Genomic DNA, 55,778 nt, shown 5'->3' on the forward strand with positions numbered 1-55,778 from the left:
GGTGTGCCTGCTCCTGGCGTGCGCGGTCGCGGAGCGGATCGCCGACCCGACGGGCCCCCCGCACGACGTGCGGCACCTCAGCGGCGGGCGGGTCGGTCCCGACGACGTGGCGTCGCTGGTCCGGCGCGTGCCGACGATGGCGGCCGACCTGGTGCGAGCCGTCACCGGCTGAGCCCGGGCGGCGCCGCCCAGCCGCCCAGCCGCCCAGCCGCCCAGCCGCCCAGCCGCCCAGCCGCCCAGCCGCCCAGCCGCTCAGCCGCTCAGCCGCTCAGGACCAGCTGCCACGTGCCGGCGGCGACCCCCGCCACGGTCGCCACCCCGGCCAGCGCGACCCCGCCGAGCACGACCGCGGCGTCCCAGGCCCCGAAGTGGCTGGGCCGGGCCCAGGTCCGCTCCCGGACCAGCCCGAACCCCCGGGCCTCCATGGCGGTGGCCAGCACCGTGGCCCGCCGCACCGCCAGCACGAGCAGGGCGAACAGCCGACCGCCGAACCCGCGGAGCCGACCCAGCACGCCGTCGTCACCCAGCCCGCGCGCCCGTCGGGCCTGCCCCAGCGCCGTCCACTCCTCCGCCAGCACGCCCACCAGGCGCATCGCGGCGAGCGCCGACAGCACGAAGCGGTGGGGCAGCCGCAGGTCCTGGGCCAGGGAGTCGGCCAGGTCGGTGGGGTCGGTCGTCGACAGCAGCACCACTCCCGGCAGCCCGATGGCCAGGATGCGCAGGACGATCGCCACGGCCGACACGGCCGAGCCCTCCGTGACCGTGAACCAGCCGAGCCCCAGCAGGACCGCTCCGGAGTCCACCCCGAGCAGCGCCGTGAACACCCCCGACGGGACGGCCGCGACGACCAGGACCCAGCTGCGGCGCCACAACGCCCGTGCCCCGAGCCCGGTGAACGGCAGGCAGGCCACCACCAGGGCGAGCGCGACGCCCGCCGTGACCACGTCGGTGGTCAGGACCAGCGCGACGGAGATGACGGCGGCCACGGCCAGCTTGGCGCTGGGGTTGGCGCGGGCCAGGGGGGCCGAGGTGTCCACCCCCGCCGGCCCGGACAGCACGTCCGTGGGCAGGCTCATGGCACCCCTCCCGCGGTCCGGGCGGCGCGGGGACGGTCGGGCGCCGGCAGCCGCAGGACGTCGTCCGCCAGGGCGGCGACGAGGTCGGCGTCGTGCGTCACGGCGCACACGGCCACGCCGGCGTCCCGGACCTCGGCGAGCAGGGCCACGAGCTCGGCCCAGGTGCGCGAGTCCTGCCCGAACGTGGGCTCGTCCAGCACGAGCAGGCGCGGCCGGGTCGCCAGGACCGTGGCCACCGACAGCCGCCGCTGCTCGCCGCCGGACAGGGTGAAGGGGTTCGCCGCGGCCAGCCGGTCCAGCCGCAGCCGTTGCAGCAGCTCGTCCACCAGAGCGGCGGTGCGGGTGGGGTCGGTCCCCTGCAGACGGGGGCCGACCGCCAGCTCGTCCGCGACCGTGGCGGCGACGAACTGGTGGGCCGGCTCCTGGAACACCGTGCCGATCCGGGCCGCCAGCTCACGGGCGCGCCAGCGGTGCGGGGACGGACCCGCGCCGTCCGCCAGGGTCTCGTGGGCCACCAGTCGACCGGCGACGGGGGCCGCCAGCCCCGACAGCGCCAGCGCGAGGGTGGACTTGCCCGCCCCGTTGGGGCCCAGCACGGCGGTGCAGGTGCCGGCGTCGACCTGCAGGTCGACGCCGGCTGCCGCGGGGGCGACGGCGCCGGGCCGGCGCACCGCCAGGTCCTCGGCCTGGAGCAGTCGCGGCCCGCGTACGCCCGCCCGCGGCCCCGGGGTGCGGGGCGGGTGGTCGGGCACCCACACCCCGACGGCGGCCAGCTCGGCCCCGTGCCGGCCGAGCACGTCGGCCGGGGACCCGTCCGCGCGGACCCCACCCCCGGGCTCGAGCACCACGACCCTGTCCACCAGCGGGAGCCAGGGACCCACCCGGTGCTCGACCAGGACGCAGCCGGAGCCGGTGGCCGCCAGCAGGTCCGCGACCGTCGCCCGCAGCCCGTCGGCGCCGACCGGGTCGAGCATGGCGGTGGGCTCGTCCAGCAGCAGCAGCCCGGGTCGCAGCGCCAGCACCCCGGCCAGGGCGAGCCGCTGCCGTTCTCCGCCGGACAGCCGCGCCGTCGGGTGGGCGCGGTCGTACGGGAACCCCACGGCCGCCATCGCCTCGTCCACCCGGGCCCAGATCTCCTCCCGGGGCACGCCGTGGTTCTCCAGGCCGAACGCGACGTCGTCGCCGCAGCGCGCGAGCACGGTCTGCGACAGCGGGTCCTGCAGCAGGAGCCCGGTGCGGGCCGCGCCGGCCTGCACCCCCGCGGCGCGGGCCGCGCGGACCTCGACGCCGTCGAGGGCGAGCCGGCCCTCCTCGTCCCCGTTGTCGGGGTCGAGCAGACCCGCGAGCCCCTGCAGCAGCGTCGACTTGCCGGCGCCGCTGGGGCCGAGCAGCAGCACCCGCTCCCCCGCGGCGACGTCCAGGTCCAGGCCCCGGACGGCCCAGGCCCGTCGGGTGCCGTGGCGCCAGCCCCAGCCCCGGGCGCTCAGGACGGGCGGCGCGACCCCGACGGCTCCCACGGGAGGGCCGCTCAGACCCGTCGCCCGTCCCGGCCGGAGGCCAGCGGGGCGAGCACCCCGGTCCGGGCCAGCGCCCGGGCCAGCGCCCAGGACCCCAGACCGGCGACGACCACGCCCGACACGGTCGCGAGCCCGATGTAGGCCAGCTGGATGCCCGGCACCAGGTCCGGGTAGTAGACGGTGGTGTCGAGCACGCCGACCACCACCCCGGCGCCCGCACCGGCCATCAGGGCGACCGGGAGCCGCCAGTAGCGGTAGAGCAGGACGGCCAGGACGACCTCGGCGCCGAGGCCCTGCAGCAGGCCGTACCAGACGGTCGCGAAGCCCCACTGGTTGCCGATCACGGCGCTCAGGGCGGCCGCGACCAGCTCGGTGAACATGGCGGCCCCGGGCTTGCGGATGACGAGCCCGCCCAGCACCCCGGGCAGCAGCCACACCCCGACGACGAGGGCGCTCACCGGTGGCGCCAGGAGCGGACCGACGACGGCGTAGGGGCCGATGTTCCAGACCACGAACAGCAGTCCGCCCGCGACGCCGAGCACGGCGGCCACGACGATGTCGACGACGCGCCAGGCCTGCCGGGCGGTCGCGGCACCCAGGACGCTGATGCCCAGCAGCGCCACCAGCATCCCGACCGGCACGGTCAGCTCGTCGAGCGGGGTGCCGAACACCTCGCTGCCCGCGGGCAGCCCGACGGCGACGACGGCCGCGCCCGCCAGCAGGCTGGCCAGGACCCCGACGACGAGCACGGCCCGGGTGCGGCCGGTCAGCGGCGGGAGGCTGGTCCGCGCCGTCCCGTCGGTCGTGCGAGGGCCGGCGCTCCTGCCCGGGCCAGCGCCCGTGCCGGGCGTCGGGTGGTCGGCGGGCTGGTGCGCGGGCTGGTGCGCGGGGTCGGTCCCCGCCTTGTTCTCCGTGGTGCTCATGCGTCCTCCCAGGGTCTCCAGGAGGGGGACCCGTCGACGCAGCGGTGCCGTCGACGGGTCGAGACTCGACTACCTCCGCCGGTGCTAACCGGATCAGGTTCGAGGGTCTGCGGTCGCCCGCACTCTCAGCGCCTGGTGGCGCTCCCCTGTCGTGGGGGGAACTGTACGCCCCGCGTCCGGGGCGCACGCGCCACCTCGACCACCGGTGTCGGCCGATGACGGCCGAGTGTCAGCCGACGCTGCGGAAGCGGCGCAGCCGGAGGCTGTTGGTCACCACGAAGACGCTGCTCGCCGCCATCGCCACCCCGGCGAGCAACGGGTTGAGCAGGCCGGCGACGGCGAGCGGGATCCCCGCCACGTTGTAGGCGAAGGCCCAGAACAGGTTGCCCTTGATCGTGCGCAGCGTCGCCCGTGACAGCCGGACCGCGTCGACCGCGGCCCGCAGGTCGTCCCGGACCAGCGTGATGTCGCTGGCCTCGATCGCCACGTCGGTCCCGGTCCCCATGGCGATGCCCAGGTCGGCCGCGGCCAGCGCGGCCGCGTCGTTGACGCCGTCCCCGATCATGGCCACGACCCGGCCCTCGCGCTGCAGCCGACGGACCTCCTCGAGCTTGTCCTCGGGCATGACCTCCGCGCGGACGTCGTCGGGGTCGATGCCCACCTGGGCGGCGACCGTGCGTGCGGCGGACAGGTTGTCCCCGGTCAGCAGGTGCGGCCGCAGGCCGAGCGCGCGCAGCTCGGCGACGGCCTGGGCCGCGGTCGCGGTGATGGTGTCGGCGACCACGAGCAGACCCCGCGCGCGGCCGTCCCAGCCGACGGCCACCACCGTGCGGCCCGCGTCGTGCGCGTCGTCGACCGCGGCCCGCAGCGTGCCGTCGAGGTGCTGGGACCACTCGTCGGCCAACCACGCCTGACGTCCGACGACGACGGCGTGACCGTCGACCGTGCCGGCCACGCCGAGACCCTGCCGGGAGGCGAAGCCGTCGACCGCGGGCAGCGGCTGCTGCGCGGCGTCGACCACGGCCCGGGCGATCGGGTGCTCGCTGCCGAGCTCGAGCGCCGCCGCGAGACGCAGCACCTCGGTCGCGTCCTCCTCGGGCGCGGCCACGACGTCGACCAGACGCATCCGACCGGTGGTGATGGTGCCGGTCTTGTCCAGCACGACGGTGTCGACCCGACGGGTGGACTCCAGCACCTCCGGCCCCTTGATCAGCACCCCGAGCTGCGCGCCGCGTCCCGTGCCGACCAGCAACGCGGTGGGGGTCGCGAGACCGAGCGCGCAGGGGCAGGCGATGACGAGCACGGCCACGGCGGCCGTGAACGCCGCCGTGGGGTCGTCGCCCCAGACCAGCCACCCCACGAGGGTGAGCAGGGCGATGACGAGCACGACCGGGACGAACACCCCGGAGACCCGGTCGGCGAGCCGCTGCACCTCGGCCTTGCCCGACTGCGCCGACTCCACCAGACGGGCCATCTGCGCCAGCCGGGTGTCACCGCCGACGCGGGTGGCCCTGACCACCAGGCGGCCGTCGGTGCTGGTGGTGGCCCCGGTCACGGTGTCACCGGGACCGGTCTCGACCGGCACGGGCTCACCGGTGAGCATGGCCTCGTCCACCGCGCTGGTGCCGTCGACGACGACCCCGTCGGTGGCGACGGTCTCGCCCGGGCGGACGACGAACAGGTCCCCGACCTGCAGCCGCTCCACCGGGACGCGCTCCTCACGGGTCGAGCCCACGCCGTCCGGCAGCAGCGTGACGTCCTTGGCCCCCAGGTCCAGCAGCGCGCGCAGCGCCGCCCCGGACCTGTTCTTCGCGCGTGCCTCCAGCCAGCGGCCGACCAGCACGGCGGCCGTGACGACCGCGGCGACCTCGAGGTAGATCTCGTTGCCGCCCGCGCCGGGCTCGGTGACCAGGCGCAGCTCCATCGTCATGCCGGGCATGCCCGCCATCCCGAAGAACAGCGCGTAGAGCGACTGCGCGAACGCCGCGGTGACCCCGATGCTGATCAGCGTGTCCATCGTCGCCGCACCGTGGCGGGCGTTGACCACCGCGGCCCGGTGGAAGGGCCAGGCACCCCACACCGCGACGGGTGCGGCCATGGTGAGGACCAGCCACTGCCAGTTGTCGAACTGCAGCGCGGTGACCATGGACAGCACGAGCGTCGGGACGGCGAGCGCGGTGCTGATGAGCGCGCGCTGGCGCAGCGACGCGGTCTCGTGGTCCTCGGCGGGCGCGTCCCCCTCGTCCTCGTCGCGTCGGAGGGGGGCCGGCAGGGTGGCGCCGTAGCCCGTCTTCTCGACCGTCGCGACGGCGGCGGCGACGTCGGTGCCCTCGGGCAGGCGGACCGTGGCCTTCTCGGTCGCGTAGTTGACGCTGGCCTCGACGCCGGGCATGCGGTTGAGCTTCTTCTCGATCCGCATGGCGCACGAGGCGCAGGTCATGCCGGAGATCTCGAGAACGACGGGGGCGCTCATCAGCGCACCAGCTCGTAGCCCGCCTCGTCGACGGCGGCCGCGACCGCGGCCTCGTCCAGGGGCTGCTCGCTCAGGACGGTCACCGGGGTCGTGCCCCCGACGACCAGGTCGACGCTGACGTCGCTCACGCCGGGCAGGGCGCTCAGCTCCTCGGTGACGGCGGAGACGCAGTGGTCGCAGGTCATGCCGGCGACGTGGAGGGTGGTGGTGGCGCTCATGCTCAGGGTGTCCTTCGGTCTGGGGTGGGTGGCTCCCGGGAGGCGGGCCACGTCGGTCGGTGCGGGCTCGGTGGGTCCGCGCTCGGTGGGGGTGCGGGCTCGGTGGTCAGGACCGGACGAGCCGGGCGACCGCGGCAGATGCCTCGGCGATCCGGGCGTCGGCGTGGTCGTCGTCCTCGACCGCGTGCTTGACGCAGTGGTGCAGGTGCTCGTCCAGCAGCTGCAGCGCGACCGCCCGCAGGGCCGCGGTGGTGGCGGACACCTGCGTGAGGACGTCGATGCAGTACGTGTCCTCGTCGACCATCCGCTGCAACCCGCGCACCTGGCCCTCGATGCGACGCAACCGCTGCAGCACCTTGGCCTTGTCGCCGCTGGCGACGTAGGCGGGAGGTGACGTGGGAGGCGCGAGGCGCGGCTCGGCGTCCTGGTCGGTGGTGCTCTCGAGGGCCATGACGACGATGCTACTCCTACCCCTAGGGGGTATCTCACCAAAACTCCGGATGACGTTGACACCTGGGTTGTCCACGACTCACCTATCGCCTTGACTCCTGACCTCGGGCCGGGTTGGGTCAACGGGTCCCCCTTCCCCATCCCATCGAAGGAGCCCCATGAGACGCGCACCCGCTCTGACCGCCGGCCTCGCCCTGGCCGTCGCCGTCCCCCTGGTCCTGGCTGCGACCAGCGCTCCGGCCTCCGCGCAGGACGTCGCGGCCCCCACCACCGGGTTCGAGGACAGCGGCGGCGCCGCGTGGACCACCCTCGAGCAGGAGTACGAGTTCCTCGAGGAGGTCGCCGCGCTGAGCGACCGCGTGACGCTGGAGCAGGTCGCCACCACCGCTCAGGGCCGGCCCATCCACCTGGTCACGGTCACCAACGGCGACGACCGTTCCCAGGAGCAGGTCTCCCGGGGCTCCAGCGCGCTGGTGCTGTGCCTGCAGCACGGCAACGAGCCCGCCGGGCGCGAGGGCTGCCTGGAGTCCATCCGCGACCTGGCGTTCTCGACCGACCGGGCCGACGCGCAGCTGCTCCAGCGGTCCACGGTGATGTACGTGCCGACCGTCAACCCGGACGGCCGGGCGGCCAACACCCGCGCGAACTCCGAGGGCATCGACATCAACCGCGACCACATCTCGCTGGCGACGACCGAGGCGCGGCTGATCGCGGAGCTCACCCGCGACTACGACCCGGAGATCCTCCACGACGCCCACGAGTACGGCGGCAACCGGACGCTGTACAACCGCGAGTTCATCCACCTGTGGCCGCGCAACCTCAACGTCGACGACGGCGTCTACGACCTGGCCCGGCAGCTCACCCTCGAGTACGTCGACACCGCGGTGGTCGACGCGGGGTTCACCACCGGTGAGTACGGCATCTACTACGACCCCGCCACGGGCGAACCCGTCCGCCAGGTCGCGGGCGACCAGGACGAGCGCATCCTGCGCAACGCGACCGGCCTGCGCCACACGGCCGGACTGCTCGTGGAGTCCCTGGTCAACGACTTCGACGGCGTGGGCGTGGTCGCCAACAACAACCGTCGCGTCGAGTCGCAGGTGGTCGGGATCGAGGGGACGCTCGACATGCTCCGCGAGGAGCGGGAGCGGCTGGTGGCGCAGACCCGCGCGGCCGAGGCCCGGGCCACGGCCGAGGGCCGGTCCGGCACCGGCGTCATCTACTTCGACGGTGCCGACAACGACGAGCCGGACCCGACCCGCGTGGTCGACCCGCCGTGCTCCTACGTCCTGACCGGCGACCAGCACGCCGAGCTGGACGAGACCCTGGCGCTGCACGACATCGCCGTGACGCAGTCCTCGACGGGCTGGGTCGTGTCGATGGCGCAGCCGGCCAAGACCGTCATCCCGCTGCTGCTGGACGGCCGGTCCAACCACAGCCTGGTCGACGCCACCCCGGTCGCCTGCCGCTGACCGCACGACCGGGACCGACGGGGGTGGCGCGCCGCTGAGGCGCACCGGACGCGCCCCCGTCGCGGAGACCCTCGGCCACGACCCACGGGTTGTGTCCGGGGGTCTCCGTACGTTCCTCCCATGGTGACCACGACCGGTCCGGCCGCAGGTGAGGAGCCCCTCCACCGTGCCATCGACACCGCCTCCGCCGCGGTCGCCGATGCCGTCGCCGCCGTCACCTGGCAGACCCAGGACGTCGCCGTCCTGGAAGCCGTCCGTCGGGTCGCGGCCCTGAAGGCCCAGGTCGAGGCCCTGCACCTCGCCCTGGTGCGCCAGGTGGACGAACGGGGCGTGGCGACCGCCTCGCCCGTCGCCACGACGCCCGAGGGGTTCCTGCGCACGGCGTGCCTGCTCGACGCGGGGCAGGCGCGGCGTGACGTCGCCGCCGCCCGCGCCACCGGGCCGGGCGCGCCGCTGGAACCCTTCGCGGACATGCTGGCCGGGGGCCTCACGAGCCGGGCGCACCTGGACGTCGCCGTCACCTGCCTGGACCACATCCCGTCGCACGTGCTGGAGCGCCCGGGTGCGCCGGCGCGGATGGTCGAGCACCTGCAGGAGGCGGCCGACGGCACCGGCCCCGCCGGCATGAAGAAGGAGGCCGCACGGCTGCTGACGCGACTGGTCCCCGAGCGTGAGGAGCGCTTCGACGTCCACGCGCACCAGCGTCGGTTCGTCGACCTCCACACCGACGACACCGGCATGGTGGTCGGGTCGTTCCAGCTCGACGCCGTCACCGGTGCGACGTTCCGCACCGCCCTGGACCAGCACAGCGCCCCGACCGTCGGCGCCGACGGCGACCCCGACCGGCGCACCGCACGGCAGCGGCGGGCCGACGCGCTCGGTGCGGTCTGCGAGACGGCGCTGGGCGTGGCCGTCCCCCGACGCGGCGAGCGGCCCCGCATCGTCGTCCACGTCACGCCCGCGCAGCTGGTCGACGCCTCGACCGGGCTGGCGTTCCTGGAGAGCGGCGAGTCGTTGAGCCACTGCGAGGCGACCCGGCTGGCCTGCGACGCGGTCCTGCAGCGCGTGGTGATGGACCCCTCGGCGGGCCCGCTGGACGTCGGCCGCACGCACCGCCTGGTCACCCTGGCCCAGCGCCGGGCCCTGGAGGCCCGGGACGGCGGCTGCATCATCCCCGGCTGCGGCGCAAAAGCGACGCACTGCGACGCCCACCACGTCGTCCCGTGGAGTGCAGGCGGACCGTCCGACCTGCGCAACCTCTGCCTGCTCTGCCCCGGCCACCACACGGCGGTCCACGCGGGCTCCTGGCTGATCACCGTGGACGACGGGCAGCTCATGGTCACCCCACCCCGGTGGGTGGACCCGACGCGGACACCGCGCCCTGTGCAGCACCACCGAGCCCGCCGCTTGTTCGACGACCTCGACGCGGACCTCACCACGGAGACCGCCCCCGACCCGGGTCCCGACACCGGCGCGGACACCGTCACCGGTACGGACCGCGGCACCGGTACGGACCGCGGCACCGGCACCGCCAGGGCCCCGGACACCGACACCGACGTCGTCACCGGCACGGACCCGACCGGGGACCCACCCCGCTGGCGGCACCCGGTGCTCGACCTCGCCGTGCCGGCGGACCGTTGGCGACCGGCGCGACCGCCGGACGAGCCCTGGACCGTCGCGACCGGCGAGGCGCACCGACACGTCGACCTGACCGTCGGCCCCCTCGTGGCGCTCATGCAGACCCACCTGCGGGATCACGCGCTCCCACCGCCCTGACCGGGTTTACCGTCGGGGACATGACGAGCGACCCGTACCTGACGACCGTCCCGGGCGCCATGACGACAGAACCCCCGGCGGGCACCCACGCCCTGCTCGCCCGCGCGGTGGAGCTCGGGGTGGCGTCGGTCGGCCAGGGCGGCGGGCCGTTCGGCGCGGTCGTGGCCAGGCTGCAGGACGGAGTCCTGGTCCCGGTCGCCGAGGGCGCCAACCAGGTCACGACCGCCAACGACCCCACCGCGCACGCCGAGGTGGTCGCGCTCCGGGCCGCCGGCGCCGCGCTGGGCACGTTCGACCTGTCGGGCTGCGTCATGCTCGCCAGCTGCGAGCCCTGCCCGATGTGCCTGACCGCGGGCCTCTGGGCGCGGGTGGACTCGATGTGGTTCGCCGCCTCCCGCGAGGACGCCGCGACCGCCGGGTTCGACGACCTCGCGTTCTACGACGCGATGGCCCAGCCCCGCGAGCACTGGTCGGTACCCGTCCGCTCCGTCGACCTCCCCGAGCGGACCGCCCCCTTCGACGAGTGGTCCCGCACCGCCGGCCGCGTCGAGTACTGACCGCCCCCCCGGAGGCCGGGTCCGGGTGGCGCGGCGGGCCTGCCACGCTTGAGCCCGTGAGCAACGAACCCGCGACCGCCGCGCCGGAGTCGGTCACCGTCACCGTCACCCGTCGGGCGCTGCCCGGGCGGGGGGCGGAGATGGCCGCCTGGGTGCAGGCCGGGCAACGCCTCGCCTCCGGCTTCCCCGGCTTCCTGGGCGCGGGGCACGTGAGACCGGGCGCCGACAGCACGGACTGGCACATGCTCTACCGGTTCTCCGACGAGGCGTCCCTCGCCGCCTGGCAGTCCTCGGGCGAGCGCGAGTGGTGGATCGCCTCGGCGCTCGGCATCGTCTCGGAGACCCGCGTCGAGAAGCGGACCGGGATCGAGGGCTGGTTCGACGAGCCCCGCGGTCGAGTCATCAGCAACCGGGCCCCGGCCGGGCCGCCGCGCTGGAAGCAGGCCATCGTCATCTTCGCGGCGTTCCTGCCCACGAACCTGCTGGCCCAGGCGTTGCTGCTGCCGTTCGTCGGGGACTGGCCGTTGGTCCTCCGGGTGCTCGCCCTCACCGCGGTCCTGATCCCGGTGATGACCTACCTCGTGCTGCCGTTCGTCACCCGGCGGCTGCAGTGGTGGCTCGAGGGACGTCGGGCGCCGTGGCGACGACGTCCCCGCACCGACGGTCGCCCGCCGGCGAACGGCCGTCCCCCGGCCGACGGTCGCCCGCCGACGAACCCGCCCACCTCGGCCGACGGGACCGGGTCGTGACCGTCGAGCTGAGCCTCGAGGAGTTCGAGGCCGCCGTCTCCGACGCCCTCGACCAGGTGCCCCCCGAGCTGGCCGGGCTGATGGACAACGTGGTCGTGCTGGTCGAGGAGCGCCCACCGGACAACGAGCCCCAGGACCTGCTCGGCCTCTACGAGGGCACGCCGCTGACCGAGCGGGACGGCTGGTACGCCGGCGTCCTGCCCGACCGCATCTCGATCTTCCGGGGTCCGATCCTCGACATGTGCTCCTCGCGGGAGGAGGTCGTCGAGGAGGTGCTCGTCACCGTGGTCCACGAGATCGCCCACCACTTCGGCATCGAGGACGACCGCCTGCACGAGCTCGGCTGGGGGTGACTCCCTGACCGGCGTCCGGGTTCAGCCGCGCCCTCGCGGGTATGTCGTTCGCATGAGTCCCATGAGGGTGAGGCCGCTGGGCGGCGCTCCCGGCTGCCTGGCCATGATCCTGCTGTCCGTCGTCGCCTCCGTCGTGCTCACCGTCGGGCTGAACCTGCTGCTCTGACCCGGGGGCACGCCCTACCCTCCGGTCGTGGGTGCACAGGCCCGACGGCACCCGACCCCTCGGGACAGGCTGCTGCTCATGACCACCACCGTCGTCCGCCGGCTCGGCCGGGACACCCTGTACGTCGTGGCCGGCCTGCCCCTGGCCGTCCTGTCCTTCAGCCTGGTGGTGACCGGTCTGGCGGCGTCGCTGGGTCTGCTCATCACCCTGCTCGGCATCCCGCTCGCCGTGGGGACGCTGCTCATGGCCCGCGGCTTCGCGGTGGTCGAGCGGGCCCGGCTCCAGCTGCTCGACGGCCGACCCCTGCTCCCTGCCGGGCACCGTCGGCCGGGCCGAGGAGGCTGGCGGGGCCTGCTCGCCCGGCTCAAGGACCCGCAGTCGTGGCTCGACGTCCTCCACGCCGTCGTCGGGTTCCCCGTCGCGGTGCTGACGTCCGTCGTGGCCGTCACCTGGTGGGCCGTGACGCTGGGCGGGCTGACCTACTGGTTCTGGCAGACGTTCCTGCCCGACGACGGCGACGACGGCCTGGCTCGGCTGCTCGGCTGGGAGCAGCCGTGGGCGGACTCCGTGCTGAACCTGGCCGTCGGCCTGCTGTTCGCCCTCACCCTCGTGCCGGTGCTGCGGGGGTGCGCCGCGCTCCAGGCGGGTCTGGCCCGGTTGCTGGTGGCCAACCCCCAGCTGGCGTCGTTGCGCCAGGAGGTCGACGCTCTGACCGTGAGCCGGGCCGCAGTCGTCGAGGCCGGCACCAGCACGCTGCGCCGGCTCGAGCGGGACCTGCACGACGGGCCGCAGCAGCGCCTGGTGCGCCTGCAGATGGACCTCGCCACCGTCCGCCGACGTCTGGCCGACGACCCCTCGGTGGCCGACGACCTGGTCGGCGAGGCCGAGCAGCAGGTCACCGAGACGCTGCAGGAGCTGAGGGCGCTGTCACGCGGCATCGCCCCGCCCGTGCTCAGCGACCGCGGCCTGCCGTCGGCGCTGGCCTCGCTCGCCGGCCGGTGCACCGTCCAGGTCGGCCTCGACGTGGCCCTGCCGGACGTCGAGCGCCTGCCCGAGCCCGTCGAGGAGACCGCCTACTTCGTGGTGGCCGAGTCCCTGACCAACGTGGCCAAGCACAGCGCCGCCCGCTCGTGCCGGGTGAGCGTCCGTCGCGAGCACGACCCCCTGGCCGGGGGCGGCGGCGAGGTCGTCGTGGTGGAGGTCGCGGACGACGGGCGGGGCGGGGCCCACCCGGCCAAGGGGCACGGCCTGGCCGGGCTGGTCGACCGCGTCGCCGGCGTCGACGGCCGCCTCGAGGTGGACAGCCCCGACGGCGGTCCGACCCGGGTCGTGGCGGTGCTGCCGTGCGGGTAGTGCTGGCCGAGGACTCGATGCTCCTGCGCGAGGGCCTGGTCCGGCTGCTCCAGGAGGCCGGGTGCGAGGTCGTGGCGGCCGTGGGCGACGCACCGGACCTGGTGACGGCCGTGGTCCAGCACCGCCCCGACGTGGCCGTGGTCGACGTCCGGATGCCGCCGACGTTCACCGACGACGGGTTGCGCGCTGCCGTCCAGGCGCGACGCCAGGTCCCCGGGACAGCGGTCCTCGTGCTGTCGCAGTACGTGGAGCAGGCCTACGCCGAAGAGCTCCTGGCCTCGGGCGAGGGCGGCGTCGGCTACCTCCTCAAGGACCGGGTGGCCCGCCTGGAGCAGCTGGTCGACGCCCTGGAGCGGGTCCGGGCGGGCGGCACCGTCCTGGACCCCGAGGTCGTCGCCCAGCTCTTCGCCCGCCGTCGACGCGACCCTCTGGACTCCCTGACCCCCCGGGAGCGGGAGGTGCTGGCCCTGATGGCCGAGGGCCGGTCCAACCCCGCCATCGCCGCGCGACTCGTGGTGGGCGAGGGCGCCGTCGAGAAGCACGTCGGGTCCATCTTCACCAAGCTCGACCTGCCGCCCTCGGGGTCGGACTCACGCCGGGTGCTGGCCGTGCTCGCCTGGCTGCGGACGTGACCGCCGGCGGGGGTGACCCCGGTCGCCCGCGGTCCAGGTGGAGCACCGGTTTGGAGCGGAGGGCCCGCAGCACCTATGCTCGAACCGCTCACGACGGAAACGTCCCGCGCCCCTATCGTCTAGCGGCCTAGGACGCCGCCCTTTCAAGGCGGTAGCACGGGTTCGAATCCCGTTGGGGGTACCAGCACCACCCGCTCGACCGAAGGGCCCTGACAAGCCCGGCACGGCAGGACCAGCACCACAGCAAGGCCCCGTAGCGCAGTTGGTTAGCGCGCCGCCCTGTCACGGCGGAGGTCGCCGGTTCGAGCCCGGTCGGGGTCGCTCGGGTGGGTAGGAACACCGCCCATCGGCCAGATAGCTCAGTTGGTAGAGCGTCCGACTGAAAATCGGAAGGTCGGCGGTTCGACCCCGCCTCTGGCCACACCCCTGACCAGCACGGACACCGCGAGGAAGCGGTGAGGGTGCACAGGCGGCACGACCTGTGAGCGACCTCACGACCGGCCGGCAGAGTCGGGCCTCCCCGAGGCGGCGTCGACCGTGGACCTGCCCAGGTCAGGGCGAGGCGGGCGCCGACGGCCACGCACAGGTGACCCTGGCAGTGCCTGCAGGGGTGATCAGCCCCTCGCCATCACCTTCCGGCTGCACACCGCCGTCCCAGTCGTTGTAGACGAAGCAGGTGAACCCGGAGGTCCTCAGCGCCTTCTTCGGCAGGTGCCAGTCGCCGTCCTCCTGGAAGAGGGGATCGCGGTCTTCTGCAGGGATGACGGCCGGGATACCGCGGAAGTGGCAGGTGTAGCTGACGACGGCTCCGCCCTCGTCCCGTTGGACACTGACGCGCGCGGCCCACAGGTCCATGCCCGTGGGGTTGACGTACGCACCCCAACGACAACCGGCGTCCCCGGCGTCGACGACATGGTCCGCGCTGGCCGGCGCCATCACCAGGAGCGGGGTAGCGAGCACGACAGCGGCGGCGGCGAGCGACATACGACGCATGGTGAACCTCCTGTGCAGGTCGGACAGGCGGGCGCCGGCCCGTGATGCCACCTTCCCGCAGGGGATCGGGGCCCGATGCCGGTATCACAGCAATCGCACCGGTATGTGACGCCCTGTGACTACCTCGCCTCCTGCGCGGGACCGGAGCCCGCGTGGCCCCTGACACCGGTCCTGCCTGCGCGTGATGTCCGGTGCCGAGGTGGGTGTTCGAGGCGAGGCCCTCCTGCCCGCCTACGCTCGTCGTCGATGGTCCACGACTCCCGCCGCTTCCCGCCGCCCGCCGACCTGGCCGCCCGCGCGAACGTCACCCCCGAGCACCTGGCCGCGCTGCCGGGCGACCCCGAGGCCTTCTGGGAGCAGCAGGCCCACCGCATCCCCTGGCGCGAGCCGTGGCGCGGGGTCCACGCCTGGGTCCCGCCGGACGCCGCCGACCCCACCACCCCACGAGCGACCTGGTTCGCCGGGGGCCGGTTGAACGCGGCCGAGGTGTGCGTCGACCAGCACGTGGCCGCGGGCCGGGGCGAGCACCCGGCGCTGCTGTTCGCCGGCGAGCGCGGCGACCACGAGACGGTGACCTACGCCGGGCTGCAGCGCAGGGTCGCGCAGGCGGCGCACGCCCTGCAGGCGCTGGGCGTCGGCCCGGGCGACCGCGTGGTCGTCTACCTGCCCGTCCTGGTCGAGACCGTCGTGGTCGCGCTGGCCTGCGCGCGCATCGGCGCGGTGCACTCCCTGGTGTTCGGCGGCTTCTCGGCCGAGGCGCTGCGGTTCCGGGTCCAGGACACCGGCGCCTGCCTGGTCGTGACCACCGACGGGCAGTACCGCCGGGGGGCGGCGGTCCCCGTGAAGCACACGGTCGACGAGGCCGTCGCCGGGCTCGACCACGTCGCCCACGTGCTGGTCGTCCGCCGCACCGGGGACGAGACCCCGGACGTGCCGTGGACCGGCGGCCGGGACGTGTGGTGGCACGACGTGGTCGGCACCGCCCCGACCGAGCACACCGCCCCCGCCCTGGACGCCGAGCACCCGCTGTTCATCACGTACACCTCCGGCACCACCGGACGCCCCAAGGGCGTCGTCCACACCACGGGCGGCTACCTCGTCCAGGCCAGCTGGACGCACTGGTCGGTGTTCGACGCCAAGCCGGACGACGTCTGGTGGTGCACGGCCGACCTGGCCTGGGTCACCGCCCACACCTACGTCCTGTACGGCCCGCTGAGCAACGGCGTCACGGTCGTGCTGGCCGAGGGCTCACCCGACCACCCGAGCCCGACCCGGCACCCCGAGACCATCGACCGGCTCGGCGTCACCGTGTACTACACGGCCCCCACGCTCGTGCGGTCCTTCATGGCGCGCTTCCCGGAGGGCTTCGGCCCCGACCACGACCTGGGCAGCGTCCGGCTGCTGGGCAGCGTCGGCGAGGCCATCAACCCGGAGGCGTACGTCTGGCTGCACCGCCACGTCGGCGGTGGCCGGGCGCCGGTGGTCGACACCTGGTGGCAGTCGGAGTCCGGGGCCGCCGTGGTGTCCACCCTGCCGGGCGTGCACCCCGGCGTGCCCGGGGCGGCCGGTGTCGCCCTGCCCGGGCAGGCGGTCCAGGTCGTCGACGACGAGGGTCGCGACGTGGCCGCCGGCACCAGCGGCCTGCTGACGGTGCGGGGCCGGTGGCCCGCGATGGCGCGCACCGTGTGGGGCGACCACGCGCGGTACCGGGACGCGTACTGGAGCCGGTTCGCCGAGCAGGGTCTGTTCCTGGCCGGTGACGGGGCCGTGATGGACGCCGACGGCTACGTCCGCATCCAGGGCCGGGTCGACGACGTGGTCAACGTGTCCGGGCACCGGCTGTCGACCATCGAGATCGAGTCGGCGCTGGTCGAGCACCCGCTCGTCGCCGAGGCCGGCGCGGTGGGCGTGGACGACCCGATGACCGGGCAGCAGGTCGCGGTGTTCGTGGTGCCGACCACCCGACCGGACGAGGACGACCCGCAGGCCTGGCGGGCCGCGGCCGACGCCGTCCGCGCCGAGCTGGTGGCGCACGTGGCCCGCACCATCGGCCCGGTGGCGAAGCCCGCCCACGTCGTCCTGGTGCCCGACCTGCCCAAGACCCGGTCGGGCAAGATCATGCGGCGCCTGCTCGGCGACGTGCTGCTCGACCGGCCGCTGGGGGACACCACGTCGCTGCAGGACGAGACCGTGGTGCCGGCGATCGAGGCCGTCGTCCGCGGCTGAGCCGGGACCGGTGGGCCGAGCCGGCCCACCGGCGGCTCCACCCCGACGGTGCCTCCACCCCGACGGAGCCACCGACGGAGCCACCGACGGCGCCACCGACCGCACGAGCCGCACGGGCGCCCGAGCACCCCCCGTGCGACGCTGCTCGGCATGGCCCTCCCCCTGGCCGGACGCGCCGAGAACGCGATCCAGGCGACCCTGCTCCGGCTGCTGCGCGACGAGGGGACGATGTCCAGGGTCGACCTGACCCACCGGCTGCAGGTGTCCCGGACCACCGTGGCCGCCGAGGTGGGCCGGCTGCTCGAGCTGGAGCTGGCCGTCGACGCGGGCCCGGCCGCGTCGCGCGGGGGACGCCGGTCGACGCTGGTGGGCGTCCACCCCGGCCTGCGGTTCGTGGGGATCGACGTGCGGGCCACCACCCTGGACGTCGCCGTCACCGACGGACGGCTCGCGGTCCTGGCCCGCCGCTCCGAGGCGATCGACGTGCGCCGGGGTCCGGAGGAGGTGCTCGCCCGGGCGCTGGAGCTGACCCGGTTGCTCATGGCCGAGCAGGGGGTGACGCGGCCCAGCGGGGTGGGTGTCGGGGTCCCCGGGCCGGTCGACTTCCACTCCGGGGTGCCGGTGGCCCCGCCGCTGATGCCGGGCTGGGACGGCTACCCGGTGAGGGACGCCCTCTCCCGTGAGCTCGGCTGCCCCGTGGCGCTGGACAACGACGTCAACCTGATGGCGCTGGGTGAGCAGCAGGGCGGTGTGGCCCGGGGCGCCCGCGACTTCCTCTTCGTCAAGGTGGGCACGGGTATCGGCTGCGGCATCGTCGTCGACGGCCACCTGTACCGGGGTGCGGACGGCTGCGCCGGCGACATCGGGCACATCCGGGTGCGGGACGACGGCGGTCCCGCCTGCGCGTGCGGTGGGACGGGCTGCCTGGAGGCGGTGTTCGGGGGCGCGGCCCTGGCCCGTGAGGCGGTGGCGACCGCCCGGGCCGGCGGCTCCCCCGCCCTCGCGGCGGTCCTGGACGCCACCGGGGTGCTCACGGCGGCGGACGTCGGCCGCGCGGCCGTTCACGGCGACCCGGCCTCGATCGCGATGGTCAAGCAGGGCGGGCACGACCTGGGTGTGGTGCTGGCCCACCTGGTGTCGTTCTTCAACCCCCGGCTGCTCGTCATCGGCGGCGGGGTCTCGCAGCTGGGCCACGCGCTGCTCGCCGAGGTGCGCACCGTCGTCTACCGCCGCCCGCCGCCGCTGGCCACGGGCAACCTGCCGGTGGTCCTGACGGAGCTGGGCGACCTGGCGGGCCTCACCGGGGCGGTCCAGCTCGTGAGCGACCAGGTGTTCAGCCCGGGGGCGTCGACCCGCTAGCGCACTTCTGTCAGGAATTTGACCACTTTCGCAACTATTGCGTAGTTTCGGCATTCCCCCTGACAGTCGACGTTGACTAGAGGAGACACCCATGACAGCACCTCGAACCCTGGTGGGCGGTGCCGTGCTCGCAACCGCGGCGCTCGCGCTCACGGGGATGTCGGCTCCCACCGGCACCCCAGCGACGGCGGCCGTCCCGGCCGCCACGATCGACGCCCCGGTCCCCCCGGACTCGGCCTTCGACAAGGTCACCATCGACCGCACGCCCGGTGAGCCGATCGACCTGGCCGTCCTGCCGGACAACCGCGTCCTGCACACCACCCGCGACGGGCAGGTGCGCCTGCACGACCCCGAGACGCGCCTCACCACCCTCGCGGCACAGGTCCCCGTGTACCTCCACGACGAGGAGGGGCTGCAGAGCGTGGCCGTCGACCCGGACTTCGAGGAGAACCACTGGGTCTACCTGTACTACTCCCCGGAGCTCGACACCCCGGCCGACGACCCGGCCACGCCCGGCATCAACGAGGGCGACGCCCCGCTGACCGGCACCCCGGAGGACTTCGCGCCCTTCGAGGGCTACATCCAGCTGTCCCGCTTCAAGCTGGTGGGCGACGAGATCGACCTCGAGACCGAGGAGCAGATCATGCGGGTGCCGGGCACCCGGGGCATCTGCTGCCACGTCGGCGGCGACATCGTGTTCGACGACGACGGCAACCTGTACCTGTCGACCGGTGACGACACCAACCCGTTCGAGTCCGACGGGTTCATCCCGATCGACGAGCGGCCCGGGCGCAACCCGGCCTTCGACGCCCAGCGCACGTCGCTGAACACCAACGACCTGCGCGGCAAGGTGCTCCGCATCACGCCCACCGACGGCGGCGGCTACACGATCCCCGAGGGCAACATGTTCGCCCCCGGCACCGCGCTGACCAAGCCCGAGATCTACGTCATGGGCCTGCGCAACCCGTTCCGGATCGAGCTGGACCGGGCCACCGGACAGCTGTTCATCGGCGACTACTCCCCCGATGCGCGCACCGCGGACCCCGAGCGCGGCCCCGCCGGCATCGGCCGCTGGATGGCCGTCGAGGAGCCGGCCAACTACGGCTGGCCGACCTGCGTCAGCTCGACGCTGGGCTACGTCGACTACGACTTCGCCACCGAGACCTCCGGCGAGCCGTTCGACTGCCAGAACCCCACGAACACCTCGATCCACAACACCGGGCTCACCGAGCTGCCTCCCATCACCGACGCCGAGGTCGAGTACCAGTTCGGCGACAGCGCGGAGTTCCCGGAGCTGGGCCGCGGCGGCATCGGCCCGATGGCCGGCCCGGTGTACGACGGCGAGGCCACCCTCAAGCGCGACCGCACCCAGGGTCGCCCCCCGGTGGCGTGGCCCGCCGCGTTCGCCGGCAAGCCGCTGTTCGGCGAGTGGACCCGCGACTACATCAAGATGTTCACGCTGTCCGAGGACGGCGACGAGGTCACCGCGATCGACGACGTCCTCGACAGCCTCGTCTTCGACAACCCGATGGACATGGAGTTCGGCCCCGACGGCGCGCTCTACGTCCTCGAGTACGGCGACGGGTACTTCGCCCAGAACCCCGACGCCCAGCTGTCCCGGTACGACTACGTGGGCACCGGTCCCAACAGCAACCGCAGCCCCGTGGTGGCCGTCGAGGCCGACGTCGTCACCGGCGACTCGCCCCTGACCGTGCAGTTCGACGGCAGCGGCACCACCGACCCCGACGGCGACCGCCTCCGCTACGCGTGGGACTTCGACTCCGACGGCACGGTCGACAGCCGCGAGATGTCCCCCACGCACACCTACGACGCCGACGGCCGGTACCGGGCGACGCTCGTGGTCACCGACTCCGGCGGGCGCAACCGCGGCAAGACCGCGTCGGCGTACGTCGACATCGCGGTCGGCGGGCAGGCGCCCGAGGTCGTCTTCGTCACCCCGGTCGAGGGGGACACGTTCGAGTTCGGCGACACCGTCCACTTCCAGGTCGAGGTGACCGACGACCAGCCGGTGGACTGCAACCGCGTCCAGGTGACCTACATCGTGGGTCACGACCAGCACGGTCACCCGATCACCACCGCGTCCGGCTGCACCGGCAGCATCACCACGTCCGTCCCCGAGGGTCACGACCCCGAGACGGACGAGATGAGCGGTGTGTTCGTCGCCAGCTACACCGACGAGGGCTCCGAGGGCATCCCGCCGCAGACCGGCACCGCCCAGGTCCGGCTCGTCCCCGTCGGCTGACCCCGGCACCAGCACCGCAGCACCAGCACCGCAGCACCACCGGCGCCCGTCCCGCCGACCGTCCTCACGGTCGGCGGGGCGGGCGCCCTGCTGCGCCGGGCGACCGGCGACGTCGGCCGAGCGGGCGTGGTCGCGGTACGCCTCAGACGGCCGGAGCCGGCGCCGACCGGTCCGTGCGCGCGTGCACCAGCCCCATCGGAGCCGCCACGAGCACGAGGACCGCGCAGGCCAGGAGGGCGGTGGGGATGCCGACCGGTTCCGCCGACCCGCCCGCGTGCCAGGCGGCCAGGGCGCCGACCGCGACGGCACCCACCGCGGTCCCGCCGTCGAAGGACAGGTTCCAGACCGCGCTGGCCGTCGGGGTGTCGACGGGCTCCACCCGGGCGAAAGCGGCGACGAGGGTGAGGTTCTGGACGGCCCCGTAGCCGACCCCGCTCAGAGCGGCGCCCGCGAGAAGCACCCAGTCGCGGTCGACGGCCAGGCCCAGCCCCACGCCCGCCAGGCCGAGGGCGCAGACGACCGCGGAGGCGGGCAGCAACCTCACGGTGCCCACCCGGTCCGCGAGGAGCCCGGCCCGCCAGCGGAACAGCGCACTGGTCGCGCCGAACAGCAGCAGGCCCGCCGGCGCGAGCAGGCCGAGCGGTCGCTCGATCGGCAGGAACGTGACCAGCCCGCTGCCGGCCAGCGTGACCACGAGCAGGAGCAGGCTGGGCACCGCGACGGCGAGGACCGCCTGGACGTGCCGCGGGGCCGGGCCGGCCGGGACGACCTCACGGTCCTGCTGCCGGGCCATCCGCAGGGCGTAGGGCACGGCGAGCACGGGCAGCGTCGCGAGCAGGGCGACGGGCCAGAACCCGACGAGCTGCGCCACCGCGACCGCACCGGGCACCACCACGACGCCGGTGAGGCCGATGGCGAGGCCGTAGATGCCTGCTGCCTCGCCGTGGCGGCCTCGCGGGGCGAGCGTGAACGTCAGGGTCGACCCGACGACGGTGAGCACGGCGAACCCCGTGCCCCGCACGGCGCTGACCAGCAGCAGGGGGGTCAGGTCGGACGTCAGGGCCAGCAGCGGGGACGGCAGGCCGAGGGCGAGCAGGCCGGCGGCCAGGCTCCGTCCGCTGCCGAACCGGCGGACCATGGCCGGCACGGCCGTCTGGGTGGCCACCGTGGTGGTGAGCATGGCCGTGGTAACCAGCCCCGCCTGGGTCAGCGACGCCCCACCCTGGGCCGCCCACCAGGGCAGCGCCGCCAGGGTCGCGGCGAAGCCGACGAAGCCCAGCAGCGTGACCGCCACCAGCTGCCGGATACCGGCGAGCCGCCACAGCGACACGTCCGTCGTGCTCCCCACGGGGCTGCTCCTCATGCTCGTCCGTCGTGCCGACCCAGCGGGTCGGCCGGTCCCCTCGTGCCCCCAGCGGGCCGGTCCCGACGCCGGATCGGTGACGAGTAGGCGACATCTGCCGGGTTCCCGTATCGCGAGGACGGAACGCCTGGTAAGAATCGGTCATGCCCACCACTGGTGGGTGCGGGGGGCACCGAGGACGGTACCTCCCTGGAGTCTCGCCCCGAGGACGGACCATGGCCGCTCGCCGCCCGCTCACCCCCTTCGTCGCCACCCTCGCGGTCGCCGCGCTCAGCGTGGGAGGGGTCCTCGTCGGCACCGCCCCCGTCAGCGCGGCCCCCGCCCGGTCCGCGGAGTGCACCGCCGCGCTCGACGCCCTGGAGGACGAGTTCGGAGACGTCGTCTTCGACTTCGACGAGGAGCTGAGCGAGGAGCTCCAGGCCCAGGTCGACGCACTGTTCGTCGCCTACGAGGACGAGGTCGTCCCCCTCTACGAGCAGCTCGGTCTGGACTACTTCGAGGTCGACATCGAGGCCGCGTACGAGGTCCTGGACGCAGCGGAGGAGGAGTTCGAGACCGCTGCGGCGGCGCGCGACGCGGCGCAGTCCGTCCTCGACGACGCCGATGAGGAGCTCAGGCTCGCGGAAGCGGCCCTGCTGGAGGCCACCACCGGCGGGGACCCCGACGAGATCACTGCGGCGGAGGCGGCGCGCGACCTCGCGGCCGAGGCCCAGGTGGCGGCGGCGGGAGAGTTCGCCCCGGCGGACGCGGCGGCCGACGCGGCCGAGGACGTGCTCACCGAGGTCGAGACGGTCGTCGAGGCCATCGAGGTCCTGGACATCGAGTTCTGGGACGCTCTCGACGAGCTCCTCCCCTACGTCGACGAGCTCGACATCGAGCGTCTGCTCGAGCTGCTCACCGCGTTCGCGCTCGAGTGCAACGACGACGGTGAGGGCAGCGGCTCCGGCTCCGGCTCCGACAGCGGCTCCGGCAAGGCGCCCGTCGCCACGCCCGTCGCGGCCCGCGCGTCCTTCACGGGCTGAGCACCATCGACCGACGCACCGACCGCGGGCGGGGGAGCATCGTGCTCCCCCGCCCGCGGCGTCGCGCCCTGGCCACGGCGTGCCTCGTCGTCGCCCTGGCCGGGCTCACCGGCTGCGGGGACCGGGGGTCGACATCCGCGGCCTCGTCCGCCTCGTCCGCGGCCTCCGTCGCGGCCGAGCCGACCGTGGTCCCCTCGACCCGGGAGCGGCCGAGCCTGCCCTCCCGGCCGAGCGCCCGCCCCGGCCGTGAGGCCCTCGACCCCGACGAGGGGTACGTCCTCACCGCCACCGTCGACGCGGTCGAGGTGCACGACTCCCCCGGCGGGGACGTGGTGCACGAGCTGCCCAACCCCCGCGAGACGGGCGCTCCGCTGACGTTCCTGCTCGCCGGCGACCCCGGCCGCGGCTGGTACGAGGTGATGGTGCCGGTCCGCCCCAACGGGACGACCGGTTTCGTCCGCGCCCAGGACGTCGACCTCGCCCGGGTGCCGTACCGGCTGGTGATGTCCACCGCCGACAACGAGCTGACGCTGTACGACGGCGAGGAGGCGCTGCGGTCGATGCCCGCGGCCAGCGGCACCGGTGACACCCCCACCCCGCTGGGCCTGTTCTACCTGACCGAGCTGCTCGAGCCGACCAACGCCGGGTACGGCCCCTACGCCTACGGGCTGTCGGGGTTCTCGGAGGTGCTGACCAGCTTCGGCGGCGGCCCGGGGCAGATCGGCCTGCACGGCACCGAGGACGCCGGCAGCGTCGGGCAGGCCGTGAGCCACGGCTGCATCCGGCTGTCCGACGAGGACATCACCTACCTCGCCGAGCTGCTCCCGCTCGGCACGCCGGTCGAGATCGTCTGAGCGGGGACGCCCGCCTCACCCGGCCTCGGCGGCCGCCAGGCGGACCACCACCCGGGTGCCCGGCCAGGTCGGGTCGATGCTCACGGTGCCGCCCTGCGCCTCGGTGAGCGAGAGGACCACGGCGAGGCCCAGGCCGGACGTCCGTCGCGCGCCGCCGGGTCGGGTGGTGACGAACGGCTCGAAGACCCGCGGCAGGACGTCGGGGTCGATGCCGGGGCCGTCGTCCTCCACCACGAAGCGCACCCAGGCGCCCGGTGCGTCCACCCGGACGCGGACCGCGGTCCCCGCCGGGGTGTGGGTGCGGGCGTTGAGCACGAGGTTGAGCAGGGTCTGGGCGAGGCGGTCCTCGTCACCGATCAGCACCACGGGCGGGGCCTCCCCCAGGTCCACGTCCGCGAGCCCCAGCCCGGCCAGCCGCTGCGACAGCGCCTCGATGACGTCGGGGGCGAACACCGGCTCACGCTGCACGTCGCCGACCTCGTCGCCGCGGGTGACGGCGGTCAGGTCCTCGACGATCCGGCCCAGCCGCAGCAGCTCGCGCTGGAGCACCGCGGCCGTCTCGCGCGCGGCGTCGGCATCCCCGGGCCCGAACGCCTGGAACATCTCCAGGTGGCCGCGCGCCACGGCGAGCGGCGTCCGCAGCTCGTGCGAGACCGCGGACAGCAGCTCGCCCCGCTCGGTCTCCGCCCGCTCGAGCCGGTCGACCATGTCGTTGAACTCGTGGGCCAGGGTGCCGACCTCGTCCATCCGCTCGGGCTCGGGCACCCGGGTGTGGGTCCCCCGTCCCAGCCCCCGCGAGGCCTCGGCCAGGTCGGCCACCGGGCGCAGCGCCCGGCCGACGGCCAGGAACAGCAGCACCCCACCGACCAGCAGGCCTGCCCCGCCCGCCAGCGCGATGCTCAGCAGGGCGTCGCCCGCCGCGGCGCGTCCCTCGGCCAGCGACCCGTAGACCCGGACCACCCCGAGCTCCGTGCCGTCGTCGGCGACCACGGGCGAGGACAGCACCCGGACGGGGCCCTCGGCCGTGCTCACGCTCACCACCGAGGCGCTCGTGCCGTCGGGCAGGGTCTCCGTGTCCCGCAGCGCCCGGAGCGGCTCCGGTCCGGCCTGGGTGACGAACCGTTCCCCGCCCACGTCCACGGCGGTCAGGTGCCGCTCGCTGCCGGGGTTCGTGGTGAGGAACCGTCGGGCGGCGCGCTGGAGCTCCACGGGGGAGGAGACGCCGTCGATGCCGGCCGCGGCCGCGATCTCCTCCGGCAGGGCCCGCTGGGCCGCCTCCAGCTCCACCAGCAGCGTCGTGTCGACGTCGGCCCGCTCGGCGACCTGGATCAGCCGCCAGGTGACCAGCGCGACGACCGCGAGGGTCACCACCATGACCACGACGGCGATGGCCGCGACCCGGACCTGCAACCGGTCCCTCACCGCGGCGCCCTGCTCATCGGGGTGCCCTGCTCATCGGGGGGCCCTGCTCATCGGGGGGCCCTGCTCATCGGGCGCGACCGACGAGCCGGTAGCCGGCCCCGCGGACCGTCTCGATGTGGGCCGCACCGATCTTGCGTCGCAGGTGGCCGACGTAGACCTCGACGACGTTCGAGGCCCCCTCGAAGTCGTAGCCCCACACCTGGTCCAGCAGCTGGGCCTGCGACAGCACCTGGTCGGGGTGGCGCAGCAGCACCTCCAGCAACGAGAACTCCCGCGTCGACAGGCTCACCTGGCCGTCCCCGACCCGGACCTGCCGGGTCCGGACGTCCAGGGTCAGGTCCCCCACGCTGAGCAGCGTCGCGGTCGGCTGGTCGGGCTGTCGGAGCCGGGCACGGACCCGGGCCAGCAGCTCGCTGAAGCTGAACGGCTTGACCACGTAGTCGTCCGCCCCGGCCTCGAGGTTGGCGACCCGGTCGCTCACGGCGTCCTTGGCGGTGAGCACGACCACCGGCAGCGCCGGGCGGAGCTGGCGCAGCCGGACGAGCACCTGCTCCCCGCTGAGACCGGGCAGCCCCAGGTCGAGCACGACCAGCTGGACGTCCGGCTCCTGCGCCTGCTCCAGGCCGTCCCAGCCGTCGGCCGCCGTCATCACGCTGAAGCCCGCCGCCTCCAGGCCCTGCTTGACGAACGCGGTGATCCCGGGCTCGTCCTCGACGATCAGCACGGCCACGAGGACCACCCTCCGACTAGCGCTCCACCCCGGTGACGGGGTCCGCGCCGGCGGTCGCCCGCGCGCCGGACATGATCCTCCTGTGCGCCTGACCCGGGGATGAGAGCAGGATGGCGGCACGCTCAGCAACCTGAGGGTTCCGTCAGGAACGGCTCAGGGTCGGTTCATCGGTGGGCAGCAGGCTTCTCGTCCAGAGCAGGGGCCGCCGGTCCCTCCGAGCGAAGGAGAGTCCCATGCGAGCAGCACCTGTCATCATCGCCGCCGCCGTCGCCGGCGTGGCCGCGGTCGGCGTCGCCGCCGCCGTCGCCTCGGACGGTGACGAGGTCCGTCAGGTCGAGGCCGTCAGCGTCGGGGCCGTCACGGTCGACGCCTCGGACCCCTCCCCCGCCGGCGGGGCCTCGGACGACCCGGCTCCTTCCACCTCCCCGAGCACCGACGACCCCACCGGCCGGGCCACCGACGACTCGACCGACGCGCGGACGTCACGTCAGGTCGAGGGTCTCGACGAGCTGCGGGGCGTGCTCACCCGCGACGAGGACGACGACCTGGACGACGACGACCGGGACGACGACGACCGGGAGGACTTCGAGGTGGCCGGGGTGGACCTGGAGCTCGGCCCCGACGGCTGGCTGCTCGGCGCCGGGCCCGTCGCCGACTTCGACGGCGACGGCACGACGGCGCCGGTGCTGCAGGAGCTCGAGGGCCTCCTCGGCCAGGAGGTCGTCGTGCTGGGCCGGTTCGACGACGACGGCGACGACATCGAGGTCTACGAGCTGCAGGGCCTGACGTTCCGCGACAGCGCGGGCGGTCCGGCGCCGTGGCAGAGCGGCGACGAGGCCGACGCCCTGACCCGGGACCAGGTCGCGCAGGCCGCGCTCGACGCGGTCGGCGCCGGCAGCCGGCTGGACTCCGTCGACCGCGAGGACGACGGGGGCGCGACGTGGGAGGTCGAGGTCTACGACGCGCAGGGCCGCGAGCAGCGGGTCCTGCTCGACGCGGCCGGCGCGGTGCTGGACATCCGCCCGGAGGACTGACCGGCGCCGCACCCCCGCAGCCGGGGCGTGGGGCCGGGCCACCTCGCCGGTGACCGCCGCCGGACCCACACTGGGCCGGTGGGCGCTCGGCAGTGGGACGTGGTGGTGGTCGGGGCCGGCCCGGCCGGCTCGGCGGCGGCCCTGTCGGCGCTGCGGGTGGACCCCGGGGCCCGGGTCCTGCTCCTGGACCGCTCGGTCTTCCCGCGGGACAAGCCGTGCGGGGACGGGATCGCGCCCCACGCCCTGGACGTGCTGGCCGACCTCGGACTGGCGGGGCTGGTGGACGACCACCGGCCGGTCTCGCGCCTGCACCTCGAGGTGGACGGCGGCGGCCGCACCAGCGGGACGACCAGCCGCCCCGCCCGCGTCGTCCCCCGGGCCGTGCTCGACGACCGGATCCGGGCCGGCGCGCTGGCCGCGGGCGCGGTGCCCGCACGACGGCGGGTCCGGACCGTCCGCGTCGAGCCCGACGGGGTCGTCCTGGACGCCGACCACGACCCGCTGCACGCCCGTGTCGTCGTCGCGGCGGACGGCGCCGGCTCGGTGCTGCGCCGGGCCCTCGGCCTGGCGCCCAACGGGCCCGGCCACGTCGCGCTGGCGCTGCGCGGCTACGCGCCCGTCCGGCCCGACCTGGCCGACGAGCAGCGGATCGTGTTCGCCGACGACGACCGGCCCGCCTACGCCTGGTCGTTCCCCGTCGGCGACGGCCGCGCCAACGTGGGCTACGGGGAGCTGCTCCGCGGCGACCGCACCCCGACGCGGGAGCACCTGATGTCCCGGCTGGAGGACCTGCTGCCCGGTGCGGCCGCGGGCGGCGCGGCGTGGCGCGGGCACCACCTGCCGCTGTCCTCGCGGCGTCCGCGCCAGCCCGACGGTCCGGTGCTCCTGGTCGGCGACGCGCTGTCGCTGATCAACCCGATGACCGGCGAGGGCATCTACTACGCGGTGCTGTCAGGCGCGTGCGCGGGGGCCGCCGCGGTCGCGCCCGACCCCGGACGCGCCTACCGGCGGATGCTGCAGCAGCGCCTCGGGCGCCACCTGCGGCACACCACCGCCGCGGCGGCCCTGTCGGCCCGGCTGCCGGTGGTCCCGGCCGGGGTGGCGGCGGCCGCCGCGGACCCCCAGGTCTTCGACGACCTGGTCGAGCTCGGGCTGGGTCGGGGGCTGCTGACCCCACGGACGCTGCTGGGCACCGTGGGCGCCCTGCTGGGTCGCTGACCTCTCACCACGCCGACGCGTCGGATCAGCCGGCCATGTGGTCCCCGTCGGTCTCGACCCGCTCCAGCACCTCGGCCGGCGACAGCTGGCGCAGGTCGTCGCCGACCTCGTCCCAGGTGCGCGGCGCCGCCACCCGCGGCTGCTCGCGGCCCCGCAGCGAGTACGGCGTCACGGTGGTCTTGGCCAGGTGGTTCTGGGACCAGTCGACGAGCACCTTGCCGCGGCGCAGCACCTTCTTCATGTCGGAGACGACCAGGCGGCGGTGGTCGCGGGCCAGGCCCTCCGCGAGCGCCTTCGCGTACTCCCGGGTGCGGCCCAGCTCCCCGTCCGCACCGGCGGGCCAGGGGGCGTACAGCTGCATCCCCTTGCTGCCGGAGGTGACGGGGACGGTCTGCAGGCCGTCGTCCCCCAGCCGCTCGGCGACGAGGTGGGCCACCGCGGCGCACTCGGCCAGGCCCGCACCCTCCCCCGGGTCCAGGTCGACGACGAGCCGGTCCACGCCCCGGAAGCCGCCACGCGGGCCGACCGTCCACTGCGGCGTGTGCAGCTCCAGCGCGGACAGGTTGGCCGACCACACCAGGCCGGCGACGTCGTCCAGGAACGGGAACTCGACCTCGGTGGACGACGGGTCCTCGGGCTCGGCGTGCAGCTGCTGGCGGCGGACCCAGGACGGCGCCCCCGACGGGACGTTCTTCTCCACGAAGGACGGCGCCCCGACGCCCCGCGGGAACCGCACCCGGCTGACCGGTCGGTCCCGCAGCTGCGGGAGCAGGACGTGGGCGATCCGGGCGTAGTAGTCCACCACCTCGGCCTTGGTGGTCCCCGTCGCCGGGAACAGCACCCGGTCCAGGTGCGTGAGACGGACCTTGCGGCCCCCCACGTCGACCGTCTGCTCCTCGCTCACGCGTCCTCCCACGGGTCGGGCTGCGCGTCCTCGCGCACCCCGAGGACGACCGGGTGCCGGAGCCGGCCGGACCCGGTCCGCTCGCGGTAGGCCACCTCGACCGCGACCACCGGCCCGCACCAGCGGACACCACGCCGGTCGAGGGCCAGCACCTCATCGACGAAGGGCGGCGCGTCCAGGGACACCGCCCCGAGCCGCTCGGCGAGCCCGGCCCCCGACCGCGCCGTGATGCCGCTGCCGGCCCGTCCCAGGAACCGGAGGTCACCGGCGGCGTCGGGGGCCCCCACCAGCAACGAGGCGGCCTGCGCCGAGCGGCCCTCGGCCGGACGCCAGCCGCCCACCAGGACGGTCCGCCGGCGGCGGTGGGCGTGCTTGCGCCAGTCCGGCGACCGCACCCCCGGCCGGTAGGGCGAGTCGAGCCGTTTGGCCACCACCCCCTCCAGGCCCTGCTGCCGGGTGGCCGCCAGCAGGGCCTCGCCGTCGGCGAACGGCTCGGACCGCAGGGCGCAGCCGGGCAGGTCCAGCCCGGCGAGCATCTGGCGACGGGCGTGCAGGGGCTCCCGGTAGACGTCGGTCCCGGCCAGCACGGGGACGTCGAACACCACCGCTCGCACCGTGCCGGAGGGGTCGCCGGAGGCCAACGCCGCGAAGTCGGGCCGCCCGCCGACCATGCTGACCACCTCCGCGTCCAGGACGGTGCCGTCGGCCACGACGTCCAGCAGGTCGGCCAGGGCGGGGAACCGCGCCGTCAGGTCCAGCCCGGTCCGGGAGTCGAGGCGCAGCACGCTCGCCGCGCCCCGCCCTGTGCCGGCCCACCCCACGCCGGCCCGCGCCGCGCCGGCCCGTACGAGCACCCGGTAGCCGTCCCACTTGACCTCGTGGCTCCACGCCGGGCCCGACGGCAGCTCGTCCGCGGCCACCGCCACGGGCAGCATGGGGGTCACCTCGGTCGTCACGACGTCAGGTTCCCACCCCCGGCGCACCCGTACCGCCTGTCGAGGCCGAGGTCCGGGGCACCCGACACGAACAGGCGCCGGTGGTCGGAGGGTGGCGCCGCGGCGCCCGGCGCGCCACCCTGGACCATGCGTGCGATGTGGAAGGGCGCCGTGGCCTTCGGCCTGGTCAACGTCCCGGTCAAGCTGTACACGGCCACCAGCCAGCACGACGTCTCCCTGCACATGGTGCACCGGGAGGACGGCGGGCGGATCCGGTACCGCAAGACCTGCACGGTGGACGGCGAGGAGGTCCCGGCCGACGAGATCGCCCGCGCCCACACCACCGACGACGGCCAGATGGTGGTGATCGACGACGACGACCTGGACTCTCTGCCGGTCAGCAGCAGCCAGGAGATCGAGGTCCAGGAGTTCGTGCCGGCCGAGCAGGTCGACCCGATCATGTTCGACAAGACCTACTACCTGGAGCCCGAGGCCCGCGCCGCCAAGCCGTACGCGCTGCTGCGCGAGGCCCTGCGGGAGACCGACCGGATGGCCGTGGTCACCATCACGGTGCGCCGGCGCGAGTCCATGGCGGTGCTGCGGGTGCGTGACGACGTCATCGTGCTGCAGACCCTGCTGTGGCCGGACGAGGTCCGCGCCGCGGACTTCGAGGTGCTGCAGGGCGAGGTCGACGTGCGTCCGCAGGAGCTGGCGATGGCGTCGTCGCTGGTGGAGTCGATGGCCTCGGACTTCGACCCCGACCAGTACAGCGACGGCTACACCGAGGCCCTCAAGGAGCTGATCGCGGCCAAGGCCGAGGACGGCGACGCCCGCCCCGCCCCGGTCGACCGGAGCGGGGACGACGGCGACGCGCAGATCGTCGACCTGATGGCCGCGTTGCGGGCCTCGGTCGAGCGGACCGGGACGGCGCGGCGCGGCGCGACCGGCGGCGCCTCCTCCGTCGTGGACGAGGGCACGGACGAGGACGACGCGGCGTCGGACGCCGGGTCCGGGTCCGCATCCGGGAAGACGTCCGGCACCGCGGAGAGCTCGAGGCCCGCGGCCAAGAGGACGACGGCCAGGAAGGCGACGGCCAAGGGGTCGGCCGCCGACAAGACCCCGGCCGGGAAGACGGCGGCCCCGAGCAGGTCGACGGCGAAGAAGACGACCGCCGCCAAGACGACCGCCAAGAAGACGACCGCCAAGAAGACGACCGCCACCAGGACGACCGCGGCGCCCAAGAGGTCGACGGCGGCGAGGTCGGCCGCGGCACCCGCGAAGAAGGCCACGAGCGCGAAGAGGGCTACGCCGGCCACGAAGACCACGGCCAGGAAGTCGGCCGCCACGAAGACGACGGCCTCCCGCTCCCCGGCCAAGCGCGAAGCGAGCTGACGACGGTCCGGGGCGGCGCGGCGGCCGCCCCGGGACCGGTGGTTCAGGCGCCGGCCACCTCGCTGCGCTGGCCGGGGATGCCGGCCCGGAGGCGGGCGACCTCGGAGGCGCGGTAGCGACGGTGACCGCCCAGCGTGCGGATGGACGAGAGCTTGCCGGCCTTGGCCCAGCGGGTCACCGTCTTGGGGTCGACCCGGAACATGGCCGCGACCTCCGCGGGGGTCAGCAGCTCCTCGTCCTCGGTGGAGGCGGTACGCGGGTTAGTGCTCATGGCTGTTCCTCTCGGGGTCCAGCGCGGTCCGGCAAGGGGGGATATGTCGGACACCGCTCATCTAGTGGACAGAATTCTCAACCAGCCCGCGCCGTGGTGGAACCGTCATTCGGGTCGTGCTGGCCCGCCGAACCGGTGAGCGCCGCATCGTCCGTTCGGGGGATGCGCGAGGCAGCGGGGTGACGCGGCGCCCCCGCCCCACCTGCGAGGACCCGCTCCGGGTGTGGGAACCGTCCGGGAGCAGGTACCGTTGAGCCCACGAGGACCGGATGAGTACTCCGGGGGCCCCGCCACGTGCGCCAGCCCCCCGGACCGAGGTGAGGGGGTCGACGCCATGGGGCGCGGCCGTCAGAAGGCAAAGCAGACGAAGGTCGCTCGGCAGCTGAAGTACTTCAGCCCCGAGACCGACTACGCAGCGCTTGCCAACGAGCTCCACTCCGAAGGCAAGGAAGGTCCGGCGCGTCCGCCGGAGCCTCCTGCTGCTGAGGAGGAAGCAGGCGACGACGACTACGCGGACTGGGAGAGCTCCTACCGCTGACCGTCGTAGGGGCCCGCACGTCAGGCCCTGCACGCCAGGTGATCCGATCCGGCCCGGTCCAGGCGCGGACCCCGCGAGGGGTCGGCCTTACCGGTGCGAACCGACCAGTCGGGCGGAGCCGCCGTCGACACCCTTGGTCCCCTGCGACGTCTCGTCGTCGACAGGGGCCGAGGGGTCGACGCCGGTCACCCGCCCGCACACCCATGCCCGGGTGCCGGCGGCGGCCAGCAGGGCGACCACCTGCTCGGCGCTCTCCGGGGCCACGACGGCGATCATGCCGATCCCCTGGTTCCAGGTCCGCTCCCGGTCCAGCACCGGCACCCCGCCCGCGTCCCCGAGCACGTGCGTGACCGCCGGCGGCGACCAGGTGCCGCGCTCGACGTCGGCGTGCGTCCCGACCGGCAGGACACGGGCCAGGTTGGCGGCGATCCCCCCGCCGGTGACGTGGCTGATGGCGTGCACCGCTCCCGGCGCGGCCTCCAACAGGTCCACCAGCACACCGGCGTACACGGCGGTCGGCTCGAGCAGCTCCTCCCCGACGGTCCGGCCCAGCTCCGGGACGTGGTGGTCCCAGGCCCAGCCCTGACGCGCCACCACGGCACGCGCGAGGCTGTAGCCGTTGGCGTGCAGCCCCGAGGAGGCCATGGCGACCAGGACGTCGCCGGCCGTGACCCTCTCCGGCCCCAGCAGCTCGTCGGCCTCGACCACCCCGGTCGCCGCGCCCGCGATGTCGTACTCGTCGGGCCCGAGCAGGCCCGGGTGCTCGGCGGTCTCCCCCGCCACCAGCGCGCACCGGGCCATCACGCAGCCCTCGGCGATGCCGGCGACGATCGCGGCGACCCGCTCGGGGACCACCGACCCGCAGGCCACGTAGTCGCTCATGAACAGCGGCCGCGCCCCGCAGGCCACCAGGTCGTCGACGACCATGGCGACCAGGTCGATGCCGACGGTGGAGTGCAGGTCCATCGCCTGCGCGACGGCCACCTTGGTGCCGACGCCGTCGGTCGAGGTGGCCAGCAGGGGCCGCCGCATCCCGACCAGGGCCGACGCGTCCACCAGGCCGGCGAACCCGCCGGCGCCGTCGACCACGGGCCAGGAGCCTGCCGTGGTGGCGTGGGTGCGGCGGACCGCGGCCTTCATCAGCTCCACGGCGCGGTCGCCAGCCTCGGTGTCCACGCCCGCCCCGGCGTAGGTCAGGCCCGGCCGGCCGTCGGTGCCGGTCACGGGACGACCGTCCCGCGGGCGCCGTCCTGGGACCCCGTGCGGGCCGCGTCGACCCGCGCGGCCTCGACGTCGAAGGCGAACTGGCCCTGACCGGCCGGCACCCCCAGGGTCGTGGTGCGCGGCGGGGCGATCGGGTACTCGCCGGTGAAGCAGGCCGAGCACAGCTCGTCGACGGGGCGCTGCGTGGCGGCGAGCATCGCGTCGTGGCTGAGGTAGCCCAGGGAGTCCGCGCCCACGCTGGCCCGGATCTCCTCGACCGCCAGACCGGTCGCGATGAGCTCGGCCCGGCTCGCGAAGTCGATGCCGTAGAAGCACGGCCACGTCACCGGGGCGGAGGAGATGCGGACGTGGACCTCGGCCGCCCCCGCCTCGCGCAGCATCCGGACCAGGGCCCGCTGGGTGTTGCCGCGCACGATGGAGTCGTCCACCACCACCAGCCGCTTGCCCTGGATCACCTCGCGCAGCGGGTTGAGCTTCAGCCGGATGCCGAGCTGGCGCAGCGTCTGCGACGGCGAGATGAACGTGCGGCCGACGTAGGAGTTCTTGACCAGGCCCTGGGCGTAGGGGATGCCCGACTGGTCGGCGTAGCCGATGGCGGCGGGCGTGCCGGACTCGGGCACGGGGATGACGAGGTCGGCCTCGACCGGGTGCTCGTCGGCCAGGCTGCGACCCATCCGGACCCGGGCGCCGTGCACGACCGTGCCCGCGATCTTGGAGTCCGGCCGGGCCAGGTAGACGTACTCGAACACGCAGCCCTTGGGCTCGGCCGGGGCGAAGCGGGACGTCCGCAGCCCGTCGGCGTCGATGGCGATGAGCTCCCCGGGCTCCACGTCACGGATGACGCTGGCGCCCAGGATGTCCAGGGCGGCCGTCTCGGACGCGACGACCCAGCCCCGGTCGAGCCGACCCAGCACGAGCGGGCGGACACCGTGCCGGTCGCGGGCCGCGTACAGGGTGTGCTCGTCCATGAACACCAACGAGAACGCGCCCTCCAGCTCGGCCAGCACGTCGCGGGCGGTCTGCTCGAGGCGGTTGCTCGGGTCGCCCGCGAGCAGCGAGGTGATGAGCACGGTGTCGGTGGTGTTGCCGCGCTCGAACTCGCTGTTGCCGCTGCGGCTGCCGTCGGCCCGGGCCGAGGCCTCGTTGGCGATGACGCGCTCGCGCAGGGCGTCGGAGTTGGTCAGGTTGCCGTTGTGGCCGAGGGCGACGGTGCCCCAGGCGGTCGGGCCCAGCGTGGGCTGGGCGTTCTCCCACGTGCTGCCACCGGTCGTGGAGTAGCGGGCGTGGCCGACGGCGATGTGGCCGGTCAGGGTGCCCAGGCTCGACTCGTCGAAGACCTGCGAGACCAGACCCATGTCCTTGTAGACGGTGATCTGGCGTCCGTTGCTGACGGCGATGCCGGCGGCCTCCTGGCCGCGGTGCTGCAGCGCGTACAACCCGAAGTAGGCGAGCTTGGCCACCTCCTCGCCGGGGGCCCACACCCCGATGACCCCGCAGGCGTCCTGCGGACCCTTCTCCCCAGGGAGCAGGTCATGGCTGAGTCGGCCGTCTCCGCGTGGCACGTGCTCCAGTGTGGCAGCCGGACCCGGTTCCGTGCGCCACGACCTCGTGCGCCGGACCTGGTGGGCCCGACCTCCGGGGCCGGACCTCACGCGTCGCGGACGTACGCTTCGCGCCATGTCTCCTGGCACCTGGTGGCTCGACGCCCTCGGCTGGGCCGGGTCGGCCGTCCTGATCCTGTCGCTGTCCCTGTCCAACGTCCTCCGCTTCCGCGCGCTGAACCTCCTAGCGTCGGTGGTGCTCACGGTGTTCAACGCGCTGCTGGGCATCTGGCCCATGGTCGCGATGAACGCGATCATCGCCGGGCTCAACGTCTGGCACCTGGCGCGCCTGCTGCGGACCCGTGACGACGAGAGCACCTACGAGGTGGTGGGCGTCGACGCCCGCTCGGAGTACCTGGCCCACCTGCTGCTCGTCCACGGACCGGACGTCGAGCGCCACAACCCCGGTTTCGACCTGGCCGAGCTGCTGCGCCGGGAGGAGCCGCCGGGCAGCTGCCGCGTGCTCGCGTTCCTGGTGCTCCGCGGGGACGAGACCGTCGGGGTCGTGGTCCTCTGCGACGGCGGGGACGGCGTCGCGCGGGTCGAGCTGGACTACGTGACCGCCCGGTTCCGGGACTTCTCGGTCGGGACGTTCGTCTACCGCGGGGACGGCCGGCTCGCCTCGCAGGGGCTGAACCGGTTGCTGGCGAGCCGGCGGATGGCCGACCGGGCGGCCTACTTCAGCGCCGTCGGGTTCCACCGGGAGGTCGTCGCCGGTCAGGACGAGCTCGTCCGCGACGTCCGCGGTTGAGCAGGGACTCCACGACCACCGCCAGCGTGCCGGCGACCAGCGCCCCGGCCAGCGTGCCGAACGCCGCGAAGTAGCCGAGCACGCCCGCACCGGTCGCGCTGCCCGAGGGCTCGTCGCTGCCCCCGTACAGGGCGATCGCGATCCCGACGGCCAGACCCAGCACCGCACCCGTCACCAGGAACACCGAGTACCGGGGGGTCCGGTACGCGCGGACCTCGCGAGCGGTCGGCTCGCCCGGTGGACCACCGGACGCGGACGAGGCACCGTCGGGCTGCTGCTCGTCGTCCGTGGCCACGGGGCGAGGCTAGTCGGCAGCGCCCCGACCGGCCCGGCCGGGGCGCGCCGACCACGGCCGGCGGTCGGGCGCCCGGCGTCGCGGGGCCCGCGGGTCGGCGAGGATGGGGGCGTGGCCCGACGCATCGACGACGCGCAGGGGCGTGCGGCCGTGCTGGCCTGGCGTTCCGGCGACCGGACCCGCCCCGTGACGGCCACGGCGGTGAGGTGGACCCTGCAGCGGCTGGCCCTGGTCTCCCCCGGCGGCAGCGTGGAGGTCCGGGTGCCGCCGTTCGGGGTCGCGCAGTGCATCGCCGGCCCCCGGCACACCCGCGGCACCCCGCCCAACGTGGTCGAGACCGACGCCGCGACCTGGCTGGCCCTGGTCGACGGGTCCCTGTCCTGGGACGAGGCCATGGCCGGCAGCACGGTCAGCGCCTCGGGCAACCGCGCGGACCTGTCCGGGGTCCTCCCGCTGCGCGCCCTCTGAGGGCTCCGCACCCGACGACGGCCCTCGATCGACGGCCACGGCGTCCCGCCTACCCCCCGGGGGCGAGCCAGACCAGGTCGGGCGTGGCCACGACGGCCCAGACGAACGCCACCGCCGCGGCGGCCGTCACGCCCCACAGCAGGACGTTGAGCCCCGTGAGCCACCGCCCGGACCGGCCCAGCTGGCTGGTCGCCCGCCCCCGCACCGTCCAGGTGCTGCGCAGCTCGCGGTAGGCGGCCGTCATGTAGACCCGGTCCACCCACCGCCGGACGGGACCCCTGCGGTGCCCGGCCGCGTCCCGCTCGGCCTCCTCCTCCGACACCCAGCGGGTCCGGGGGAACGCGGCCGCGAGGGCCAGCAGGCCGACGAGCAGCCTGACCGTGAGCGCGACGGCGATCCCGGCCAGGGGCGTGGCCAAGGCCGCGACGAGCTGGAGCGGGTTCTCCAGCCGCACCAGGGCGACCGGGGTCACCTCCCCGGCGATCCAGGCGAAGGCCAGCCCCACCAGGAGCAGGGGGTAGAACGCACGCCGCAGCCCCCACAGGACCAGGATCGTGACGGCGTCCATGCGGGTGGGCGCCATGACGTCGTCGGGCACCGCCCCGCCCTCGCCGAGGTCCGCGTCGAGCCCGAGGTCCTTGTCGAGCCCGTCGCGCCCGGCCTCCTCGCCGTCCACCGCGTCCCGACGCGCGGCCGCACGGCGGCGCGCGTCGCGGTGGGCCCGCAGCCCCTGCCGGGTCCGGACGTGGCGCGGGTACGGCCCCTCCCCCAGGGGTCCTCCACCGAGCGGCCCCGCCCCCGCGGCGCCGCCGGCAGCACCACCCACGGCCCCTCCGCGGCCGACCTCACCGCGGGTCACGGGCCGCCTCAGCCGAACAGGCGGGGGAGCGTGGCCTCGTGGGCGCTGCGCAGGTCGGCCAGGTCGAAGGTGCCGACGTTGGTGATCTCGAGCTCCGGACGACCGGCCGGCCCCCCGGCGTCGTCGGTCACCCCGATCCGCACGTGCGTCAGGCCGCGAGCCGTGGCGACGTCGGTGAAGCGGATCTCCTCGCTGCGGGGCACGGACACGACCGCGCGCGCGACGGACTCCGCGAACAGCGCCGCCGTCAGGTCGACGCCGTCGCGCTGGCAGAGCCCGTCCAGCCAGATCCGGGCCCCCACGCCGTGGCGCAGGCACCCCTCGACCAGCGCCTGGGCCAGCCCGCCGTCGGACACGTCGTGGGCGGCGTCGACCAGGCCGTCGCGGCTCGCGGCCAGCATCACGGCCGCCAGCAGCCGCTCCGCGTCCAGGTCGACCCGCGGGGGCAGACCGCCCAGGTGGTCGTGGACCACCTCGGCCCACGCCGACCCGGACAGCTCGTCCCGGGTGGTGCCCAGCAGGTACAGCGCCTGCCCGGCCGACGACCAGCCCGACGGGATCCGCCGGTCGACGTCGTCGAGCACGCCCAGCACACCCACCACGGGCGTCGGGTGGATGGCGGTGTCACCGGTGGAGTTGTAGAAGCTCACGTTGCCGCCGGTCACGGGGGTGCCCAGCTCGACGGTCGCGTCCGCCAGGCCGCGGACGACCTCCGCGAACTGCCACATCGCGCCGGGCTCCTCGGGCGAGCCCGCGTTCAGGCAGTCGGTGACGGCGATGGGGACCGCGCCGCTGACCGCGACGTTCCGGTAGGCCTCGGACAGGGCCAGCTGCGCCCCCAGGTAGGGGTCGAGCGCCGCGAACCGGCCGTTGCCGTCCAGCGCCAGGGCCACGCCACGCCCGGTCTGCTCGTCGATGCGGACGATGCCGGCGTCGTCCGGGGTGGCCATGGCGGTGTTGCCGAGCACGTACCGGTCGTACTGGTCGGTCACCCAGGCACGGCTGCAGAGGTTGGGCGAGGCCAGCATCTGCAGCAGCTGCTCGCGCAGGCCCGCACCGCCCTGGGCCCGGGGCAGGTCCTCGGCGCGGTCGGCCTGACGGGCGTCCAGCCAGTCCGGTCGGGCGTAGGGCCGCTCGTAGACGGGCCCCTCGTGGGCGACGGTGCGCGGCGGCACGTCCACGACGGTCTCGCCGTGCCAGGTGATCTCGAGCCGGCCGGTGTCGGTGACCTCGCCCAGCACGGCGGACTCGACCTCCCACCGCTGCGTGATGGCCAGGAACTCCTCGAGCCGGTCGGGGCGGACGACAGCCATCATCCGCTCCTGCGACTCGCTCATGAGGATCTCCTCGGGGCGCAGCGAGGGGTCGCGCAGCGGCACCTTCTCCAGCGCGACGCGCATCCCGCCGTCACCGGCCGAGGCCAGCTCGCTGGTGGCGCACGACAGCCCCGCGCCGCCCAGGTCCTGGATGCCCTCGACGACGCCGGCGTGGAACAGCTCCAGGCAGCACTCGATGAGGAGCTTCTCCCGGAACGGGTCGCCGACCTGGACCGCGGGCCGCTTGGAGGGGCCGCCCTCGTCGAAGGTCTCGCTGGCCAGCACGCTGACCCCGCCGATCCCGTCGCCGCCGGTGCGGGCGCCGAACAGCACGATGACGTTGCCGAGGCCGGTGGCGTTGGCCAGGTGCAGGTCCTCGTGGCGCAGGGCCCCGACGCAGAGCGCGTTGACCAGCGGGTTGCCCTGGTAGCTGGGGTCGAAGTAGACCTCGCCGCCGATGTTGGGCAGACCGATGCAGTTGCCGTAGCCGCCGACGCCGGCCACCACGCCGTGCACCACGCGGCCCGTGTCGGGGTGGTCGACCGCGCCGAAGCGCAGCGAGTCCATGACGGCCACCGGGCGGGCGCCCATGGCGATGATGTCGCGGATGATGCCGCCGACCCCGGTCGCGGCCCCCTGGTAGGGCTCGACGTAGCTGGGGTGGTTGTGCGACTCGGCCTTGAACGTCACGGCCCAGCCGTCGCCGATGTCCACCACGCCGGCGTTCTCGCCGATCCCGGCCAGCATGGTCGTCGAGCCGTTGGCCAGCGCGGCGGGCGTCGCGTCGCCGAAGCGGCGCAGGTGCACCTTGCTCGACTTGTACGAGCAGTGCTCGGACCACATGACCGAGTACATGGCCAGCTCGGCGGAGGTGGGCCGACGGCCGAGGATGTCGCGGATCCGGTCGTACTCCTCGGCCCGCAGCCCCAGGTCGGCCCACGGCTGCTCGACGTCGGGCGTGGCCGCCGCCGCGGTGACGGTGTCGACGCGCGAGGTGCCGCCGCTCACGCGAGGACCCCGGCCAGGGCGCCGGCGACGACGGAGGTGAAGATCGTCAGGCCGTCGGTGGTGGGGCCGTAGCCGCGCTCGACGGCGTGCTCGGGGTGGGGCATCAGCCCGACGACCCGGCCGGTGGCGTCGGAGATGCCGGCGATGTCCCGGCGCGAGCCGTTGGGGTTGCCCTCGAGGTAGCGGAACACCACCCGGCCCTCGCCCTCCAGCATGTCCAGCGTGGCCTCGTCCGCCACGAACCCGCCCTCGCCGTTCTTGAGCGGGACGACGACCTCGGCGCCGGGCTCGAAGCCGGACGTCCACGCGGTGGCCGTGGACTCCACGCGCAGCCGCTGGTCGCGGCACAGGAACCTCTGGTGGTCGTTGCGGACCAGGGCACCCGGCAGCAGGTGCGACTCGCACAGCACCTGGAACCCGTTGCAGATGCCCAGCACCGGCGTCCCGCCGCGGGCGGCCTCGACCACCGAGGTCATCACCGGTGCGAACCGGGCGATCGCCCCGGCGCGCAGGTAGTCCCCGTAGGAGAACCCGCCCGGCAGCACGACCGCGTCCACCCCGTGGAGGTCGGTGTCGGCGTGCCACAGCCTGACGGGCTCCGCACCGGCCAGCCTGACGGCGCGCGCGGCGTCACCGTCGTCGAGGGACCCAGGAAAGGTGACGACTCCGACTCGCACCCGGCGAGCCTAGTGGCCCGTGGGCGCCGACCCGTCCTGGGCCTGGCCCGCGGGACGGTCCGGACGGGCACCCGCGCCGGCCCCACCGGCACCGTCCGGGCGACGACCGGCCAGCTTGAGCAGCTGCTCCACCTGCTCGCCGGACGGGTCGTTGCCGGCCCGGCTGGCGTCGGCGTTGGCCGCCTTGACCGCCGCGTACACCTCGGCGCGGTGCACGCGGGTGCTCCGCGGCGCGTCGATGCCCAGCCTGACCCCGCCGTCGCCCTTGACCTCGAGCACGGTGACGACGACGTCGTCCCCGATCACGAGGGACTCCCCGGTGCGTCGGCTCAGGACCAGCATCCAGCCAGCCTAGGGGAACGGCTCCGCCGCAGGTCAGCCCTCGCCGTCCTGACGCCGCCGACGCGGGCCGTCGTCCACCGCCACGACCTCCAGCGGGATGTACGTGGGGGGGCGGGTGGCGGCCGACCAGAGCCACCAGCCGGCCGCGGCCAGGAGCATCGCGACCAGCCAGACCAGCAGCGCCTCGTGCAGCGGGCGGACACCGGTGACGGCCTGGTGCAGCACGGGCGAGGCGAGCAGCAGCCCGACGGCGGGGACGAACCTCATCAGCGGTCCTCTCGTCGGCGGTTGTCCAGCTGCCGCTGCATGACGGCACGACGCACCTGCTCGCCGTCCCGCTCGGACAGGTCGAACTGCAGCCGCAGCTGGAACCGGCCCGCGGCCAGGGTGTCCACCCCGATCAGCTGCGACGGGGTCCGGACCGACCCGCTGGGCAGGCAGACCTCGACGGTGACGGTGTCGCCGACCTGGGCGCCGACCTTGTGCCCGGCGTCCAGCAGCAGCCGGGCCCCGCCCTCGCTCAGGTCGGCGAGCAGGCCGGCGACGGTCCACTCCTCCCCCGAGACGACGGCCCGGGCCGCGACGTCGGCGCGGGCGTAGCGCCGCCGTTGCAGCTTCTGGAACGGGCCGAACGGTCGCAGCACCCACAGCGGCGGGTTGCTGCGCTCGTGCTCCACCAGCTCGCAGGCCACGCTCATCAGCCCCCGGGGCGGGACGGCCCAGGCCAGCGTGACGACCTGGCCGGCGCGGTGCCTCTCCGGGCGCCCGGGGACGGTGACGGCGGCGACCACGATGCAGTCGCCCCGGATGTCCTCGACCCGGCTGGGCAGGTCGTGGTCGACCTCGGGGACGGCCACCAGGACGGGGGTGTTGATGCCGGGCAGCACCGCCGCCCGCGCGTCGACGCTCATCCGGACTCCGCCCAGCGCAGCGCGTCGAGCAGCACGCCGGTCCAGGTGCCGACCGTGGCGGGGCGCCCGTCGAGCAGGACGACCGGCCAGCCGGAGTGCACCAGCGGGGCCGACGCCCGGGAGCAGCCCACGAGCGACAGGAGCAGGGGACGGTCCTCGCAGGCGTCGGCGACCCGGCTGGTCACGGCGGCCTGCCGGCGCACCGAGGAGTCCGCGTCGACGGCCAGCACCACCAGGTCGGGTGCGGTGGCGCGGATGAGGTCGGTCCGTCCGGTGCCGGCCCGCCGCGGCGTGACCGTGTCGCGGAGCGTCTCGTCGGCGACCTCGACCACCAGCGGTCGGCCCTCGCGCCGGGCGCGGGTGCGCATGAGCGGCAGCCGGCGGCCCTCGCCGACGGTGGGTGCTCCGCCGCGGCTGCGGGCCCCGGTCTCGTCCGACCAGCGGGCGAGGAACGGGGTGCCGAGCTCGTCGGCGACGTCCTGGGCGGCTCGGCGGACCCGTTCCGGGGACCCGACGACCAGCACCAGGTCACCGGCGCCGGCCGTCAGGGCGGGCGTGCCCCCGGTGTCGCCGGTCGCGTCGGTCCCGTCGGGCTCGGCGACCTCCTCCGCCAGCGCGGTGGCCAGCATCGGCAGCGCGAGGCGCATCGAGGTGCAGCCGGAGGTGGCGACCTCGGCGGCGGCGACCGCGGCCGTGGTGGGGTCGGCCCCGACGAGGCGGCCGAGGGCGACGAGGTCGGTGGCGGACAGGGTCGCCGCGTCGGCAGCCGCGGCGTGCTGCTCGACGCCGGTGCCGACGGGGCTCAGCAGGGCGTGGCCCACCGGACCGCGGTGGTGCGGGGTGTCGACCGTCGCGTCGCCCACCGTGTCGTGCCTGACGGCGGTGCTGCGCTCGTGCACGACCGTCCGCTCCGCCTGGCTCGTGCGGCTGCCGCCCGGCACCGTCTGCGCGCTCGAGGCGCTCTCGTGCGTGACGGTGCGCTCCGTGGCGGTCAGCTGGTCGCTGGTGCCGGTCCGCCCCGCGGTGGTCGGCCCGGGCGTCGGGGCCAGGGGCTGGCCGCGGCGAGGACCGATGAGGACGGTGCCGGCGTAGGGGACCGGGCTGACCGGGGTGACGGGGGCCGAGGGGGCGACCTTGATGGGGGCGAGGGTCGGGACGGGGACGCTGCCGACCGACGGGGTCCCGTGCTCGGTGTCGTCGGCCAGGACGACCGGCTGCCAGGGCGAGAACGCGTCGGGCGTCGGCGCCGCCGTGTCCTGCGCGGGCTCGGGGACGGAGACCTCGCCGCCGGCGTCGGGGCCGAGCAGCTGAGCCTGCAGCGCGGCCAGCATGTCGTCGAACCCGTTGCCCTCGGTGGACAGCGGGCGCCCGGGGCGACGGGCGCCCAGGACGACCTCGTCGCCCCGACCGCCGAACAGCGCCGCGTCCAGGGCGGCGTCGAGCGCCGCGGAGCCACCGGCGCCGGTCGAGGTGCCGGCGCCGTCGGCCCGGTCCGCCTCGTCGGCCGCGGCCAGCAGGTCGGCCAGCACGTCCCCGGCGGACCCGGCCGGGCGGCCGGTGCCCGCCGGACCCGCGGTGCCCGCCGGACCCGCGGTGCCCGCCGGACCCGCGGTGCCCGTCGGACCCGCGGTGCCCGTCGGACCCGCCGGACCCGCGGTCAGGGCCCGCGCGGTCGACGAGGTCCTGGTCGCGCCGTCCGACACGGTCCCCGTCGACACGTCGATGGTGAGCTCGAAGTGCTCGCGCGAGAAGAACCCGGCGAACCCGCCGCTGCGCACCCGCTGGGCGCTCACCACCGTCACCTGCTCGCCGTGCTCGGCCCTGGCCTGCTCCAGCAGGGGTTCCAGGGCCGGACCCTCAAGGTGCAACTGCCGTGGCATGGCTCACCGTCCCGATCGCTTCGACCCGGGGCGCCTGGCCGGCCTCGGTGTACGACAGCACCGCGAGGGTCGGCGTCGCGACCCCCACCAGGCGGTGCAGCGCCGAGCGGAGGCCCGGCGCGCAGACGAGCACGTAGTCGACGCCGAGCGCGTCGACACGGGAGATGCAGGCGCCCAGGGCGTCCAGGAACCGTTCGGTGGACCCGGGGTCGAGCTGGACGACGGGGCCCTCGTCACCGGGGCGGACGTGCTCGGCCATCTCGTGCTCCATGAGCGGGTCCAGCGTGATGACGCGCAGCACGCCGTCTCGGGTGAACGCGTCGGCCACGGCCGGGCCCAGACCCGCGCGGGCGGCCTCGACGAGGCCGTCGACGTCGGTGGAGGTGCGGGCCCGCACGCTGAGGGCCTCGAACACCCGGACCAGGTCGCGGATCGGGACCCGCTCCTCCAGCAGCCCCCGCAGGACGCGCTGCACCTCGCCCAGGGTGAGCTGGCTCGGCACGAGCTCCTCGACCACGACGGGGTGCGCACGCCGCACGGACTCCACCAGGGCCTTGACGTCCTCGCGGGACAGCAGCCGCGGCGCGTGGCTGCGCACGACCTCGCCCAGGTGGGTGATGAGGACCGACGCACGGTCGACGACGGTCGCCCCCGCCAGCTCGGCCTGGTGGCGCATCTCCACCGGCAGCCACTTGCCGTGCAGGCCGAAGACCGGTTCCACGGTCGTGGTGCCGGGCAGGGAGTCCAGGTCGTCACCGAGGGCGAGGACCTTGCCGGCGGGCGCCTGGCCGCGGCCGACCTCGACGCCGCTGATGAGGATCGTGTACTGGCCCGGGGCCAGGTCGAGGGAGTCACGCGTCCGCACCGGCGGCAGCACGAGCCCGATCTCCAGGGCGACCTTGCGGCGCAGCGAGCGCACCCGGTCGAGCAGGTCGCCACCGGCGCCCACGTCCACCAGGTCGATCAGGTCCGTGGCGAGCACGACCTCCAGCGGGTCGACCGACATCTCCTGCGCGAGCTGCTCGGCGGGGTCGGCCGCGGGCAGCTCCGGCAGCTCCGCGTCGGACCCGGCCTCGGCCTGCTCGACGCGCATCGAGCGCACGGCGAGGGCGATCAGCACCGAGCCGATGATGAGGAACGGCAGGACCGGCAGGCCCGGCACCAGGGCCAGCAGGACGAGCGACCCGCCGGAGATGAAGAGCGCGCGGCTGCTGCGGAACAGCTGGGCAGCCGCGTCGGTGCCCATGTCGCCCTTGGTGGTGGCCCGGGTGACGATCAGGCCGGTGGCCACCGACAGCAGCAGGGCCGGCATCTGCGAGACGAGTCCGTCACCGATGGTCAGCAGCGAGTAGGTCTGCAGCGCCTCGCCCCAGGCCATGCCGCGCTGGGCGACGCCGACGCCGAACCCGCCGATCAGGTTGATGACGGTGATGATGATCGAGGCGATCGCGTCGCCCTTGACGAACTTGGAGGCGCCGTCCATCGCGCCGTAGAAGTCGGCCTCGGCCGTGACCTCCTCGCGGCGGGTGCGGGCGGTGTCCTCGTCGATGAGGCCGGAGTTGAGGTCGGCGTCGATGGCCATCTGCTTGCCGGGCAGGGCGTCCAGGGTGAACCGGGCACCCACCTCGGCCACGCGCGTGGCGCCGTTGGTGATGACGGCGAACTGGATGACGACGAGGATCAGGAAGATCACGAGGCCGACCACGAGGGACCCGCCGATGACGAACGCGCCGAAGGCGTTGACGACCTCACCGGCGTAGCCGTCCAGCAGCACGAGCCGGGTCGAGGCGACGTTGAGCCCGAGCCGGAACAGGGTCATGACCAGCAGGAGCGCCGGGAAGATCGCGAACTCCAGCGGGCGGGTCACGTACATCGCGACCATGAGGGTCAGGATGCTGAGGCCGATGTTCAGCACGATCAGGACGTCGAGCAGCGCGGGGTGCAACGGCACGACCAGGAGCAGGATGATGCCGACGACGCCGACGGGCACGGCGTAACGGCCGATCTCAGACGCCTTCACGCGACCTCTTCCGGTAGGGACCCCCGAGGTACGCGGGATCCACCTGTGGCCGCTCCGTGGCCGTCCTGTCGCCGTCCTGGCCCAGACTGCTTCGGCACGGTGGGGCTCGGACCTGAGCCCGAGTTCCGAGCGGCTGCGGCGGGATCCGTCGTGGGGTCCGCCGCGGCGCCCGGTGCGGCGGTGGGGGTACGTCGGCGACGCAGCCGGCGGGACCGGCGCAGGGCGTCCTCGTCGGGCACGTCGCCGGTGCGCCGGGTGTCGCGGTGCAGGCCCGACGAGCTGCCCTTGACCCGCAGGGACATGACGAACGCCAGCACGTGGGCGACGGCCTCGAACAGCTCGCCGGGGATCTCGTCCCCCACCTCGCAGGCCGCGTGCAGCGCGCGGGCCAGGGGGACGTCCTCCACCATCGGGATGCGGTGCTCGGTCGCTCGCTCGCGGATCCGTCGGGCCACGCCGTCCACGCCCTTGGCCAGCACCTGCGGCGGCCCGGAGCCGGCCTCGTAGCGCAGGGCCACCGCGTAGTGGGTGGGGTTGACCACCACGACGTCGGCCTGGGCGATGGCCGACATCATCCGGTTGCGGCTCATCTGCAGGTGCTTGGAGCGGCGGGCCTGCTTCATGAGCGGGTTGCCCTCGGTCGACTTGTTCTCGTCGAGGACCTCCTGCCGCGTCATCTTGAGGTCCTTCATGGACTTCTTCTTCTGGACCGCGAAGTCGGCGGCCGCCATGACGACGCCGACGGCGACCGACACCTGGATGAGCAGGCCGAGCGAGCCCATCAGGGTGTCGACGGTGCCGCCCAGGGTCAGCGCCCCGGAGCCCATCAGCGACGGCATCATCCGGCTCACGGCCCACCACGCGACCAGGACGAGCGCCGTGGCCTTGATGAGGGTCTTGGCGCCCTCCCACCAGGTCATCGGGCCGAGGATCCGCTTGATGCCCTTGATCGGGTCGAGCCGCTTGAGGTCGGGCTTCAGCTTGGGCCAGGCGAAGTGGATCCCGCCCTGCAGCGCGAAGGCCGCGACGGAGGCGAGCACGGCGGCCACCACCAGCGGCACCAGCAGCAGCATCGCCGACGTGGTCCCGTCGACCAGGATGTCCATCGCCACCGCGGGCTCCGGGTCGGCGACCATGTCGGCGGCGCGCCGCAGGACCGCGGTCAGCTCGCGGTGCCCCGCGGCGACGACCGCCGGCGCGGTGACGGCCATGGCGGCGATCGACGCCCACGACGACAGGTCCTGCGTCCGTGGGCTGTTGCCCTGGTCCTTGGCCTCCTTGAGCTTGCGCGGGCTCGGGGCCTCGGTCTTCTCCTGGCCGCTGTCCTTGCTACCTGACATCCACGCCCCCCGACATCAGCCGGCCACCTGCACGAGCGTCCCGCCGATGTTCTCGGCGGTGGCCGCGACCAGGCCGGGCAGGGCGACGAAGGTGTAGCCGATCAGGGTGATGGTCAGCAGGATCTTGAGCGGGAACGCCGTGGCGAACGCGTTCAGCTGGGGGGCGATGCGGGTGGCCAGACCCAGGCCGACGTCCGCGAGGAACAGCACGGCGAGCATGGGTGCGGCGATCTGGATCGCCGACAGCATCATGGTGCCGATGCCCTCGGTCACCGCCGTGGCGAACGTCGCGGGGTCGTACCGCGCGCCGAGGGGCATGACGTCGAAGCTGCGGAAGAACCCGCTCCACACGATGAGCCAGCCGTCGGTGACGACCAGCAGCGTGGACGCGATCAGGCCCTGGAACCGGCCGATCACCGACGTCTGGCTCTGGCTCATCGGGTCGAAGGCCGACGCGATGGCGAACCCGGCGAGGTTGTCGACGATGTCGCCCGCGATGCGGAACACCTGGAACAGCAGGTAGCAGACGAAACCCAGACCCAGGCCGACGAGCAGCTGCACGAGAGCGGCGGCCAGGTAGGGCCCGAGCTCCAGCGGAGGCAGGTCCTCGCGCAGGCTCGGCAGCAGCGGCAGCGCGAGGGCGACCGACAGCATGGCCTTGACCGGCCCGGGGACGGAGCGACCCGCGAACGGCGGGGCCACGATCAGCCAGCCGACGACCCGGAGCGAGCCGAGCAGCAGCGCCGCCAGCCACTCGGTGGGGACGTCGACGACCACGCTCAGCCGCCTCGGACGAGGTCCGGGATGCGCTCGTAGAGCTGCGTGGTGAACACGGTGATCTCGGTGATCATCCAGCTGCCGAACAGCAGCAGGCAGACCCCGACCGCGACGAGCTTGGGCACGAAGGCCAGGGCCGGGTCCTGCATCTGGGTCACCGACTGCAGCAGGGACACGACGAAGCCCACGACCAGGGCGGACAGCAGCACGGGCGCGGCGAGCTTGGCCCCGACCAGCAGCGCGGCCAGGGCGATCTCGATGACGACGACGTCGGTCACGGCGCTCTACCCGTAGCTTCCGACGAGCGCCCGCACGATCATGCCCCAGCCGTCCACCAGCACGAACAGCAGGATCTTGAACGGCAGCGAGATGATGACGGGCGGCAGCATCATCATGCCGACGCTCATCAGGGCGCTGGACACGACCAGGTCGATGACCAGGAACGGCACGAAGATGACGAAGCCGATGATGAAGGCCGACCGCAGCTCCGACAGCACGAACGCGGGCACCAGGGTGGTGATGGGCACGGCGGCGGCGTTGGCCGGCAGGTCCTGGTCGGCGGCCCGGGTGATGAGCGCGAGCTCCTCGGGCCGGGTGTTGGCGAGCATGAACTCGCGGACCGGCTGCAGTCCGTCGGTGAACGCCTCGGCCACGGCGACGTCGCCCGCCAGGTAGGGCTGCACGGCGAGGTCGTTGACCTCGGTGAAGGTGGGCGTCATCACGAACAGCGTGAGGAACAGCGACAGCCCGATCAGGACCTGGTTGGGCGGGGTCATCTGCAGCCCGATGGCGTTGCGGGTCAGCGCCAGCACCACGACGATCTTGGTGAACGCCGTCGTCATCAGCAGCATGCCCGGGGCCACGGACAGACCGGTGATGGCCAGGATCAGGACGATGGCCGACGCGGGCGTGCCGTTGGGGCCGTTGATGTCCAGCGACACCGAACCGCCCGGCGGGGTGTCGGCCGGGTCGACGGGGGCCGTGGGGGCGCTGGGCGGCGTGGGGGCCTCGGGGCCGGTGGTGGCCTCGGCGCCGCTCGCGGGCCCCAGCAGCAGGAGCAGCAGGACGGCGAGGGCGAGGACCGCGAGCAGGGCGAGCCTCGGGGACCTCGGGGACCTCGGGGACCTCGGGGACCTCGGGGACCTCGGGGCAGCGGCGGGCGCCGCGGCCGGCCGGGGCTGGACCGCCAGGTGGACGCCGCTCACCGTCGGACGGTCCACTCTCGGACGGTCCCGACGACCTGCCGCCACACGGCGGGGTCGACCAGGGAGCCGCTGGTGCCCGAGCGCGGCCCGGGGACCAGCACGGCGGGGTCGACCGGTGCGGCGCCCAGGGGGGCGGGGTCCAGGTCGATGCGCTCGACCACGGGCTCCGGCGTGGGGAGCGCCGGTTGCTCGGCGAGCAGGCGGACACCGTCGTCGGTGACCCCGACGACCAGCACCCGGTCGCCCGCGTCGACGCTGACGACGCTCGCCCGGCGCCCCACCGACGCCCGGGCCACGACGCGCAGCCGCGCGACGGGCACGGTGCCGGTCGCGCCCTGGCGTGCCTTGACGACGCGGACCAGCACCCAGACCGTGCCGAGGACCGCGACCAGGCCGCCGATGCTGCGCACGAGCAGCTCAGCGGTGTCCATCAGTGGACGTCTCGGTCCGACTCGACGATCTCGGTGATGCGCAGCGCGAAGTCCTCGTCCACCACGACCACCTCGCCGCGGGCGAATAGCTGGCCGTTGACGAGCAGGTCCGCGGGGCTGCCGATCGGGCGGTCGAGCTCGACGACCGAGCCCGCCGCGAGCTCCAGCAGCTCCTGGACGGTCAGCCGGGTGCGGCCGATCTCGGCGGTGACCTCCATGTGCACCCCGCGGAGCAGGCCCATGCTGCGGGCGGCTCCGTCCAGCGGCAGGCCGACGGGGCCGGGCCGCGCGGGCGGGGCGGTCGGGTCGTCGCCGACCGGGGCCCGGCGGGGGGCGGGCAGGTCGGCGACCGGCTCCGACGCGGCGTCGCCGACGACGGCCACGTGCACGGCGTCCGCCGGGTCGTCGCCGAGCCGGGCGAGGCGGGCGCGGTCACCCGCGGCCCGCAGCTGCTCCAGCAGGGTGGGCCCGGACACGGTGTCCAGGTCGCTCAGCGTGCAGGGACCCAGGGACGCGGCGGCGGCCTCGAGGGCGGGGCGGCAGGACTCGGCGTCGACGGACACCCCGCCGGACAGGGCCAGCAGGTCCGCGCCGGACAGCAGAACCGACACCGAGCCCTCGCCGGCCCCGGCGAAGCGGGCGGTGACCGCCATGTGGGAGTCGAGGCCCTCGAGCTCGCTGAGCGGCGCGGTGGCGGGCTCGACGGGGCCGCCGAGCGGGAGGACGGTGGCCGCGGCCCGCGCCGCGGCCAGCGCGGCGTCCGCCCCGGTGGTGGTGGTGGCGGTTCGTGCGGTCGAGGAGCTGGTCACGAGCGGTCCTTCCGAGGGTCGACGATCAGGCAGGCGAGGCGGTTGCGGCGGTTGGCCGGGACGGCGCGGGCGAAGGCACGCTCGCCCGCCACCAGGAGCAGGGGCGAGTCGGCCTGGTGGCCGAGCCGCACGACGTCGCCGACGGCGAGGGCCAGGACGTCGTCGGAGGTCATCCGGACCCCCCGCATCCGGGCCCCGACCTCCATGGGCACGTCGGACAGCCCCTGCTCGGCGGCCGGGTTGGTCCGCGAGACGGTGCGGACGTCGGTGCCCTCCGGGTTGAGCAGGGGCTGCATCGACGAGTACGGGACGGCGAGGGTGGCGGAGCCGGTGACGTCGCCGACCGTGACGCTGAAGTCCATGACGACCAGGGCCTCGGCCGGGCCGACGACCTGCGCGAACTGGGGGTTGGTCTCCAGCTGCTGCAGCTTGGGGGTGACGGCGCCCAGGGGCGCGAAGGCGTAGGGCAGCTCGGCCACGACCCGCTCCAGCAGGCCGCGCAGCAGCGCGGTCTCCAGCTGCGTCGCGGGCCGGGCGGGCTGCTCCGCGTCGCCGCGGCCGCCCAGCAGGCGGTCCACGGCGGCCATCGCCAGGTCGTGCTCGACGTGCAGCACGAAGTCCTTCAGCTCGGGCGAGGAGATGACCGCGAGCAGCGACGGGGCCGGCAGCGCGGCCACGTACTTGCCGTACGTGGTCTGCGTCACCGCGCCCGGCTCCACCTGGCCGTCGCGCAGCATGGTCGAGAACTGCGTGGCCCACTGGCGCGCGAACGTCTCGGCCACGACCTGCAGGCCGCGGGCGTGCTCGCGGGACAGCTTGGTCGGTCGCCGGAAGTCGTAGGGCTCGGGGTTGCTCGGGGTCGCCCGGGCACGGTCGCCTCGGCGACGGGCCGAGGTGGTGGATCCGGTGTCTGTCCGCACCTGAGACACATCGGCCGTTCGGGTGGCTACTTGAGCGACCGGCGTGTCACGACCCGCGGCGCACGCGCAGTGGGCCTCTGTCGGGGGTCATGCGGGTGTCGGGCGGGGGTCGCGCGGAGGTTCAGGCGGGCGTCACTGCATGACCCAGGACGTGAAGTAGATGTCGTAGACCTTGTGGTCGTACGCCTCGTAGACCTCCTCGACGAGCTCGGCCTTGATCGCGCCACGCTGCTCGGCGGTGGCGATGTCCGACATGGGCTTGCCGGACAGCTTCTCGATGAGGATGTCGAGCGCCTTGCTGCCGTCGACCGGCTCGTCGTCGTAGCCGCCCTCCTCGGGCTTCGGCTGCTGCAGGGCGATGCCGACCTGCAGGTACCGGCCGTCGGCCAGGTTGATGGTGATCGGCTCCAGCGAGGCGATGACGCCGGGCTCGGGCTCCTCCGCCTCCGCGGCGGCCGCCTCGACGTCGGCCGCGGCGGCCTCCTCCGGGGTGGGCTCCCCGCCCGTCAGCATGAAGTAGCCCCCGGCGGCGGCGGCGAGCAGCGCCACGACCATGACGACGACGCCCATCAGGAGCTTCTTGCGGCTCTTCGTGGCGGGGGCGCCGTCCTCGTCGGCCCCGACCGGGGCGCCCGCACGCTGTCCGGGGACCTTGGCCCCCTGGGTCAGGCTGCGGTCGGTGGTGGCGGTGGCCATGTCAGTCCTCCTTCTGTGTGGTCGTGTCCGGGTCGCTCGGGTGGTGGCTGGGGTGCTGGCTCGGGTGGTGGTGCTCGGCTCGGTTCACGACCGGGTCGCCTCCAGCGTGGGCAGCAGGGCGCGGACGTCTGCGGACTCCGTCGAGCGGACCAGCAGGTCGACGCGCCGGTTGGTCTCGATCGCCACCGGGTCGTCCTTGGGCACCAGGGGCCGGGTGTCGCTGTAGCCGGTCGCGTCCAGCCGGCCCGGGTCCAGGCCGTCGACCTCGACGAGGCGGCGGACCACGGCCGCGGCGCGGGCGGCCGACAGCTCCCAGTTGGACGGGTAGATGGACCCCCGCCCGACCGGCAGGTGGTTGGCGTGGCCCTCGGCGCTGATGGCGGCGTCGGAGCGGGCGAGCGCCGGCGCGATGGCGTCGACGACCTCCGCACCCACCGGCTGGATCTCGGCGCTGCCGTTGGCGAAGAACACGTCGTCGGCGACCAGCACCACGACGAGGCCGTCGGTGGTGACGCGGTAGGAGGCCCGGTCCTCCAGGCCCTTCTCGGCCAACGCCGCCTGGATCTGCTCGGCGACGCCGTCCAGCCGGTTCAGCTCGGCCTCCGCGCGGGCCAGGTCGGACTCCGTCCGCTCCACGGGCAGGGTGTCGGCGATGCTCTCGACCTCCGCGGCGGCGACCGGTCCCATCCGTGGCACCCCGATGTCGATCGCCGCGACCTGCTGCCCGGACCCGGGGAACGGGCTGTCGGCACCGGCCATGGCGACGTACCGGGGCGCGCCGGCCCCGGCTGACATGCCCGCGGCCAGCTCGTCGAACTTCTTCTGGTCGACGGTGCTGAGGGCGAACATGACGACGAACAGCACGAACAGCAGCGTGATCATGTCGGCGTAGGAGATCAGCCAGCGCTCGTGGTTCTCGTGCTCCTCCTCGTGACCGCCGCGCTTCTTGTGCCCGGCCACGTCACGCCGCCTTGGCCTTGTCGGCCTTGTCGGTCTTGGTGGTACCCGGAGGCATGAGCGCACCGAGCTTGCGGGCCACCACGCGGGGGCTCGCACCGCCCTGGATGGCCAGGACGCCCTCGATGACGACCTCCATGTTGGTGATCTCCAGCTCCGAGAGCCGCTTCAGCCGGGCCCCGATCGGCAGGAAGATCACGTTGGCGCTCATGACGCCCCAGAGGGTGGCGAGGAACGCCGCCGCGATCAGGGGCCCGAGCGTCTCCGGCTGGTCCAGGTAGTTCAGCACGTGGAGCATGCCCATGACGGTGCCGACGATGCCGAGCGTGGGGGCGTAGGCACCCATGTCGTTGAAGAACTTGGCGCCGACCTTGTCGTGGGTCCGCTTGGACTCGATCTTGCTGAACAGGATCTCCTGCAGGTCCTCGGGGTCGGTGCCGTCGATGGCGAGCTCGAGGGCCTCCTTGAGGAACGGGTTGTCGAGCTGCGCGGCGGCCTCCTCCAGGCCCAGCAGGCCCTCGCGGCGGGCCTGCTCGGCGAGGGAGACGATCAGGTCGAGCTGCGCGTTGGGCTTGACGACCTTGGCGGTGGCGGCCCTCGCGAGGCACTTGGCGAAGTACGGGGCGTCGCTCATCGTGTTGCCGGCCAGCGACACCCCGACGGCGCCGCCCATGACGAGGATCATGGGCGGGAGGAAGAACATGTCGAGCGGGTCGCCGCCCTCGAGGATGACCCCGGTGACGATCGCCCCGTAGCCGAGGACCATGCCGATGATCAGGAGCAGGTCCATCAGGCCCTCCTGGCCCGGAGGCGGACGACGTCCGCGACCCCGCCCGCGGTGCCGGGTGCGGCCTGCGGGTCCACCTCGACCAGGTGCTCGTCGTCAGCGTCGACGCCGGCGGACGACAGGTCCTCGGCGGCGGCCGAGGGGGTGAACGCCCCGGCCGCGGCGACCACCCGGGCCCGGTACTCGACGATGCGGTCGATCAGCTCGTCGAGCTTCTGCACCACGACGTAGCGGCTGCCGTCGATGAGGGTCAGCACCGTGTCGGGGGTCTCTTCCGCCCGGTGGATCAGGTCCGGGTTCAGCGAGAACTCGCTGCCGTTGATCCTGGTCAGTCTGATCACGATGTCCGTCCGTGGCTGGTGGTGGGCGCGCCGTCCGTGGCGCGTCGTTCCTGGTGCTGATCGGCAGCGGGCCCGACCGGATGAGGCGGTCCGGGGGGTGTCCCCCGGACAGCCGAACGGGCCGCGGTGACCGCGGCCCGTCCGGGGTCCCACCCCGTCAGCGGACCGGGGCGGTGGCTCGGGAGGGCGTCAGCGCTTCATGTTGACGAGGTCCTGGAGGATCTCGTCGGAGGCGGTGATGACGCGGCTGTTCGCCTGGAACCCGCGCTGGGCGATGATCAGGCTGGTGAACTCCTGGGCCAGGTCGACGTTGCTCATCTCGAGCATGCCGCCGGCCAGGGTGCCCCGACCGTCGCCGGGGACGCCGACCTGGACGTTGCCGGAGTTGACGCTGGCGCGGTAGGCCGAGCCGCCGGCCTTCTCGAGGCCGCCGGGGTTGGCGAAGGTGGCCAGGGCCAGCTGGCCCAGGGTCTCGCGACGGCCGTTGGAGAACACGCCGACGAGGGCGCCGTCGGGGCCGACACCGAAGGACGACAGGGTGCCGGCGGCGGCACCGTCCTGGAACAGCGCGGCGGCGGTGTTCGACCCCGCGTACCCCGTCAGGCCGGCCATGTCGATGGTGATGCCGTTCACGACGACGGCGGCAGGGGCCGGGGCCGTGCCGTCGGCGGCGAAGTTCAGGACGGAGTTGGCGACGGTGGCGCCGTCGGTGACCTGCACGTTCCACTGGGTCGCGTTGACCCGGGTGTAGGCGACGCTGACGACGCGGGCGTTGCCCTGGCCGTCGTAGACCTCGATCGACGTGGGGATCGCGGTGCCGACGGCGATGTCCGAGGGCAGGTTGCCGCCCATCGTGACGGCGGTGCTGGCGGTCGGCTGCAGCAGCGCGCCGATGGGCAGGGTCAACGGGCCCAGGGGGCCGTTCACGTTGGCGACCCCGTTGACGGCGCCCCAGCCCTGCACGAGCGCACCGTCGGTCGTGGTCAGGCGGCCCTGGGCGTCGAAGCTGAAGGACCCGGCACGCGTGTAGAGCTGCTCGTTGCCGTTGTTGACCACGAAGAAGCCGTCGCCGGAGATCATCAGGTCGGTGGCCCGGCCGGTGGTCTGCGCGGCGCCCTGGCCGAAGTTGGTGTTGATGCCGGCGACACGGGTACCGAGGCCGACCTGCGCCGGGTTGGTGCCGCCCTGCTGGGCGTTGGGGGCCGCGGCGCCCTGCAGTAGCTGGCTCAGGGTGTCCTGGAACAGCGTCTGGGACGACTTGAACCCGGCGGTGTTGACGTTGGCGATGTTGTTGCCGGTGACGTCCATCATCGTCTGGTGCGAGCGGAGCCCGCTGATCGAGCTGAACATGGAGCGGAGCACGGTGACCTCCTGAGGTCGTGGCTGGTGCAGGTCTGGGAGCGGTGCAGGTCGGGGGGCAGGTCGGGGAGCGGTCGTGAGGTCAGGCGGTGGCCGGGGCGGTGCCGGTCGGGGCGGTGGCCGCCGGGGGTGCCGCAGCCGCAGGGGTGGTCGCCGGGGCCGGGGCGACCGGCGCCGTGGTGGCCACCGGGTCGCGGAGCTCCTGCACGAGGCCGAACGGCACCTCGACGGGGCCGGAGGGCGTCATGACCCGCAGGACGGGCTGGTCGGCGGTGAAGAGCGCCGACGTCACGGTCCCGGTGACGGGGACGTTGCCCGCGCCCAGGAACGTGACCTCGCGGCCGACGGTCGACCCGGCTCCCCAGCGCTGCTGGATGCCGAGCGCGGCCGCGGTGGAGTCGGCGACCTCCTGCAGCTTCTCGACCTGCGTGAACTGCGCAGTCTGGGCGATGAACTCCGCGCCCTCGGCCGGGTTCAGCGGGTCCTGGTAGCGCAGCTGGGCGACGAGCAGCTTGAGGAACGCGTCCTTGCCCAGGGAGTCCGAACCGGCGGTCGTGGCGGGCGC

The 55,778-nt window shown here is 74.5% G+C and carries 56 protein-coding genes, 3 tRNA genes and 1 riboswitch (2 of these 60 only partly in view); of the genes, 22 read left to right on the plus strand and 37 right to left on the minus strand.

Annotated features, from left to right (window positions below; all coding sequences use genetic code 11):
- A protein-coding gene (locus ACR80Q_RS12275; RefSeq protein WP_435377911.1) for an HDOD domain-containing protein crosses the window boundary here: on the plus strand, nucleotides 1–172 show its final stretch. 728 nt of this gene lie to the left of the window's left edge; only the last 172 of its 900 coding nucleotides appear in the window; the start codon falls outside the window, past its left edge; it ends in the stop codon at nucleotides 170–172.
- 88 nt (nucleotides 173–260) lie between these two features.
- Here ACR80Q_RS12275 and ACR80Q_RS12280 read toward each other — a convergent pair whose 3' ends face one another.
- The 6 genes from ACR80Q_RS12280 to ACR80Q_RS12305 form a co-directional block, all read right to left on the minus strand.
- A complete protein-coding gene (locus ACR80Q_RS12280) occupies nucleotides 261–1,076 on the minus strand; it encodes an energy-coupling factor transporter transmembrane component T family protein (RefSeq protein ID WP_435377912.1) in 816 nt (271 codons plus the stop codon).
- On the minus strand, nucleotides 1,073–2,593 hold the full coding sequence (locus ACR80Q_RS12285) for an ABC transporter ATP-binding protein (RefSeq protein ID WP_435377913.1): 1,521 nt from the start codon (nucleotides 2,591–2,593) through the stop codon (nucleotides 1,073–1,075). Before ACR80Q_RS12285 ends, ACR80Q_RS12280 begins: the two co-directional genes overlap by 4 nt.
- A gap of 11 nt (nucleotides 2,594–2,604) precedes the next feature.
- The gene (locus ACR80Q_RS12290) at nucleotides 2,605–3,516 is read right to left on the minus strand and encodes an ECF transporter S component (RefSeq protein WP_435377914.1); all 912 of its coding nucleotides are present in this window, start codon (nucleotides 3,514–3,516) and stop codon (nucleotides 2,605–2,607) included.
- Between the two features lie 53 nt (nucleotides 3,517–3,569).
- A riboswitch (TPP riboswitch) is annotated at nucleotides 3,570–3,674 on the minus strand.
- Nucleotides 3,675–3,745: 71 nt separating this feature from the next.
- Nucleotides 3,746–5,989: a heavy metal translocating P-type ATPase gene (locus ACR80Q_RS12295; protein ID WP_435377915.1), complete on the minus strand. Its 2,244-nt coding sequence runs from the start codon at nucleotides 5,987–5,989 to the stop codon at nucleotides 3,746–3,748.
- Nucleotides 5,989–6,207, minus strand: coding sequence for a heavy-metal-associated domain-containing protein (locus ACR80Q_RS12300; RefSeq protein ID WP_435377916.1), 219 nt, complete (start codon nucleotides 6,205–6,207; stop codon nucleotides 5,989–5,991). The genes ACR80Q_RS12295 and ACR80Q_RS12300 overlap by 1 nt, the downstream gene beginning before the upstream one ends.
- A gap of 106 nt (nucleotides 6,208–6,313) precedes the next feature.
- Nucleotides 6,314–6,658, minus strand: a complete 345-nt coding sequence (locus tag ACR80Q_RS12305; RefSeq protein WP_435377917.1) for a metal-sensitive transcriptional regulator — start codon at nucleotides 6,656–6,658, stop codon at nucleotides 6,314–6,316.
- A gap of 157 nt (nucleotides 6,659–6,815) precedes the next feature.
- Between ACR80Q_RS12305 and ACR80Q_RS12310 the strand changes: the two genes are divergently transcribed.
- The 10 genes from ACR80Q_RS12310 to ACR80Q_RS12355 all read left to right on the plus strand — a co-directional run bounded on the left by ACR80Q_RS12310 (nucleotide 6,816) and on the right by ACR80Q_RS12355 (nucleotide 14,136).
- A complete protein-coding gene (locus ACR80Q_RS12310) occupies nucleotides 6,816–8,129 on the plus strand; it encodes a M14 family zinc carboxypeptidase (RefSeq protein WP_435377918.1) in 1,314 nt (437 codons plus the stop codon).
- A 120-nt stretch (nucleotides 8,130–8,249) separates the two neighbouring features.
- Complete coding sequence (locus tag ACR80Q_RS12315) at nucleotides 8,250–9,905, plus strand: HNH endonuclease signature motif containing protein (protein WP_435377919.1); 1,656 nt, start codon at nucleotides 8,250–8,252, stop codon at nucleotides 9,903–9,905.
- Between the two features lie 20 nt (nucleotides 9,906–9,925).
- Entirely contained in the window at nucleotides 9,926–10,462 is a 537-nt protein-coding gene (locus ACR80Q_RS12320) for a nucleoside deaminase (protein WP_435377920.1), read from the plus strand.
- Between the two features lie 56 nt (nucleotides 10,463–10,518).
- Nucleotides 10,519–11,211, plus strand: a complete 693-nt coding sequence (locus tag ACR80Q_RS12325) for an antibiotic biosynthesis monooxygenase (protein ID WP_435377921.1) — start codon at nucleotides 10,519–10,521, stop codon at nucleotides 11,209–11,211.
- Nucleotides 11,208–11,564, plus strand: coding sequence for a metallopeptidase family protein (locus ACR80Q_RS12330; RefSeq protein WP_435377922.1), 357 nt, complete (start codon nucleotides 11,208–11,210; stop codon nucleotides 11,562–11,564). The genes ACR80Q_RS12325 and ACR80Q_RS12330 overlap by 4 nt, the downstream gene beginning before the upstream one ends.
- 244 nt (nucleotides 11,565–11,808) lie before the next feature.
- Nucleotides 11,809–13,083 carry a sensor histidine kinase gene (locus ACR80Q_RS12335; protein ID WP_435377923.1) on the plus strand — a complete coding sequence of 425 codons (1,275 nt, stop codon included), beginning with the start codon at nucleotides 11,809–11,811 and terminating at the stop codon, nucleotides 13,081–13,083.
- A complete protein-coding gene (locus ACR80Q_RS12340; RefSeq protein ID WP_435377924.1) occupies nucleotides 13,074–13,715 on the plus strand; it encodes a response regulator transcription factor in 642 nt (213 codons plus the stop codon). The genes ACR80Q_RS12335 and ACR80Q_RS12340 overlap by 10 nt, the downstream gene beginning before the upstream one ends.
- A 108-nt stretch (nucleotides 13,716–13,823) precedes the next feature.
- Nucleotides 13,824–13,899, plus strand: a tRNA-Glu gene (locus ACR80Q_RS12345).
- A gap of 63 nt (nucleotides 13,900–13,962) precedes the next feature.
- Nucleotides 13,963–14,036, plus strand: a tRNA-Asp gene (locus ACR80Q_RS12350).
- 27 nt (nucleotides 14,037–14,063) lie between these two features.
- Nucleotides 14,064–14,136, plus strand: a tRNA-Phe gene (locus ACR80Q_RS12355).
- A gap of 131 nt (nucleotides 14,137–14,267) precedes the next feature.
- Here the strand turns inward: ACR80Q_RS12355 and ACR80Q_RS12360 are convergent.
- On the minus strand, nucleotides 14,268–14,699 hold the full coding sequence (locus ACR80Q_RS12360; RefSeq protein ID WP_435377925.1) for a hypothetical protein: 432 nt from the start codon (nucleotides 14,697–14,699) through the stop codon (nucleotides 14,268–14,270).
- A gap of 255 nt (nucleotides 14,700–14,954) precedes the next feature.
- Here ACR80Q_RS12360 and acs point away from each other — a divergent pair, with 255 nt between their 5' ends.
- The 3 genes from acs to ACR80Q_RS12375 all read left to right on the plus strand — a co-directional run bounded on the left by acs (nucleotide 14,955) and on the right by ACR80Q_RS12375 (nucleotide 20,556).
- The gene (gene acs, locus ACR80Q_RS12365; protein ID WP_435377926.1) at nucleotides 14,955–16,934 is read left to right on the plus strand and encodes an acetate--CoA ligase; all 1,980 of its coding nucleotides are present in this window, start codon (nucleotides 14,955–14,957) and stop codon (nucleotides 16,932–16,934) included.
- Between the two features lie 150 nt (nucleotides 16,935–17,084).
- Nucleotides 17,085–18,293 carry an ROK family protein gene (locus ACR80Q_RS12370; protein WP_435377927.1) on the plus strand — a complete coding sequence of 403 codons (1,209 nt, stop codon included), beginning with the start codon at nucleotides 17,085–17,087 and terminating at the stop codon, nucleotides 18,291–18,293.
- A gap of 91 nt (nucleotides 18,294–18,384) precedes the next feature.
- Nucleotides 18,385–20,556: a PQQ-dependent sugar dehydrogenase gene (locus ACR80Q_RS12375; protein WP_435377928.1), complete on the plus strand. Its 2,172-nt coding sequence runs from the start codon at nucleotides 18,385–18,387 to the stop codon at nucleotides 20,554–20,556.
- A gap of 142 nt (nucleotides 20,557–20,698) precedes the next feature.
- Here ACR80Q_RS12375 and ACR80Q_RS12380 read toward each other — a convergent pair whose 3' ends face one another.
- Entirely contained in the window at nucleotides 20,699–21,904 is a 1,206-nt protein-coding gene (locus ACR80Q_RS12380) for an MFS transporter (protein WP_435377929.1), read from the minus strand.
- Between the two features lie 230 nt (nucleotides 21,905–22,134).
- Here ACR80Q_RS12380 and ACR80Q_RS12385 point away from each other — a divergent pair, with 230 nt between their 5' ends.
- Nucleotides 22,135–22,941 (plus strand): hypothetical protein, encoded by an 807-nt coding sequence (locus ACR80Q_RS12385; protein ID WP_435377930.1) that lies wholly within the window; start codon nucleotides 22,135–22,137, stop codon nucleotides 22,939–22,941.
- Nucleotides 22,942–22,982: 41 nt separating this feature from the next.
- Nucleotides 22,983–23,795, plus strand: a complete 813-nt coding sequence (locus ACR80Q_RS12390; protein WP_435377931.1) for a L,D-transpeptidase — start codon at nucleotides 22,983–22,985, stop codon at nucleotides 23,793–23,795.
- A 15-nt stretch (nucleotides 23,796–23,810) separates the two neighbouring features.
- Here ACR80Q_RS12390 and ACR80Q_RS12395 read toward each other — a convergent pair whose 3' ends face one another.
- Both ACR80Q_RS12395 and ACR80Q_RS12400 read right to left on the minus strand, forming a co-directional pair.
- Nucleotides 23,811–25,217, minus strand: a complete 1,407-nt coding sequence (locus tag ACR80Q_RS12395; protein WP_435377932.1) for a sensor histidine kinase — start codon at nucleotides 25,215–25,217, stop codon at nucleotides 23,811–23,813.
- Between the two features lie 64 nt (nucleotides 25,218–25,281).
- Nucleotides 25,282–25,947, minus strand: coding sequence for a response regulator transcription factor (locus tag ACR80Q_RS12400; RefSeq protein WP_435377933.1), 666 nt, complete (start codon nucleotides 25,945–25,947; stop codon nucleotides 25,282–25,284).
- A 233-nt stretch (nucleotides 25,948–26,180) separates the two neighbouring features.
- Here ACR80Q_RS12400 and ACR80Q_RS12405 point away from each other — a divergent pair, with 233 nt between their 5' ends.
- Both ACR80Q_RS12405 and ACR80Q_RS12410 read left to right on the plus strand, forming a co-directional pair.
- Nucleotides 26,181–26,981 carry a PepSY domain-containing protein gene (locus ACR80Q_RS12405; protein ID WP_435377934.1) on the plus strand — a complete coding sequence of 267 codons (801 nt, stop codon included), beginning with the start codon at nucleotides 26,181–26,183 and terminating at the stop codon, nucleotides 26,979–26,981.
- A gap of 78 nt (nucleotides 26,982–27,059) precedes the next feature.
- Nucleotides 27,060–28,199: an NAD(P)/FAD-dependent oxidoreductase gene (locus ACR80Q_RS12410; RefSeq protein WP_435377935.1), complete on the plus strand. Its 1,140-nt coding sequence runs from the start codon at nucleotides 27,060–27,062 to the stop codon at nucleotides 28,197–28,199.
- 25 nt (nucleotides 28,200–28,224) lie between these two features.
- Here ACR80Q_RS12410 and ligD read toward each other — a convergent pair whose 3' ends face one another.
- Nucleotides 28,225–29,103 carry a non-homologous end-joining DNA ligase gene (gene ligD, locus ACR80Q_RS12415; protein ID WP_435377936.1) on the minus strand — a complete coding sequence of 293 codons (879 nt, stop codon included), beginning with the start codon at nucleotides 29,101–29,103 and terminating at the stop codon, nucleotides 28,225–28,227.
- Complete coding sequence (locus tag ACR80Q_RS12420; RefSeq protein WP_435377937.1) at nucleotides 29,100–30,059, minus strand: ATP dependent DNA ligase; 960 nt, start codon at nucleotides 30,057–30,059, stop codon at nucleotides 29,100–29,102. Before ACR80Q_RS12420 ends, ligD begins: the two co-directional genes overlap by 4 nt.
- Nucleotides 30,060–30,185: 126 nt before the next feature.
- Here ACR80Q_RS12420 and ku point away from each other — a divergent pair, with 126 nt between their 5' ends.
- Nucleotides 30,186–31,430, plus strand: coding sequence for a non-homologous end joining protein Ku (gene ku, locus ACR80Q_RS12425; protein ID WP_435377938.1), 1,245 nt, complete (start codon nucleotides 30,186–30,188; stop codon nucleotides 31,428–31,430).
- 43 nt (nucleotides 31,431–31,473) lie between these two features.
- On the opposite strand, the gene ACR80Q_RS12430 is transcribed toward ku, so the two are convergent.
- Nucleotides 31,474–31,701, minus strand: coding sequence for a BldC family transcriptional regulator (locus ACR80Q_RS12430; RefSeq protein ID WP_435377939.1), 228 nt, complete (start codon nucleotides 31,699–31,701; stop codon nucleotides 31,474–31,476).
- 334 nt (nucleotides 31,702–32,035) lie between these two features.
- Here ACR80Q_RS12430 and ACR80Q_RS12435 point away from each other — a divergent pair, with 334 nt between their 5' ends.
- Nucleotides 32,036–32,239 (plus strand): DUF3073 domain-containing protein, encoded by a 204-nt coding sequence (locus tag ACR80Q_RS12435; RefSeq protein ID WP_435377940.1) that lies wholly within the window; start codon nucleotides 32,036–32,038, stop codon nucleotides 32,237–32,239.
- Nucleotides 32,240–32,326: 87 nt separating this feature from the next.
- On the opposite strand, the gene purM is transcribed toward ACR80Q_RS12435, so the two are convergent.
- Nucleotides 32,327–33,463 (minus strand): phosphoribosylformylglycinamidine cyclo-ligase, encoded by a 1,137-nt coding sequence (gene purM, locus ACR80Q_RS12440; RefSeq protein WP_435377941.1) that lies wholly within the window; start codon nucleotides 33,461–33,463, stop codon nucleotides 32,327–32,329.
- Nucleotides 33,460–35,025: an amidophosphoribosyltransferase gene (gene purF, locus ACR80Q_RS12445; protein ID WP_435377942.1), complete on the minus strand. Its 1,566-nt coding sequence runs from the start codon at nucleotides 35,023–35,025 to the stop codon at nucleotides 33,460–33,462. The genes purM and purF overlap by 4 nt, the downstream gene beginning before the upstream one ends.
- 115 nt (nucleotides 35,026–35,140) lie before the next feature.
- Between purF and ACR80Q_RS12450 the strand changes: the two genes are divergently transcribed.
- Nucleotides 35,141–35,815, plus strand: coding sequence for a hypothetical protein (locus ACR80Q_RS12450; RefSeq protein WP_435377943.1), 675 nt, complete (start codon nucleotides 35,141–35,143; stop codon nucleotides 35,813–35,815).
- On the opposite strand, the gene ACR80Q_RS12455 is transcribed toward ACR80Q_RS12450, so the two are convergent.
- Nucleotides 35,745–36,110 carry a hypothetical protein gene (locus ACR80Q_RS12455; RefSeq protein ID WP_435377944.1) on the minus strand — a complete coding sequence of 122 codons (366 nt, stop codon included), beginning with the start codon at nucleotides 36,108–36,110 and terminating at the stop codon, nucleotides 35,745–35,747. The genes ACR80Q_RS12450 and ACR80Q_RS12455 overlap by 71 nt on opposite strands.
- A 111-nt stretch (nucleotides 36,111–36,221) precedes the next feature.
- On the opposite strand from ACR80Q_RS12455, the gene ACR80Q_RS12460 reads away from it, so the two are divergent.
- The gene (locus ACR80Q_RS12460) at nucleotides 36,222–36,578 is read left to right on the plus strand and encodes a sterol carrier family protein (protein WP_435377945.1); all 357 of its coding nucleotides are present in this window, start codon (nucleotides 36,222–36,224) and stop codon (nucleotides 36,576–36,578) included.
- A 49-nt stretch (nucleotides 36,579–36,627) separates the two neighbouring features.
- Here ACR80Q_RS12460 and ACR80Q_RS12465 read toward each other — a convergent pair whose 3' ends face one another.
- The 21 genes from ACR80Q_RS12465 to ACR80Q_RS12565 all read right to left on the minus strand — a co-directional run.
- Nucleotides 36,628–37,404, minus strand: coding sequence for a hypothetical protein (locus ACR80Q_RS12465; RefSeq protein ID WP_435377946.1), 777 nt, complete (start codon nucleotides 37,402–37,404; stop codon nucleotides 36,628–36,630).
- A 41-nt stretch (nucleotides 37,405–37,445) separates the two neighbouring features.
- Entirely contained in the window at nucleotides 37,446–39,761 is a 2,316-nt protein-coding gene (gene purL, locus ACR80Q_RS12470; protein ID WP_435377947.1) for a phosphoribosylformylglycinamidine synthase subunit PurL, read from the minus strand.
- On the minus strand, nucleotides 39,758–40,438 hold the full coding sequence (purQ, locus tag ACR80Q_RS12475) for a phosphoribosylformylglycinamidine synthase subunit PurQ (protein ID WP_435377948.1): 681 nt from the start codon (nucleotides 40,436–40,438) through the stop codon (nucleotides 39,758–39,760). Before purQ ends, purL begins: the two co-directional genes overlap by 4 nt.
- 9 nt (nucleotides 40,439–40,447) lie before the next feature.
- Nucleotides 40,448–40,780 carry a carbon storage regulator CsrA gene (gene csrA / locus ACR80Q_RS12480; protein WP_435377949.1) on the minus strand — a complete coding sequence of 111 codons (333 nt, stop codon included), beginning with the start codon at nucleotides 40,778–40,780 and terminating at the stop codon, nucleotides 40,448–40,450.
- Between the two features lie 33 nt (nucleotides 40,781–40,813).
- Nucleotides 40,814–41,047 (minus strand): hypothetical protein, encoded by a 234-nt coding sequence (locus ACR80Q_RS12485; RefSeq protein ID WP_435377950.1) that lies wholly within the window; start codon nucleotides 41,045–41,047, stop codon nucleotides 40,814–40,816.
- Nucleotides 41,047–41,691 carry a PilZ domain-containing protein gene (locus tag ACR80Q_RS12490; protein WP_435377951.1) on the minus strand — a complete coding sequence of 215 codons (645 nt, stop codon included), beginning with the start codon at nucleotides 41,689–41,691 and terminating at the stop codon, nucleotides 41,047–41,049. The genes ACR80Q_RS12485 and ACR80Q_RS12490 overlap by 1 nt, the downstream gene beginning before the upstream one ends.
- Nucleotides 41,688–43,571 (minus strand): hypothetical protein, encoded by a 1,884-nt coding sequence (locus tag ACR80Q_RS12495; protein WP_435377952.1) that lies wholly within the window; start codon nucleotides 43,569–43,571, stop codon nucleotides 41,688–41,690. Before ACR80Q_RS12495 ends, ACR80Q_RS12490 begins: the two co-directional genes overlap by 4 nt.
- The gene (gene flhA, locus ACR80Q_RS12500) at nucleotides 43,549–45,591 is read right to left on the minus strand and encodes a flagellar biosynthesis protein FlhA (protein ID WP_435377953.1); all 2,043 of its coding nucleotides are present in this window, start codon (nucleotides 45,589–45,591) and stop codon (nucleotides 43,549–43,551) included. Before flhA ends, ACR80Q_RS12495 begins: the two co-directional genes overlap by 23 nt.
- On the minus strand, nucleotides 45,588–46,931 hold the full coding sequence (locus ACR80Q_RS12505; protein ID WP_435377954.1) for an EscU/YscU/HrcU family type III secretion system export apparatus switch protein: 1,344 nt from the start codon (nucleotides 46,929–46,931) through the stop codon (nucleotides 45,588–45,590). The genes flhA and ACR80Q_RS12505 overlap by 4 nt, the downstream gene beginning before the upstream one ends.
- Before the next feature lie 15 nt (nucleotides 46,932–46,946).
- Nucleotides 46,947–47,708, minus strand: a complete 762-nt coding sequence (locus ACR80Q_RS12510; RefSeq protein ID WP_435377955.1) for a flagellar biosynthetic protein FliR — start codon at nucleotides 47,706–47,708, stop codon at nucleotides 46,947–46,949.
- A gap of 2 nt (nucleotides 47,709–47,710) precedes the next feature.
- Nucleotides 47,711–47,986 carry a flagellar biosynthetic protein FliQ gene (locus ACR80Q_RS12515; RefSeq protein WP_435377956.1) on the minus strand — a complete coding sequence of 92 codons (276 nt, stop codon included), beginning with the start codon at nucleotides 47,984–47,986 and terminating at the stop codon, nucleotides 47,711–47,713.
- Nucleotides 47,987–47,992: 6 nt separating this feature from the next.
- Entirely contained in the window at nucleotides 47,993–48,913 is a 921-nt protein-coding gene (gene fliP, locus ACR80Q_RS12520; RefSeq protein ID WP_435377957.1) for a flagellar type III secretion system pore protein FliP, read from the minus strand.
- Nucleotides 48,910–49,344: a FliO/MopB family protein gene (locus ACR80Q_RS12525; protein ID WP_435377958.1), complete on the minus strand. Its 435-nt coding sequence runs from the start codon at nucleotides 49,342–49,344 to the stop codon at nucleotides 48,910–48,912. Before ACR80Q_RS12525 ends, fliP begins: the two co-directional genes overlap by 4 nt.
- Nucleotides 49,344–50,153 (minus strand): flagellar motor switch protein FliN, encoded by an 810-nt coding sequence (gene fliN / locus ACR80Q_RS12530; protein ID WP_435377959.1) that lies wholly within the window; start codon nucleotides 50,151–50,153, stop codon nucleotides 49,344–49,346. Before fliN ends, ACR80Q_RS12525 begins: the two co-directional genes overlap by 1 nt.
- Entirely contained in the window at nucleotides 50,150–51,073 is a 924-nt protein-coding gene (locus ACR80Q_RS12535; RefSeq protein ID WP_435377960.1) for a flagellar motor switch protein FliM, read from the minus strand. The genes fliN and ACR80Q_RS12535 overlap by 4 nt, the downstream gene beginning before the upstream one ends.
- Nucleotides 51,074–51,205: 132 nt before the next feature.
- Nucleotides 51,206–51,769, minus strand: a complete 564-nt coding sequence (locus tag ACR80Q_RS12540) for a flagellar basal body-associated FliL family protein (protein ID WP_435377961.1) — start codon at nucleotides 51,767–51,769, stop codon at nucleotides 51,206–51,208.
- Nucleotides 51,770–51,853: 84 nt separating this feature from the next.
- Nucleotides 51,854–52,729, minus strand: coding sequence for a flagellar motor protein MotB (locus ACR80Q_RS12545; RefSeq protein ID WP_435377962.1), 876 nt, complete (start codon nucleotides 52,727–52,729; stop codon nucleotides 51,854–51,856).
- A 1-nt stretch (nucleotide 52,730) separates the two neighbouring features.
- The gene (locus tag ACR80Q_RS12550) at nucleotides 52,731–53,516 is read right to left on the minus strand and encodes a motility protein A (RefSeq protein WP_435377963.1); all 786 of its coding nucleotides are present in this window, start codon (nucleotides 53,514–53,516) and stop codon (nucleotides 52,731–52,733) included.
- A complete protein-coding gene (locus ACR80Q_RS12555; RefSeq protein ID WP_435377964.1) occupies nucleotides 53,516–53,854 on the minus strand; it encodes a flagellar FlbD family protein in 339 nt (112 codons plus the stop codon). Before ACR80Q_RS12555 ends, ACR80Q_RS12550 begins: the two co-directional genes overlap by 1 nt.
- Nucleotides 53,855–54,043: 189 nt before the next feature.
- Nucleotides 54,044–55,216, minus strand: a complete 1,173-nt coding sequence (locus ACR80Q_RS12560; RefSeq protein WP_435377965.1) for a flagellar hook protein FlgE — start codon at nucleotides 55,214–55,216, stop codon at nucleotides 54,044–54,046.
- A 79-nt stretch (nucleotides 55,217–55,295) separates the two neighbouring features.
- Nucleotides 55,296–55,778, minus strand: partial view of a flagellar hook assembly protein FlgD gene (locus ACR80Q_RS12565; RefSeq protein ID WP_435377966.1) — the 3' portion only. It continues 75 nt past the right edge of the window; 483 of the gene's 558 nt are visible here — the last part of the coding sequence; its start codon lies beyond the right edge, outside the window; the stop codon is at nucleotides 55,296–55,298.

Source organism: Aquipuribacter aurantiacus (assembly GCF_051216895.1).
Taxonomy (GTDB): domain Bacteria; phylum Actinomycetota; class Actinomycetes; order Actinomycetales; family JBBAYJ01; genus Aquipuribacter.

Excerpts from the sequence above, each read along its gene's own strand:
- ACR80Q_RS12280 (WP_435377912.1), bottom strand. The coding sequence starts at position 1,076 with ATGAGCCTGCCCACGGACGTGCTGTCCGGGCCGGCGGGGGTGGACACC.
- ACR80Q_RS12290 (WP_435377914.1), bottom strand. The coding sequence starts at position 3,516 with ATGAGCACCACGGAGAACAAGGCGGGGACCGACCCCGCGCACCAGCCC.
- ACR80Q_RS12295 (WP_435377915.1), bottom strand. The coding sequence starts at position 5,989 with ATGAGCGCCCCCGTCGTTCTCGAGATCTCCGGCATGACCTGCGCCTCG.
- ACR80Q_RS12300 (WP_435377916.1), bottom strand. The coding sequence starts at position 6,207 with ATGAGCGCCACCACCACCCTCCACGTCGCCGGCATGACCTGCGACCAC.
- ACR80Q_RS12305 (WP_435377917.1), bottom strand. The coding sequence starts at position 6,658 with ATGGCCCTCGAGAGCACCACCGACCAGGACGCCGAGCCGCGCCTCGCG.
- ACR80Q_RS12310 (WP_435377918.1), top strand. The coding sequence starts at position 6,816 with ATGAGACGCGCACCCGCTCTGACCGCCGGCCTCGCCCTGGCCGTCGCC.
- ACR80Q_RS12315 (WP_435377919.1), top strand. The coding sequence starts at position 8,250 with ATGGTGACCACGACCGGTCCGGCCGCAGGTGAGGAGCCCCTCCACCGT.
- ACR80Q_RS12320 (WP_435377920.1), top strand. The coding sequence starts at position 9,926 with ATGACGAGCGACCCGTACCTGACGACCGTCCCGGGCGCCATGACGACA.
- ACR80Q_RS12335 (WP_435377923.1), top strand. The coding sequence starts at position 11,809 with ATGACCACCACCGTCGTCCGCCGGCTCGGCCGGGACACCCTGTACGTC.
- ACR80Q_RS12360 (WP_435377925.1), bottom strand. The coding sequence starts at position 14,699 with ATGTCGCTCGCCGCCGCCGCTGTCGTGCTCGCTACCCCGCTCCTGGTG.
- acs (WP_435377926.1), top strand. The coding sequence starts at position 14,955 with ATGGTCCACGACTCCCGCCGCTTCCCGCCGCCCGCCGACCTGGCCGCC.
- ACR80Q_RS12370 (WP_435377927.1), top strand. The coding sequence starts at position 17,085 with ATGGCCCTCCCCCTGGCCGGACGCGCCGAGAACGCGATCCAGGCGACC.
- ACR80Q_RS12375 (WP_435377928.1), top strand. The coding sequence starts at position 18,385 with ATGACAGCACCTCGAACCCTGGTGGGCGGTGCCGTGCTCGCAACCGCG.
- ACR80Q_RS12385 (WP_435377930.1), top strand. The coding sequence starts at position 22,135 with ATGGCCGCTCGCCGCCCGCTCACCCCCTTCGTCGCCACCCTCGCGGTC.
- ACR80Q_RS12405 (WP_435377934.1), top strand. The coding sequence starts at position 26,181 with ATGCGAGCAGCACCTGTCATCATCGCCGCCGCCGTCGCCGGCGTGGCC.
- ku (WP_435377938.1), top strand. The coding sequence starts at position 30,186 with ATGCGTGCGATGTGGAAGGGCGCCGTGGCCTTCGGCCTGGTCAACGTC.
- ACR80Q_RS12430 (WP_435377939.1), bottom strand. The coding sequence starts at position 31,701 with ATGAGCACTAACCCGCGTACCGCCTCCACCGAGGACGAGGAGCTGCTG.
- ACR80Q_RS12435 (WP_435377940.1), top strand. The coding sequence starts at position 32,036 with ATGGGGCGCGGCCGTCAGAAGGCAAAGCAGACGAAGGTCGCTCGGCAG.
- ACR80Q_RS12450 (WP_435377943.1), top strand. The coding sequence starts at position 35,141 with ATGTCTCCTGGCACCTGGTGGCTCGACGCCCTCGGCTGGGCCGGGTCG.
- csrA (WP_435377949.1), bottom strand. The coding sequence starts at position 40,780 with ATGCTGGTCCTGAGCCGACGCACCGGGGAGTCCCTCGTGATCGGGGAC.
- ACR80Q_RS12485 (WP_435377950.1), bottom strand. The coding sequence starts at position 41,047 with ATGAGGTTCGTCCCCGCCGTCGGGCTGCTGCTCGCCTCGCCCGTGCTG.
- ACR80Q_RS12490 (WP_435377951.1), bottom strand. The coding sequence starts at position 41,691 with ATGAGCGTCGACGCGCGGGCGGCGGTGCTGCCCGGCATCAACACCCCC.
- ACR80Q_RS12495 (WP_435377952.1), bottom strand. The coding sequence starts at position 43,571 with ATGCCACGGCAGTTGCACCTTGAGGGTCCGGCCCTGGAACCCCTGCTG.
- ACR80Q_RS12505 (WP_435377954.1), bottom strand. The coding sequence starts at position 46,931 with ATGTCAGGTAGCAAGGACAGCGGCCAGGAGAAGACCGAGGCCCCGAGC.
- ACR80Q_RS12525 (WP_435377958.1), bottom strand. The coding sequence starts at position 49,344 with ATGGACACCGCTGAGCTGCTCGTGCGCAGCATCGGCGGCCTGGTCGCG.
- ACR80Q_RS12540 (WP_435377961.1), bottom strand. The coding sequence starts at position 51,769 with ATGGCCACCGCCACCACCGACCGCAGCCTGACCCAGGGGGCCAAGGTC.
- ACR80Q_RS12550 (WP_435377963.1), bottom strand. The coding sequence starts at position 53,516 with ATGGACCTGCTCCTGATCATCGGCATGGTCCTCGGCTACGGGGCGATC.